Below are 55411 nucleotides of genomic sequence, written 5' to 3'. Positions count from 1 at the left end.
TCGTGATCTTCCTCGCTGCGTTCCTCGCGTGCGTGATCTCCACCTACCAGGGAGTGGTCAGCGTCGATCGCACGCTCATCAACGCCGCCCGTGTGCTCGGCGCCAAGGACGGCACGATCTTCGCGCGCGTCGTCGTTCCCGCATCCATCCCCTTCATCCTCGTCGGCATGCGGGTCGGCCTCGGATCGGCGTGGGCGACCCTGGTCGCGGCCGAGCTGCTCGCCGCCCAGGCCGGACTCGGATACCGGATGCAGCAGGCGCAGATCTACTACGACCTCGCCACGATCTTCGTCAGCATCGTCATCATCGGAATCCTCGGCCTGGTGATGGACCGGCTGCTCCTGTTCGCCGAGAACAAGCTCACCGGATGGCAGGAACGGCGATGACCGACACGATGACCGCCGCGAAGATCTCGGTCCGCGGCATCCGCAAGACCTTCCCGCTCAAAGACACCGAGTTCGTTGCCCTCGACCACGTCGACCTCGACATCGCCGACAACGAGTTCGTGACGGTCGTCGGGCCCTCCGGCTGCGGCAAGTCGACGCTGATGAACATCCTCGCCGGCCTCGAGGAGCCCACCTCCGGTGAGGCGATCGTCGACGGACGCGAGGTCTCCGGCCCCGGCCCCGACCGCGGCGTGATCTTCCAGCAGTACGCGCTGTTCCCCTGGCTCACCGTGCGCAAGAACGTCGAGTTCGGGCTGAAGGTCGCCGGGGTGCCGCGCGCCGCACGCCGGGAGCGCGCCGAGCACTTCATCCGGATGGTCGGGCTCGAGCAGTTCGCCGATGCGCTGCCCAAGATGCTCTCGGACGGCATGAAGCAGCGCTGCGCGATCGCACGGGCCTACGCCGTCAACCCCGCCATCCTGCTGATGGACGAGCCCTTCGGTGCGCTCGACGCCCTGACCCGGGTCAAGCTGCAGGAGCAGCTGCTCGAGACGTGGAGTCGTGAGAAGCGCACCGTGATGTTCATCACCCACGACGTCGACGAAGCGGTGTTCCTCGCGAACCGCGTCGTCGTCATGGCGGCCCGCCCGGGTCGCATCTACGACGTGATCGACGTCGACCTGCCCTACCCCCGCACGGAAGACGCGCGACTCAGCCCCGAGTTCCGGGAGCTGCGCAACCGCGTGTGGCACTCCGTGTACCACCAAGAACCCGGCATCGACGCCGGAAACGCGTCGCACTGAGACGCCCGAACCCGACGAAGGGAACCCAGCAATGCGCATGACACGAAAGATCCTCGGCGTCGCCGCGGCCGGTGTGGCCGTGGCCCTCGCCCTCACCGGATGCGCCGGCGGCGACTCCGGCTCGACCGGCAAGGCCGACAGCGCCTACAAGGACGTCATCGACGTGAACTTCGGCTACATCCCCGACTTCAACGGCACGAGCCTCCTGGCGATCGCCCAGGACCAGGGACTGTGGGAGAAGTACGGGCTCAAGGTCAGCCCGAAGAACTTCACGAACGGACCGCTGCAGATCCAGGCGCTCGGCACCGGCGACCTCGACTTCGGCTACATCGGCCCCGGCGCCTTCTGGCTGCCCGCATCGGGTCAGGCGAAGATCGTCGCGATGAACACCCTCGGACAGGCCGACCGCGTCGTGGCCGAGCCCGGGATCGACTCGATCGACGGGCTGCGCGGCAAGACCGTCGCGTTCCCCGAGGGCACCTCCGGCGACATGATCCTCACCCTCGCGCTGCAGAAAGCGGGGATGACGAAGAAGGACATCAAGGCCGTGCCGATGGAGCCCGCTGCGATCGTGGCCGCCCTCGCGTCGAAGAAGGTCGACGGCGCCGGCTTCTGGTACCCCGCCCTGGCGACGGTGAAGAAGCAGGTGCCCGACCTGGTGGAGCTCGCCAAGAACAGCGACTTCAAGGACACCGTCGCCTTCCCGACGGCCTTCGTCGCCGGCAACGACGTCGTCGCCAAGCAGCCCGAGAAGGTCGACCGCGTGCTCAAGGCGCTCCGCGAGGCCACCGCGTATCGTGCGGCCCACCCCGAGGAGGCGATCCAGCTGACCGCGAAGTTCTCGGCGCTCGACCCGGAGCAGGTGAAGGCCGACGCCGGCAACGTGCAGGTGCTCTCGCTCGACGAGCTCGACTCGCTCACGAAGGACGGAACCGTCGACAAGTGGCTGACCAGCATGGTCGACTACTTCGTCGGCGCCGGCAAGCTCCCGAAGGCCGTCGAGCCGTCGAGCTTCTACACCGGCGACCTGTTCCTGAAGGCCGGCGAGTAAGACCGAGATGCCGAGCAACATCCTCTTCCTGATGACCGATCAGCACCGGGCCGACACCCTCGGTGCGTACGGCAACGCGCTCGCCGCCACGCCCGCGCTCGACGAGCTGGCCCGCACGGGCACGCGCTTCGACCGCTGGTACACGCCGACGGCGATCTGCACGCCCGCCCGGGCGAGCCTGCTGACCGGTCAGGCCCCGTTCCGCCACCGCGTGCTCGCCAATCACGAGCGCAACGTCGGATATCTCGAAGACCTCGCGGACGGCACGTTCACGTTCGTCGAGGCCCTGCGAGAGAAGGGGTACAACACCGGACTGATCGGCAAGTGGCATGCCGGCACCGAGAAGAAGGCCGCCGACTTCGGCTTCGACGGCCCCGAGCTCGCGGGCTGGCACAACCCGGTCGACGATGAGGACTACCTCGGCTACCTCGCGGAGCGCGGCCTGCCGCCCTACGCGATCAGCGACCGCATCCGCGGCACGCTTCCCAATGGTGGGCCGGGCAACCTGCTGGCTGCCCGGCTCCACCAGCCGGTCGAGGCGACGTTCGAGCACTACCTCGCGACGCGCACGATCGAGATGCTCGAGCGGTACGCCGCCGACCTCGAGCGTGACGGCAAGCCGTTCTTCCTCGAACTGAACTTCTTCGGGCCGCACCTGCCGTACATCGTGCCCGACGAGTACTTCGACATGTTCGACCCGGCCGCCATCGAGCTGCCGAAGTCGATCGCCGAGACCTTCGAGGGTAAGCCGCCCGTGCAGCGCAACTACAGCGCGCACTGGACGTTCGACACCATGCCGATCGAGGTGACGCGCAAGCTCATCGCCGTGTACTGGGGGTATGTCGCGCTGATCGACCAGCAGATCGCCCGCGTGCTCGCGGCGCTCGGGCGGCTGGGCCTGGTCGACGACACGACGGTGTTCTTCACATGCGACCACGGCGAGTTCACCGGTGCTCATCGCCTGCACGACAAGGGTCCGGCGATGTACGAGGACATCTACCGCACGCCCGGCATCATCCGGGTGCCCGGTGCACCGGCCGGCCAGGTGCGCAGCGAGTTCGTGTCGCTGCTCGACGCCACGGCGACGATCCTGGAGCTGGCGGGCATCGACCCGGCACCGGCGGTCGATTCGCGCAGCCTGCTTCCGCTCGTCAACGGCGAGCAGCCCGAGTGGCCCGACGACATCGTGTGCGAGTTCCACGGGCACCACTTCCCCTACCCGCAGCGGATGCTCCGCGACGAGCGCTACAAGCTCGTCGTCAATCCCGACTCGGTCAACGAGCTCTACGACCTGCGGACCGATCCCGACGAGCTGCTCAACGTCTACGATCACCCGGAGATGGCGCCGGTGCGGGGGCGGATGATGCAGCGGCTCTACGGACTCCTGCGCGACCGCGGCGACAACTTCTACCACTGGATGACGACGATGTACGACGTCGGATCCGTCGATTACGACCCGACGCAGTCAGGACTCGACGAGACGACGTACCAGGGAGGTGAATCATCCCCCGCACGGACCGTCCCAACATCGTCCTGATCCTGACCGACGACCATGCGGCGCACGCGATCAGCGCCTACGGATCGGTCGTGAACAGCACTCCGCGCATCGACGAGCTCGCCGATCAGGGCGCGCTGGTGGAGAACTGCTTCGCCACGAACTCGCTGTGCTCGCCGAGTCGCGCATCGATCCTGACCGGGACGTACAGTCACATCAACGGCGTCACGACGCTCGTCACGCCGATCGACGCCGGCCAGCCGACGTTCGTGTCACAGCTGAAGGATGCGGGCTACCGCACGGCCGTCGTCGGCAAATGGCATATGGGCGACGGTGCTGGGCATGATCCGCAGGCGTTCGACTACTGGGACGTGCTGATCGAGCAGGGCGAGTACCACGACCCGCGATTCCTGAGCGCCGACGGCCTGCGGACGGTGGAAGGGTATGCCACCGACCTCATCACGGACCTCGGGCTCGATTGGCTGGAATCGCTGGGCGACGACGAGCCGTGGTGTCTGCTGCTGTGGCACAAGGCGCCGCATCGGCCGTGGCAGCCGGCCCCGCGGCATTCCGACCTGTATTCCGACCCGATCCCCGTGCCTGCCACGTGGAACGACGATTATGCGACGCGCACCTCGTCGGCGCGCCGCGCGGCCATGCGCATCGCGGAGCACCTCAACGCCGAAGACCTCAAACAGGATCCGCCGGCCGGCCTGTCCTATGAGCAGGAGGCGCTGTGGAAGTACCAGCGCTACATGGAGGACTACCTGCGGTGCGTCGCCGCCGTCGACGAGAGCGTCGGTCGGGTCATCGATCGGCTGCGCGATCGCGGCGAGTTCGACAGCACGCTGCTGATGTACGCGTCGGATCAGGGCTTCTTCCTGGGCGACCACGGCTGGTTCGACAAGCGGTTCATGTACGAGGAGTCGATCCGCATGCCGCTGCTCGTCAGCTACCCCGACCGCATCCCGGCCGGAGGTGTGCACGACGGGATCGTGACGAACGTCGACTTCGCGCGGACGATCCTCGATGCCGCCGGCGTCGAGGCGCATCCCCGCATGCAGGGCAGGAGCTTTCTGCCCGATCTGGCCGGGTCACCGGCATCCGACCCCGTCGACGGCTTCTACTACCGGTACTGGGAGCACGACGACGTCTTCCACAAGGCGCCCGCGCACTACGGCTATCGCACCCGCCGATACAAGATCATCTACTTCTACAACGACGGAATGGGTCTGCCCGGCACCGGCGACTTCACGTACCCGGGGGAGTGGGAGCTGTACGACCTCGAGGCCGATCCCGACGAGCTGCGGAACGTCGCGCACGAGGCGGCATACCGAGAGGTCTTCGACGACATGCGCGCACGGATGCGTCGTGCCCAGCTGCAGGCACAGGATGCGCCGCACCCGAACGAGGGCGGGCTCGGCGGCTGAGCGCTGCTCGGCGGCGGCCATCGGCCGCGCCTGATGCCATCCGCGAGACAATCGCCTCGTGCACAAGATCATCCTCGACTGCGATCCCGGCCATGACGACGCCATCGCGATTCTGCTCGCGGCCGGCAATCCCGAGATCGATCTGCTGGCGATCACGACCGTCGCCGGAAACCAGACGCTCGAGAAGGTGACGCGCAACGCGCTCGCCGTGTGCGCCGTCGCCGGCATCCAGGTGCCGATCGCGCGCGGAGCCGATCGTCCGCTCGTCGCGCCGCCGCGGGTCGCCGGCGACATCCACGGGGAGTCGGGGCTCGACGGGCCGGTGCTCCCCGAACCGACCTTCGACCTCGACGAGCGCCACGCGGTCCAACTGATCGTCGACACGGTCATGGCGCACGACCCCGGCGAGGTGACGCTCGTCGCGACCGGGCCGCTCACGAACATCGCCCTCGCCATGCGCACGGAGCCCGCGATCATCGATCGCGTCGCGCGCGTCATCGTGATGGGCGGCGCGTACACGCGCGGCAACACGACCCCGGTGGCCGAGTTCAACATGTCCGTCGACCCCGAGGCGGCGGAGGCAGTCTTCGACGGCGCGTGGGATGTCACGATGGTCGGCCTCGACCTCACGCATCAGGCGCTCGCTACCACCGAGCTGCGCGAGCGCGTGCGGGCCGTCGGCGGACCGGTGAGCGACTTCGTCCTCGCCATCTGGGAGTTCTTCGGCGAGCGGTACCGCACGGTGTTCGGCTTCGAGCATCCGCCGATCCATGACGCCTGCTGCGTCGCTGCGGTGATCGACCCCTCCGTCTTCACGACCGCCGCCGCCGAGGTGCACGTCGAGCTGCGCGGCCAGTACACGCGCGGCATGACCGTCGTCGACTTCGCCGACGTCCCCGCGATGCGCCACGGCACCGGATCGGACTACCGGACGGATGTCGCGCTGCAGCTCGACTGGGCCAAGTTCGCCGACATGGTGGTCGCCGCGGTCCAGCGGCTCAGCGCGAATTGAGTCGCGTGCTCGAGAGTCGGTGACTCAGCCCGAGATCCAGGCGAGCAGCTGAGGGAGCAGCGGCCCGAGACCGATCACCGTGGCGAGAAGCGCGGTCATGCCGAGTGACGCCCACGTCAGTCGCACGCGCCTCGCAGCGCGTACCTCACGTTGCAACGCCTCGAAACCGGTCAGATCCGCGGCCGTCGTGGCGGCTCCTGGCGCCCACGTCGTGGCGAGGGATGCGGCGGCTGCGATGCGTGCGCGGATCGACGGGTCGATTCGTTCCGGCTGCCGGCGTAGCCAGCGTACGAACTCCGTGTCGCGCAGGACGACCACATCGGCGGGGCGCTCCTTGATCGTCAGCTGTGCGGCGCCGGCGATCACGACAAGCGGTGTGACCGACGCATCCGCCCCCGTCGCTGCCGTGAGCAGGCGCGCCGCACGTTGTCCCTCGTATCGCGCGTTGCGGATGTGGTCCGCGCGCTGCCCGTTCACGAGCAACCGGTGGGCGCCGACCCACACCTTCGCGCCCTCGCCGTTCCTGGACGGGCCCGAGGCCGCCTGCCCGTCATCGCGCGTCGTCGTGCAGCAGCTGGAACATGTTGTGGTCGCGCCAGCGACCGTTGATCTTGAGGTAGCCGGGCGCGACGCCGAACTGAGTGAAGCCGTTCTTGCGCAGCACCGCCTGCGAGGCGAGGTTCTCGGGCACGGTCTCGGCCTGCACACGGTGCAGCTCGAGCCGCTCGAACGCGTACGCGGTCGCGAGTCCGACGGCCCGCGTCGCATGGCCCAGCTGGAGGCGGTCCGCTCGGATCCAATAGCTCATCGCGCACGACTGGAACGCTCCGCGCACGATGCCGTTCAGGGTGAGCGCGCCGAGCAGTTCGCCGCCGCCGGTGATGACGAACGGGGCGGAGCTGCCCGCCTCCAGGCTCGTGAGCGCTCCGCGTGCCCGCCGCTCCTGCTCCCGCTCGGTGAAGAAGCTCTCGGCGCGGGTCGGTTCCCACGGCTGCAGATGCTCACGGTTCCCGTGGAGCAGGGTGGTGAGCGCGGGGACATCCCCCAGCTCCAGGATCCGAAGCGACGTCATCGTGCCTTCTCTCGCGGTGCGGCCAGGACACATCGAATTCTCCCGGGCACATCGAACCGCCGCCAGTTCGACGTGCCGTCGAAGAAGTCATGCCACCTCAGCGGGCGCCCGGTGGCCCGGGGCAGCGGCAGACCGCCGAGCGGACTGACGCTACTCCTTCACGGCGCCGGCCGTCAGGCCCTCCACGATCCAGCGGCTCGCGAACGCGAACATCGCCATCGTCGGCAGGATCGCCAGCACGGCGGCCGCCGCCATCGGACCCCAGTCGATGTTGAACGTCGAGATGAAGCCGTTCAGCGCCGCCGGGATCGTCTTGTTCTGGTCGGAGTTGATGAGGATCACCGACAGGAACAGCTCGTTCCAGCAGTTCACGAAGTTGAAGATGAACGCCGCGATGATCCCCGGCATCATCACCGGAACCAGCACCCGGAACAGCGCGCCCAGGCGGGAGCATCCGTCCACCATCGCCGCCTCTTCCAACGCATCCGGCACGTTCTCGAAGAAGCCGCGCAGCATGATCGTGCAGAACGGGATGCACATCGCCACATACACGAGCATCAGCCCGAACCGGTTGTCGACCAGGCCGAGGTTCGCCATCATCGCGTACAGCGGGCCCAGGGCGATGAACGCCGGGATCATCTGCGTCACGAGGAACGCCACCAGGACCGCCCCGCTGCCGCGGAACTGGAACCGCGCCAGCACGTAGGCGCTCAGCAGCGCGATCACCGTCGCCGTGCCCGCCGCCACCACGGCCACGAGCGCCGAGTTGCCGAGGAACACCCCGAAGTTGTTCGTCTGGAACAGGCTCGCGTAGTTCTCCAGGCTCGGCTCGCCCGGCCAGTACTCGAGCGGGTACCGGTTGATCGACCCGGGCGCCTTGAACGACGTCACCAGGATCCAGTACAGCGGGAAGAACGTGATGACGAGCCAGACGGTCAGCCCGATCGCCTTGCCCACGCCGCCGGGCGTGAACCGCTTCGCACTGCGGCCGCGCAGCCGCGGCGGAACCGTCGCGACCATCGTCGCGGGAGCCGATGTCGTGGTCATTTCTTGTTCACCCGTCCCATCGCCATCAGGTAGAACGCGCAGAACACCAGCAGGAACGCCACCACGATCAGCCCGATCGCACTCGAGATGCCGTAGTTGCCCTGCTGCGTGAAGCGGATCATCCACGTCGTGATGATGTCGGTCTGGTTCGCCGGCCCGCCCCCGGTCATCGCCCAGATGAGATCCGGGAAGTTGAAGATCCAGATCACCCGCAGCAGCACCGTCAGGAACAGCGTCGTCGACACGTACGGGATGACGATCGAGAACAGCTGTCGCGCCTTGCCGGCGCCGTCGAGACTCGCCGCCTCGAGCACCTCATCCGGCACCGACTGCAGCGCCGCGAGGATCATGATCGCGAAGAACGTCACGCCGTACCAGACGTTCGCGATGATCACCGCGGTCATCGCCAGCGTCGGATCGGCCAGCCACGGGATCGGCTTCGAGATGATCCCGACGCCCATCAGCATGTTGTTGATCACGCCGAACTCGGCATTGAACATCCAGCGGAACAGCAGCCCGATGAGGAAGCCCGACACCGCCCACGGGTAGAACACCAGCGCCTGGTAGACGCCCCGGAACCGGAACCGCTTCTTCAGCCACAGCGCGAGGATGAACCCGATCACGAACTGCGGGACGATCGAGCACACCACCCACACCACGGTGTTCCACGCCACGGTCGGGAACACCGGATCCTGGAAGATCGTGACGAAGTTCTGCAGCCCGACCCACGGCGTCGACGTCAGATCCCAGACGTTCCAGTCGCGGAACGCCATCTGCGCGCCCTGCAGCATCGGGTAGTACGTGAACCACACGACGAACACGATCGCCGGCGCCATGAACGCCAGGAGCGTGAGCGCCGTGCGAGCGCGGAAGGTGCGCCGCCGGCCGGTGCCCACGGGGGAGCGCCGGCCGGCGGCGCGGCCCTCGGTGCGAACGGGGGAGATGACAGCCACGGTCGTCCTACTGCGCTGCCAGCTTCTCGGTCCAGTACTTGTCCCACGAGGCGAGCAGCTCGGTCGTGGTCATCTTGCCGAGCAGGACCCGCTGGATCTCCTGGTCGGACTTCTGGATCCACTCCGTCCACCAGCTCACGCCGCGCGGCTGCGTCACGTTGATGTACGTGTCAGGGCTGTCGGTCATCGTGACGTAGCTCTTCCACGGGCCCTCGGTGTAGAAGGAGTCCTTCGTGGCGGTCGTCGTGATCGGCACGAGGCTGTTGCCCTTCGCGAACTCCGTCGCGGGCTGGCCGGACGTGAGGAACTCGACGAGCTTCACCGCGGCATCCTTGTGCTTGCTCGACTGGGCCACGCCCCATCCGGCCGTCGCCAGCGGCTGCGCGGCCTTGCCCGTCGGCCCGACGAGCAGCGGCGCGGTCGACCACTGGTCGGCCTTCAGCGTCGTCGACTTCTCCACCGTGCTGATGACCTCGGGGTCCTGCAGCAGGAACGCGGTCGAGCCGTTCGTGAAGCCCTCCACCATCTCGGGATAGCCCCACGAGATCGCCGACGGCGGCGACGCCTTCTTGAACAGCTCGAAGTAGGTGTCGAGCGCGTCCTGCGCCTCGGGCGCCGAGAAGATCGTCTTCCCGTCCTTCAGCAGGAACGCGTTGCTCGTGTCGAGGTCGTCGGCGACGTACGCCTCGATCGCCGCGACGACGTTGCTGTTGGCGTTCTGGCCGCCGCGGAACGCGTAGCCGTACTGGTTCTTCTGCGGATCCTGGATGGCGCTCGCCTGCTTGAGCAGGTCGTCCCAGCTGTGCGGTGCGGCGTCGAACCCGGCCTGCTTCACGAGGTCGGTGCGGTAGAACAGCGACAGCCCGTAGAAGCCGTAGGGGATGAAGTACGAGTGCCCGCCCTGCTGGGCGACGGCCTTCGCGTTGTCGGTCAGGTCGCCCCATCCCGACCAGTCCTTCAGATCCGACGACATGTCGTAGATCCACTTGTTGTTCGTGAACGGGCCCACCGTGATGTCGCGGACCTCGAGCACGTCGATGCCGGTGCCCGACTGCAGCATCTGCTGGATCTTCTGGTCGGCCTGCTCGGTGGGCGGCGAGACCAGGTGCACCTTGATCTTCGGGTTGTCCTTCTGGAACTGGTCGAGAAGGCCCTGGATGAGCTTGGTGCGGGCCGGATTCGTGAGCGACTCGACCATCTGGAGGGTGACGGTGCCGTCGGCCGAGTCTCCCGACGAGCCGGAGCAGGCGGACAGCGCGAGGGCGGCGACCATGCCGGCCCCGACTGCCGCGACGATGCGGGTGCGCTTCATGAGCGGAACCTCGATTCTGTGTTGGGGGATTTCTGGGATGTCAGACGTGCCGGGCTCGGCGCGCCTGGGCCTTGCTGACGATGCGCGGAACGCATCGGTCGATGAACGCCGCGATGTCGTCGGGCGTCGTGTAGAGGTGCACCGACAGGCGGAAGTAGCCGATGCGGCGGAAGCTCGTGAACGCCGTCTCCACGGCGGCCTCGTCGAACATCTCCATGCGCAGGTCGTCGGCGTCTTCGCGTGTCACGCCCATGCCGTCGGGCAGACGGATGAGCCGCATCGACGGCACGGGCATCGCGACGTCGGTGAGCGCCGGCGCGTCGACGTACGGCTGGAACGCGTCCGCGAGCGCGGCGGCTCCGGCATCCGCCATCGCCTCCATCGCCGCCCGCGTGCGCTCCCAGCCGTACTCGCGCTCGATGAACTCGATCGCGTGCGGTGCGGCGATGTAGCTCGTCGCATCGATCGTGCCCTGCGTGTCGAAGCGCTCGGGGTACCGCTCGTTCGCGCCCCACGAGTCGATGAGCGGCCAGAGGTCGTCGCGGTCGGCGGCCGTGGTCGCGAGCACCGCCGCGCCACGCGGCGCGCACGGCCACTTGTGGAGGTTGCCGAACCACCAGTCGCCGCCGGCCTCGCCGACGGGGTCGGGGAGGAGGCCCGGCGCGTGCGCGCCGTCGACGAGGGTGCGGATGCCGTGGGCGGCGGCCTCGGCGGCGATCGCCGGCGTGGGGAACCGGCGCGCGGTGGGCGAGGTGATCTGGTCGACCACGATGAGGCGGGTGCGGTCGGTGCGCGCGGCGCGGAAGAGGGCGACGACGTCATCGGATGTCGCAGCCAGCGGGATCTCGACGGTGCGCAGGGACGCGCCGGTGCGCTGCGCGAGCCGCCGGGCGCCCATGGTGACGGCGCCGTAGCCGTGGTCGGTCACGAGGATCTCATCGCCGGGCTGGAGACGCAGGCTGTTGTAGACGACCGTGGCGGCCGCCGACGCGTTCGGAACGAAGACGAGGTCGCGCGCATCCGCCCCGACGAAGGGAGCGACGGAGCGTCGCGCCGCCTCCACGCGCTCGGCGATGCGCGGGAACCACCCGATCGGGTTCAGGTCGGCTTCGCGTCGGAGGAGGTCCTGCACGGCGACGACTTCGGTCGGCACCGCGCCGAACGACCCGTGGTTGAGGTGCACGACGGAAGGGTCGAGGGGCCACGCCGCTCGCGCGCTCTCGCCCGATGTCAGCGTGAGTGGCTCGAGCAGGACCGAAGGGGACATTGGGCTCCGTCGTAGGACAAGTGTGCATCGTCGCGGGTGTTTCGAGCGAGTGTAGCGCGAAACGCGGCCGAGTTGTCAAACAACTTGAGGTAACGTGTGGATGACGAAATGCTGTGACGGATGCCGCGGCATGCGAAGCTGCGGCCGGGTCCGGACGAGGGGACTGCGCTGACGGCGGATGCCGACCGGCTGCGCGAAGGGGCGACATGGGTGCGACGGACAATGCGCTGGAAGGCCTGCGCGCGCTCATCGCCGAGGGCGAGATCCCACCCGGGGCGAAGCTCCCGAGCGAGAACGAGCTGTGCGAGCGGCTGGGCGTCTCGCGCGGCTCGCTGCGCGAGGCGATCCGCACCCTGCAGGCGCTCGGCGTGGTGGAGACCCGCCACGGCTCTGGGACGTACATCAGCGCGCTCGGCGCGGCCGACATCATCGGCAAGCTGTCGCTGACGATCGGGCTGCTGCCGCTCGAGTCGGTGCTCGAGCTCTACGAGATCCGGCGGGTGCTGGAGTCGCATGCCGCATCGCTCGCGGCGGCGCGGGCCGACGCATCCGCCGTCGCCGACATGGAGGGGATGCTCGCGCACCTCGAGGAGATCCCGGCCGAGGTGTCGTGGTCGGACGAGGACCACGAGTTCCACATGCGCATCGCGACGCTCGCCGGCAACCCGGCGCTCACGTCGCTGACCGAGGTGCTGCGGGCACGGTCGCGGGCCTACGGGATGTTCGAGACGGAGGACGCGCAGGAGATCAAGCGCGTGTCGGATGCCGGGCACCGCGCGATCCTCGCCGGGATCGCCGCGCGCGACCCCGCCGCCGCGTCGGGGGCCGCCGCGTCGCACGTCGCGCAGACGGAGCTGTGGCTGCGGAAGAACCGCCCGCGCCCCCGTCTCGCGGGCGAGTAGGCGGCCCCGCCGCCCACCACCCGCCCGCCGCGTGTGAGGTGGCACAAGTGGTCGGAATACCCGCCCCCAAAGCCGCCACTTCTGCCACCTCACGGGGACTGCGGGGTGGGCATCGCGAGCGTGGCCCTCGTGGGCGCGGGGTATCCGGCGTAGGGTGCGGCTGGAAGCCGTGCACGGGTGCGGTCGAGAGGAGAGCCATGAGCACGCGTTCCCGGATGTCGCTGCGAGACGTCCCCACGAGACTGGCCACCGGGGCCTACATCCTGCACTCCGGCATCACGAAGCTGAAGGCCGGGCCGGAGCAGATCCAGGGGCTCTACGGTGCGGCCACTGGGGCGTATCCGATGCTGAAGCGACTGCCGGCCGACCGGTTCGTCCGGTCGCTCGCGGCCAGCGAGATCGCCGTGGGCTCGCTGCTGCTGCTCCCGTTCATCCCGGCGGCCGTCGCCGGCGCTGTTCTCACGATGTTCTCGTCTGGACTGGTCGGGATGTACCTGCGCACGCCGGCGCTGCGCAATCCGGGAAGCATCTGGCCGAGCAAGAACGGCGTCGCCATCAGCAAGGACTCGTGGATGCTGGCGATCGGGCTCGGGATGCTGGTCGGCGCCGCGGAGAAGCCGGGGGACTGACCCAAGCCCGCCTCTACGTGAGGCAAACCCTGCTTTACGTCAGGCGTCTGAGGGCGCTGCCCTTGTGCGCGGCGATGTGGTCGGTCTTGTCGCTCTTGATCTCGTAGTGCGGGTCGTCTTCGCTCGCCCGGTGCGTGTGCCCCTTGTAGTCGAAGTCGCGGGTGTGGACCTTCGTGATCCGCCCGCTGACGTGGCCGGCCTCGGAATTCCAGGTCACGTGATCGCCGACCTTGAAGTGGTCCGTCATCGTTCCCTCCTTCGCTACGCGCTCCCGCGGTCGTCTCTCGCCGGTGGCGCGCTGATGGGGCAAGCCTAGAAGTGCGTGAGGGCGGTGTGTCACCTCCTGGCCACTATCTCGAAGTCGAGCGAAAACCACATAAAGCAACTCTTGTGTAATGTTGGAATGAGTTGTAATGTGTGGGAAACCACAGGAGGTGCGGATGTACGCGACGGAGCGGCAGGAGCTCATCGAACGGCTGCTGACAGACGAGGGACGCGTCGGCGTCCACGATCTGGCTCGCCGCTTCGACGTCACCACCGAGACCGTCCGTCGCGACCTCGACGCGCTCGAACGCGCCGGCGCCCTCCGCCGCGTGCACGGCGGCGCCGTGCCGGCCGAGCGCCACAGCACGGTGGAAGCGCCGGTCCGCGAGCGCGCGCACCGGCGCACTCAGGCCAAGACGGCGATCGCCGCGCGCGCCCTCGACGTCCTCACCGACGGCTTCCGCGGCTCGCTCTTCCTCGACGCAGGCACCACCACCGCCGCCGTCGCCGAGCTCCTCGGCGCGCGCCTCGCCGCGATCGGCGGCACCGCCGACGTCGTCACCCACTCGCTCACCCTCGCCCCCACCCTCGCCGCTGCCGACGACATCACGCTCACCGTCGTCGGTGGCCGGGTCCGCGGCGTCACCGCTGCGGCCGTCGGCGCGGGCACCGTCCGCGCGATCAGCGTCCTGCGCCCCGACGTCGTGTTCGTCGGCGCCAACGGCGTCTCGGCCGACTTCGGCCTCAGTACCCCCGACCCCGAGGAGGCCGCCGTCAAGGAGGCCATCGTCCGCGCCGCCCGCCGCGTGGTCGTCGTCGCCGACGCGAGCAAGTTCGGCGACGAATCGCTCGTGCGCTTCGCCTCCCTCGACGACATCGACGTCCTCGTGACCGACGCCGCGCCCACCGGCGAACTCGCCGCTGCGCTCGACCGCGCCGAGGTGGAGGTGTGGGTCGCATGATCGTCACCGTCACCGCCAACCCGTCGCTCGATCGGACGATCGTGCTGACCGCTCCGCTGCGCGCCGGAGCGGTGCAGGCCGCCGCATCCGCCCGAGAAGACGCGGGAGGAAAGGGCATCAACGTCGCACGCGTGCTCGCGGCCGCCGGCGCCCCCGCCCTCGCCGTGCTGCCGCTCGCCGACGACGACCCCTACCGCGCGTCGCTCGCCGCCGACCACCTCGCGATCAGCGCCGTGCCGGTCACCGGCCACTGCCGTGCGAACGTCGCGATCACCGATCCCGACGGCGTCACCACCAAGCTCAACCTGCGCGGCGCGTCGCCCTCGGCCGCCGAGCTCGATGCCCTCGCGGCCGCGATCGTCGACGCCGCGGAGGGCGCGCACTGGCTCGTGCTCGCCGGGTCGCTCCCGCCCGACGTTCCCGACGACTTCTACGCCGCCGTCATCCGTGCCGTCCGCGACCGCTGGGGCGCCGCCGCTCCCCGCATCGCGGTCGACGCCTCGGGAGCGGCGCTCGCCGCCGCCGTCGCCGACGCCCGTCCCGACCTCATCAAGCCCAACGACGACGAGCTCGCCGAACTCACCGGCACGGCGGCGACCGACGCCACGGACGACCTCGCCCTGCACGCCGCACGCCTCGCCCGCACCCTCGTCCCTGCCCGCGCTGGGGCGGCCCTGGTCACGCTCGGCGGCCGCGGAGCCGTGCTCGTCGACGCCGATGCCGCCTACGCCGCCGTGCCGCCCGCGATCCGGGTGCGCAGCACCGTCGGCGCCGGCGACAGCTCCCTCGCGGGCTACCTGCTCGCCGAGACCGCGGGCCACAGCCCCGCCGCGTGCCTTGCCGCGGCCGTCCGGCACGGGTCGGCCGCGGCATCCCTGCCCGGAACCATGGCACCCCATCCCCACGATCTCTCCGCCGCTGACATCCCCGTCACGCGGATCACCCTCTGAAACAGCGACCGACGGAGGTCACCATGTCGCACACCATCACTCCACCGCTCGTCAGCCTCGACGTGGATCTCGGCGCCGACAAGGCCGCCGTGATCCGCGCCCTCGCCCAGCGCGTCGTCGCGCAGGGCCGCGCGACCGACGCCGAAGCGCTCTTCGGCGACGCGTGGGCGCGCGAGCAGAAGGACGAGACCGGCCTGCCCGGCGGAATCGCGATCCCGCACGCGAAGAGCCCGGCCGTCACCGAGCCGTCGCTCGCGTTCGCGCGGCTGAAGCCGGGCGTCGAGTTCGGGGCCGACGACGGCCCGGCCGATCTCGTCTTCCTCATCGCTGCGCCGGCCGACGCCGCCGAGGCGCACCTCGCCGTGCTGTCGAAGCTCGCGCGCAGCCTCATGCAGGACGACTTCACCGGCGGACTTCGTGCTGCGCATACGGCGGATGACGTCGTGCACATCGTGCGGGTCGCGATCGGCGAGGAAGAGGCGACGGATACGCCGGCCGCCGAAGCGACCGCGGCGGATGCGTCCGCCCCGGGTGGAGCGAGGGATGCGTCGGCCGCCGGTGCGACTGATGCGCCCGCCCGGGGTGGAGCGGCGGATGCGTCCGCCGCCGGTGGCGTGACGAATGCTGCAGCACTCGCGGGCGCGGGTGGATCGTCAAATGCTGCAGCACTCGCGGCTGCGGACGGCGGAGCCGGCGCCAGCGACTGCGTAGGCGCCGGAGCGGCCGCCGGAGCGGAAGCGGCCGCCGGAGCGGGAACGGCCGCCGGACCGGGAGCGACCGCCGACGCGGCCGCCGGACCGGGAGCGACCGCGTCGGCCGCGGCATCCGGCGACCGCGCGCGCATCGTCGCGGTGACCGCCTGCGCGACGGGCATCGCCCACACCTTCATGGCGGCCGACGCGCTCACGGCGGCGGGCAAGAAGACCGGTGTCGACCTCGTCGTCGAGCCGCAGGGCTCGAGCGGCTACAAGGCGCTGCCCGACGACGTGATCGCTGCCGCCGACGCGGTGATCTTCGCCGTCGACGTCGACGTGCGGGAGCCGCAGCGGTTCGCCGGCAAGCCCGTCGTGCGGGCGTCGGTGAAGGCGGGCATCGAGCACCCCGAGCAGCTCATCGACGAGGCGGTGGCCGCCGCATCCGACCCGCACGCGGAACGCGTGACCGGTGCCGCCGCGACCTCCACCGCCGCGGCCCCGCCGGCGGAGTCGGGAGGAGCGCGCATCAAGCGCATCCTGCTCACCGGCGTCAGCTACATGATCCCGTTCGTCGCGGGCGGCGGCCTGCTCATGGCGATCGGCTTCCTGCTCGCCGGGTACGGCATCGCGCTGACCCACGGTGACGACGGCGTGAGCAACGCGGTCTACACGCTGCAGCACTACGCATTGTGGAACCTGCCCGACCAGGGGCTCATCTACTACCTCGGCGCGATCGCATTCCAGATCGGGAATATCAGCATGGGCTTCCTCGTGCCCGCGCTCGCCGGCTACATCGCCTTCGCGATCGCCGATCGGCCCGGCATCGCCCCCGGATTCGTCGCCGGATCGGTCGCCGTGTTCATGAACGCCGGCTTCATCGGCGGTCTGGTGGGCGGTCTCATCGCCGGCTACGCGGCCTACCTCATCGGCAAGCCCACCGTGCCGCGCTGGCTGCGCGGTCTGATGCCGGTCGTGATCATCCCGCTGCTCGCGTCGGCGATCGCATCGGGTCTGATGCTGCTCATCCTCGGCGCGCCCATCGCGTGGCTGATGGGGCAGATGACGACGTTCCTCAACGGTCTCAGCGGCGCCGGCGCGATCGGGCTCGGCATCATCCTGGGACTCATGATGTGCTTCGACCTCGGCGGACCGGTCAACAAGACCGCCTACGCGTTCGCGGTCGCGGGCCTCGCGGCCCAGACGCCGGCGAGCTTCCACATCATGGCCGCCGTGATGTGCGCGGGGATGGTGCCGCCGCTCGGCATGGCGCTCGCCTCGACGGTGCTCTACCGCCGCGGCTTCACCACGGTGGAGCGCGAGAACGGCGCTGCCGCCTGGCTGCTCGGCGCATCGTTCATCTCAGAGGGCGCGATCCCGTTCGCCGCGGCCGACCCGCTGCGGGTGATCCCGGCGAACCTCGTCGGCGGCGCCGTCACCGGCGCACTGTGCATGGCGTTCGGCGTCGCATCCCGCGCGCCGCATGGCGGCATCTTCGTGTTCTTCGCGATCGACCCGATCTGGGGCTTCCTCGTGGCGCTCATCGCCGGGACGATCGTCACTGCGCTGGTCCTCGTAGCGCTCAAGCGCTTCGTCGGACGGCAGGTAACGGAGGTCGAGCCGGCCGCGAGCCGGGTCGCAGTGCCCGCTTGACGCATCCATCGCCACTACTCGTTGAGACATCCAACCGAAGGAGAGAACCATGGCACAGCGCCAGGCCACCGTCGCGAGCAGCTCCGGGCTGCACGCCCGCCCCGCGAAGTTGTTCGTGAAGGCCGTTCAGGAGACCGGGATCCCGGTCACGATCTCGGTCGACGGAGGACCGCAGCTCAACGCCGGCAGCATCCTGTCGCTCATGGGTCTCGGCGCCTCGCAGGGCACCGTGGTCACGCTGACCTCGGACGCCGAGGGCGCGGATGCCGCTCTCGACCGGCTCGTCGAGCTGCTCGAGACCGACCTCGACGCCGAGTAAGCGGACTCCCGTCGCGCGCGTGCGTTCGCGGTGAAGTGGCAGAAGTGGCGGTTATCCCGACGAGGATAGCCGCCACTTCTGCCACCTCACGAGGTGGGACGGGGGCCGGACGGTCGTGACCCGGCGGAAGGGTCAGGCTGCGCGGCGGCCCTCGGCGGCGTCGGCGAGCAGGCGGACCGCGTGGGTCACGGTGTCGTCGAGCACCTGCGAGGGGTCGCCCTCGAGGTGGAGCAGGACGTGCCCGGTGCCGTCGGCGGTCGCCCACCCGATGTAGACGGTGCCCGGGTCGTGGTCGCCCTCGGGCTCCGGTCCACCGATCCCGGTGGTCGAGACCGCGATATCGGCCGACATGAGCGAGCGGACGCCCTTCGCGAGCTGCTCCGCGCATTCCGGTGAGCACGGGTCGATGCCGGGCTCCAGACCGAGCAGCGACTCCTTCACGTCGGTGAGGTAGGCCACGACGCCGCCGGCGAACCACGACGACGCATCCTCGCCCTCGCCGACCCTGCTCGCGAGCAGGCCACTCGTGAGCGATTCGGCGACCGCCACGCGCATCCCGTCGTCTGACGCTGCCTTCGCCAGTCGCTCGATATCGTCCAACCCGGGCTCCTCTCGCCGATGGTCTCATCATGGCGCGCACGCGCAGGCCGAGGTATGGGTTGACAACGACGACGGGACGGATGCGTCAGGTTCACCGGCACCAACTCAAGCTGGACTGGGCGTCGCCCATGTGCGTTCCCCGAGATTCGGCGGGAGCCGCACCGTCGCACCGGCGCTCAGCCTGAGTTGTTGCCGTCAGTCGCGGCTGAGTCAGCGTGTGCCGCAGCATGCAGCGTCACACGAGTGCGCCCGCGGTTGCAGCGAGCCGCCGCGGGGCGGAGGCGAGTCGTCGCGGGTGCGGGAGGCGATGGCCCGCCCGACGCGCGCGAGGGCGTCGGCCGACGCATCCGTCGTCAGAAGCGGATGACCTGGCGCACGGCCTCGCCCGCGGCGAGGCGGTCCATCGCGGCGTTGATCTCGTCGAGCGCGATCGTGCTCGAGATCAGCGCCTCGACGGGCAGCCGGCCCTCGCGCCACAGCTGCGCGTACATCGGGATGTCGCGGCTCGGCACCGCCGACCCGAGGTACGAGCCGACGATCGTGCGCGCCTCGGCGGTCAGCGTCAGCGGCGTGATCGTGCTCGTCGCGTCGGGGCTCGGCAGCCCCACCGTGACGGTGCGGCCGCCGGGCGCGGTGAGCGCGAACGCCGTCTCGAACGCACGCGGATGCCCGGCCGCCTCCACGACGAGCGGGGCACGGATGCCGCGGCCGATCGCCTCGTCGGGGGTCATGGCCTCGTCGGCTCCGAGCTCGCGTGCGCGATCGAGCTTCGCCGGAAGCGCATCGATGCCGATCACCCGGCCGTGCCCGAGCGAGACGGCGGTGATGAGGGCCGCCATCCCGACGCCGCCGAGGCCGACGACGATCACGTCCTGGCCCGGTTCGACCGCTCCGGCGTTGATCACCGCGCCGCCGCCGGTGAGCACCGCACAGCCGAGCACGGCCGCGACGTCGGGCCGCACGTCGGAGCCGACGACGACCGCCGAGCGGTGGTCCACGACGGCGTGCGTCGCGAAGCCGGAGACGCCGAGGTGGTGGCGCACGGACCGGCCGTCGCGGTGCAGCCGCGATCCGCCGGCGAGGAGGACGCCGTCGTTGTTGGCACGCGTCCCGCGTTCGCAGGGGAGCCGGCCGTCGGTGCGGCATGCGGCGCACTCGCCGCAGCGCGGCAGGAACGACATGACGACCCGGTCACCGACGGCGAAGCCGGGAGTCTCGGCGCCGGCCTGTTCCACGATTCCGGATGCCTCGTGCCCGAGCAGCATCGGCACCGGGCGGGGCCGGTTGCCGTCGACGACGGAGAGATCGGAGTGGCAGACTCCCGCGGCCTCGATGCGCACGAGCAGCTCGGTCGGACCGGGCGCCTCGAGGTCGAGCGAGCTGAGCGTGATCGGGCGCGACTGTGCGAAGGGACGATCGCGGCCGATCTCTTCGAGCACGGCTCCGGTGATCTGCATGCGGCCTCCTTCGGCTCTGCGTTCAATCTATCGCCGGGGATGGCGCGCCATCGGCCGGGGATGGCGCGCCTCGGATCGGCCGGGGCTGGCGCGCCTCGGATCGGCCGGGGCTGGCGCGCCTCGGATCGGCGCCGGTGGCGCGCTTCGCATCTCCGTGAGGCGAGGGGATTCGGCTGAGAGAGGGGGATTTGAGCCGTATCCGTCCTCTTCCCGGCCGAATCTCCTCCGGTCGGCGGTGTGGTCCGCGGGGGCGGCAGCGAGTCGGCGGGCGGTCGTACCCGGCCCGCGAGGCTCCCCGGCCGGCGCGGGATCAGCCGCGGGCGAGCCGCAGCGAGAACTCGATCGTCCCCTGCTTGTCGACCGAGACGAAGCCGAGTGACGGCGCCTCGATGCCGAAGTCGGCGAACGTGATCGGGATGCTGCCTGCGACGTGCGCGCCGTCACCGTCGAAGACGGCGTCCATCCGCACCGTCACGTCCCGAGTGGCGCCCGCGAGCGTCAGCGACCCGCTCGCCGTCACGGACCGGGCGACGCCCACCCGGGGAGCGGATGTCGCGACCACCGGCCCCGTGAGGGTGAACGTCGCGGTCGGGTAGCGGAACGTGCGCATCGCGGTGTTGCGGAAGTAGGAGTCGCGGCTGCCCTCGTCCGTCGTGATCGACGCGACATCGACGGTGACGGATGCCGCCGTCAGTGCGTCGCCCTCGACCGTCAGCTCGCCGGTGACCTCTTCGGTGCGGCCGACGACGGTGACGTCCGTGCCGTTCAGCACCTCGTCGACGCGGTAGCCGGCGAACGAGCCGTCGCCCACGGTCCAGGTTCCCTGCACGGCGCTCGGCGCGATCGTCGGGCCGCCGGTCGTCGCGGCGACGGTGGGGGCGGGCGCCGCCGTGTCGACGATCACGTCACGGTAGAAGATCGGCCCGGCGATCGCGGCGATGGCACCCACCGCGACGATGCCGCCGGCGATCCACACGAGGGCGCGCTTGTTCATCGCATCCAGGGTAAGCGGGCACCGTCGACGGATGCGGCCGAGCTGGCGTCCGGTCGGAGCGTTCAGCGTCGCTCGTGTGTGGTTGCCGCCCCACGGCGTGGTCACGCCGCCGGGGACGCATCACCGACGGAGGCTGCGCAAGCTGGCGTCCGCTCGCGTGCGTTCCCTGCCGCTCGCGTGCGGCGCCGCCGCCCCGACGCTCGGTCAGCGCCGACGCTGCGGACGCAGGATGATGCCGAAGATCCAGTTGATCACGGTGATGATCAGCGCGGCGAGCACGCCCCACCAGAAGCTCTCGACGCGCAGGCCCCAGCTCCACCAGTGCGTCAGCCATGCCGTGATCCACAGCAGCAGGCCGTTCACGATGAGCGAGATCAGCCCGAGCGTGAGGATGTAGAGCGGGAACGCGACGATCCGGATGATCGTGCCGATGATCGTGTTCACGATCGCGAAGATCGCCGCCACGGCGAGCAGAGTCAGGATGAGCTGGAGGGTGTCGCCGGGCGGGAACGCGATGACCTTGACCGTCAGCGCCGGAATGAGGGTCACGACCCAGATGGCGAACGCGTTGATCACGACGCGGATGATGAATCGCATCGGCCCAGTCTGGCATGCAGGGGTCTCGCGGGGCGAGAGGTCGCGGCGAACGGCGCCGAGCCGTTACGCCCCTCGGGGTGAGCTTCCCTCGAGCCGTTCTGCCCCGCGGCGTGAGCTCGCGCGCCGAGCCGTTCTGTCTCGCGGCGTGAGCTCGCGCGCCGAGCCGCTCCGCGCCGCGGAGTCAGTCCCGCGAGACGGGGACGTCCTTCATCGTCTTGATACCCGGGATCGTCACATCGACGCTGTCGGTCCCGTCAGGCAGCGGCGGCATGATCATCGAGATGAGCACCCCGGTGCCGTCGGAGCTGTCGGGAAGCGTGTCGCAGAGGCATCCGGTGTTCTGTCCGCTGACGTCCCGGGCGTTCGCGTACGTGTACGGCCGGTACGTCTTGCCGCTCGCGTCGACGAGCCCGATGTTGCGGGTGTCCTGGAACGGCGTGACGGCGAACTGGAAGGAGTTGATCCGCGCCTCTTCGCCCGACGCGGTGGCGATGCGCAACTCGAGCATCGTGGAGTCCGGCAGCGCGTCGAGGGAGACGACGTCGATCGTGACCGGCGTCTTGTCGAGGGAGTCGATCGTGCCGTCGGTGTGCGCGATCGAGGTGGTCGGCACCGTGGCGTCGGCGATCCTCCTCGCCACCTGGTCGACGCTCAGCGCGGTGGGCGTCGGGGTGTGCGAGGGGTCGGGCGTCGACGTGGACGTGCAGCCCGCGAGGGCCGCGATCAAGGCCGTCGCCGCGCCCACGGCGACCGCCGAGGTGGCAGCGCGGCGACGCATCCGGCTCATCATTTCTCCCCCTTCGTCGCGAACGACACCGTCACCCGGCGGTTGAGCTGCCGGCCTTCGGCGGTGGTGTTGTCGGCGACCGGGTCCTGCTCGCCGTGCCCGGCCGTCTCGAACGACACTCCGCTCGTCGTCACGAGGGGTCTGAGCGCCTTCAGCACCGAGCGCGCGCGAGCCTCGGACAGCGTCTGATTGTGCGCATCCGAGTCGACCGAATCGGTGTAGCCGTCGATCATCACCGTGCCGGTGCCGTGCGCGTTGATCTTGTCGGCCACGTCGCGGATCGCGTCCTTCGCCTTCGGGGAGAGGTCCGACCGGTCGTTGGCGAACAGCACGTCCGACGCCAGCGCGATCGTCGTGCGCGTCGGGCTCGTGGAGGTCGCCGCAACGGGATCGGCGACGTTCGTCGTCAGCGGCCGGGTCGCCTGCTTCACGTCACCGCCGGCGATGGCGGCCTCGTCGGGAAGGGCAGGCCAGGACCCGAGCGGAACGGGCGCTTCCGCCGTGGGACCCTTCGGCGGCGCATCCTCGACCGGAATGCCGGGGAGGAACGCGTATCCGCCGATGCGGACGGTGACCGTCTTCATGCCGGCCGGCAGTTCGGGCAGGATCGCGTAGCCCACGGTCGGCGTGCCGTTCGCATCGGTGCCGGTGAGGTCGCCGTTGTAACTGCAGAGACAGTCGCCGCCCGAGATCATCGGCTGATAGAGCGCGTTGTGAGCGGCGTCGACGATGTCGATGCGCGCGAGCGCCATCGCGGGGAACGGGTCGCTCAGCGACTTCCGCTTCATGAAGAACACATCGGCGTCGCCGGAGGCGTTCGGCGCGACCGCGTAGTGCACGAGCGTGCCGTGCGGGATCCGCGAGACGGCGAGGATTCCGACGTTGATCTGCTCGGCGCCGATCGTGACGAGACGGTACGCCGTCGCGGCTGCCAGCGGCGCCGTGGCCGAGCCGGGGTCGGACGGGGAGGGCGTCGCGGCGGCAAGGGGCCGGTGGTCGAACCCGGTGGGCGCGGATGCGGCGGCGGGAACCGCGAGGGTCGGCTGTGCGATCGTCGAGGAGCCGGATGCGGCGGCTGGAGCCGCGAGGGAGGGTTGCGCGATCGTCGAGGAGCCGGGTGCCGCGGCCGCCGGGGTCGCGAGGGTCAACGCTCCGATGACGGCCGCCGCTGCGGCGATCGCCTGGTGTCCTCGTCTCATGATCTCCACGGTTCCGTTCCCGACGTGCCGTGCGGCCGCGTCATCCGTTCGCCCTTGCACGGTAACCGCCGCCCCCGGACGGGTTCCATGGGCACATTTCCCCATCCGACTCATGGTGGCCGCCTCGACTCGCTGCGCTCGCGCAGCGAGCCGCGAGACGGCGGAGCGGCGTCGCGGGACCCTTCACCTGTCGCAAATCGACCTTCTTCGGTCGCAGGAAGGTCGATTTGCGACAGGCGAGCGGTCCCGGCCGAGCGGTCCCGCCCCGGCCGAGCGGTCGCGGCCGAGCGGTCCGGGCCAGCGGTCCCGCCGAGCGGCCCGGGCGGGACGCACCGGCGGGCCCTCGTAGACTCGGAGCGTGACCGAAGACGTTCCTGTCCGCATCCGCCCGGAGATCGCCGCACTGCCCCCGTACAAGCAGGGCAAGCAGGCCGGCCCCGACGCGTTCAAGCTCTCCAGCAACGAGAACCCGTACGAGCCGCTGCCCGCCGTCGTCGAATCGCTGCGGCGCACCGTGGGCGTCAACCGGTATCCGGATGCGACGGCCGCCCGCCTCCGTCAGGCGCTCGCGACCCGGTTCGGGGTCACCCCCGACGAGGTGCACATCGGCGCCGGCAGCGTCTCGATCCTCTCCCAGCTCATGCTCGCCGTCGCCGCTCCCGGCGACGAGATCGTCTATGCGTGGCGCTCGTTCGAGGCGTACCCCGGACTCGTGCTGATCGCCGGCGCCACTCCCATCGAGGTGGCGCTCACCTCCGACGCGCGCCACGACCTCGACGCGATGGCCGGCGCCGTGACCGAGCGCACCCGCGCCGTGATCGTCTGCAGCCCGAACAACCCGACCGGCCCGATCGTCACGCAGGCGGAGTTCGAGGCGTTCCTCGCGAAGCTCCCCTCCGACCTTCTCGTCGTGCTCGACGAGGCGTACGCGGAGTTCGTGACCGACCCCGACGCCGTCGACGGGATCACGAAGCTCGGCCGCGGCGACCACCCGAACGTCGTCGTGCTGCGCACGTTCTCGAAGGCGTACGGCCTCGCCGGCCTCCGCGTCGGGTACGCCATCGGACACCGCCGCATCCTCGACGCGGCCCGCTCCACCGCCGTGCCGCTGTCGGTCACCGCGCAGTCCGAAGAGGCCGCGCTCACGAGCCTCGACGCGGAGACCGAGCTGCTCGAGCGCGTGCACACGATCGCCGCGCGCCGCGACCGGCTCGCCGAGGCTCTCCGAGCGCAGGGCTGGCGCATCCCCGTCGCGCAGGGCAACTTCATCTGGCTGCCCACCGGGGACAGGACGATGGATGTCGCGGCGCGCTTCGAGGAGGACGGATGCATCGTCCGCCCCTTCGCCGGCGACGGCATCCGCATCTCCGTCGGCGAGGAAGAGTCTGTGGAGCGCGTACTGCGGATCGCGGGATCCGTTGTGGAGACTCTCCCATAACGCGATCAGGCCCACGGGCTAGCGTGGAACGGTGACCCAGACCCCCGACGCGACAGACGATCCGGGCCTGGTGCGGGTGCTCGCCGCCGACGGCACCTTCGCCCCCACCCCGGCCGCCGAGGCGTACGTCGACCTGATCGAGGCGCTCGACGACGTCGAACTCGAGCAGTTCTACCGCGACATGGTCGTGGTGCGCGCGTTCGACCGACAGGCGACGAACCTCCAGCGCCAGGGTCAGCTGGCCCTCTGGCCGCCGAGCTACGGGCAGGAGGCCGCCCAGGTCGGCTCGGCCCGCGCCGCACGCGCGCAGGACCACCTCTTCCCGTCGTACCGGGAGCACGTCGTCTGCACGATCCGCGGCGTCGACCCGCTCGACATCATCCGGCTCATGCGCGGGCTCACGCACGGCGGCTGGGATCCGACGGACCCGGCGAATGGCAACACGCACATCTACACGCTCGTGCTCGGCTCGCAGACCCTGCACGCGACCGGGTTCGGGATGGGTCTGGCGTTCGACGGCAAGTGCGGCACGGGCGACGTCGACCGCGACCAGGCCGTGATCGTCTACTACGGCGACGGCGCGTCGAGCCAGGGCGATGTGCACGAAGCCATGGTGTTCGCCGCGAGCTACCAGACCCCCGAGGTGTTCTTCCTGCAGAACAACCACTGGGCGATCTCGGTGCCCGTGGCCACCCAGGCGCGCGTGCCGCTCGCCGAGCGCGGCGCCGGCTACGGCATCCCGTCGCTCCGCCTCGACGGCAACGACGTGCTCGCCAGCTACGCCGTCACCCGGCGGGCGCTCGACGAGGCCCGCTCGGGGCAGGGCCCCCGCGCCATCGAGGCCGTCACCTACCGGATGGGCGCGCACACGACGAGCGACGACCCGACGAAGTACCGCACCTCCGACGAGGAGCGGTCGTGGGCCGAGCGTGACCCCATCGCCCGCATGCGGGCCTACCTGCGCGGGCGGGGCGCCCCCGACGCCTTCTTCGACGACGTGGATGCCGAAGCCGCCGCGGGCGCCGACGACGTCCGCGAGCGCACCACGGCGCTCGGCACCATCCCGACGTCGACGATGTTCGACCACGTGTACTCCGAGCCGCATCCGCTGATCGACCGGCAGAAGCAGTGGCTCGCCGGGTACGAGGCATCCTTCGAGGAGGGCACCCGATGACCGGCAACTCCTCACATCAGGTCGTTGAGCGAGCCGAGGGCGAGTCGGAACGCCCCTCTGCGGACGTCGTTCCGACTCGCTCCGCGCGCTCAACGACCGACATCCAGACCATGCCGTTCGCCAAGGCGCTGAACGCGGGGCTGCGCCGCGCGATGGAGGAGAACGATCGCGTCCTGCTCATGGGCGAGGACATCGGCAAGCTCGGCGGCGTCTTCCGCGTCACCGAGGGGCTGCAGGCGGCCTTCGGCGACCGCCGCGTGCTCGACACCCCGCTCGCCGAATCCGGCATCGTCGGCACGGCGATCGGGCTGGCGATGGCCGGGTTCCGGCCCGTGATCGAGATCCAGTTCGACGGATTCGTCTTCCCCGCGTTCGACCAGATCACGACGCAGCTCGCGAAGCTCACGAACCGGCACGAGGGCGCGCTGCGCATGCCGGTCGTCATCCGCATCCCCTACGGCGGGCACATCGGCGCCGTCGAGCATCACCAGGAGAGCCCGGAGACGTACTTCGCGCACACGCCGGGCCTGCGGGTCGTGTCGCCGTCGACACCCAACGACGCGTACTGGATGATCCAGGAGGCGATCGCCTCCGACGACCCCGTCATCTTCCTCGAGCCGAAGGCGAAGTACTGGCAGAAGGGCGAGGTCGACGCATCCGCCCCCGCCCTGCCGCTGCACGCGTCGCGCATCGTGCGCCGCGGGACGGATGTCACGCTCGTCGGGCACGGCGCGATGGTGACGACGCTGCTGCAGGCGGCGGCGCTCGCCGAGGGCGAGGGCACGTCGTGCGAGGTCGTGGACCTGCGGTCGCTGTCGCCGATCGACTACGGTCCGCTGCTCGACTCGGTGCGCCGGACGGGCCGGATGGTCTACGCCCAGGAGGCGCCGGGGTCCGTGTCGGTGGGCAGCGAGGTCGCCGCCACCGTCATGACCGAGGCGTTCTACGCGCTCGAGGCGCCCGTGCTGCGGGTGTCGGGCTTCGATGTGCCGTTCCCGCCCGCGAAGCTCGAGGGCGTGTACCTGCCCGATCCCGATCGCATCCTCGAGGCCGTCGACCGCTCGCTGGCCTACTGACCAACCGCCGCCTCGACCCCGGGGTGAAGAAGGGAACGACATGAGCATCCAGACCTTCGTGCTGCCGGATGTCGGCGAAGGCCTCACCGAGGCCGAGATCGTCAACTGGCGCGTCGGCCCGGGCGACGCCGTCGCCGTCAACGACGTGCTCGTCGAGATCGAGACCGCGAAGTCGCTCGTCGAGCTTCCCTCGCCGTTCGCCGGGACCGTCGGCGACGTGCTTGTAGGCGAGGGTGTGACGGTGGATGTCGGCACGCCGATCATCACGATCGCGGCGGATGACGCGTCCGACGCCGTCCTCGGGCAGAGCGCGCACGGTGAGCCCGAGACGCAGCCCGCGTCGGAGGGATCGGTGCTCGTGGGCTACGGCACCGGCGGGCCGGTCGCGTCGCGCCGCCGCAAGCCCGCCGAGCGCCCAGTGAACTCGTCGATCGGCGTCGTCGCGAAGCCGCCGATCCGCAAGCTCGCGCGCGACCTCGGGATCGACCTCGGCTCGGTGACGCCGTCGGGGCCCGCCGGCGAGGTCACCCGCGACGACGTCATGAAGCACGCGTCGCAGGCGAGCGTGTTCCGCAACATCGCGACGCCGGAGTGGCCGGACGTGCGCGAGGAGCGCATCCCCGTCGCGGCTTCGGCCGCGGTGGCGTCCGTCGGCTCGGACGAGGAGCACCGCGTTGAGACGATCCCGGTGAAGGGCGTGCGCAAGGCCACCGCGTCGGCGATGGTGGGGTCGGCCTACAGCGCCCCCCACGTGACGGTGTGGACGGATGTCGACGCCACGCGCACGATGGAGCTCGTCAAGCGGCTCAAGGCGTCGCCGGACTTCGCCGACGTGAAGGTGTCGCCGCTGCTGGTCATGGCGCGGGCGGTGATCTGGGCGGTGCGCCGCACGCCGACGGTCAACGCCGCGTGGGTCGACACCGACGGCGGGTCGGAGATCCGCGTGCGGCACTACGTGAACCTCGGCATCGCGGCGGCGACGCCGCGCGGGCTGCTCGTGCCGAACATCAAGGATGCGCAGAACATGACGATGCGCGAGCTGGCCCGGGCCTTGGAGAAGCTCACGCTCACCGCGCGCGAGGGTCGGACGACGCCGGCCGATCAGCAGGGCGGCACGATCACGATCACGAACATCGGGGTGTTCGGGATGGATGCGGGGACGCCGATCATCAATCCCGGCGAGGCGGGCATCGTCGCGATGGGCACGATCCGGCAGAAGCCGTGGGTCGTCGACGGCGAGGTGCGCCCGCGGTACGTCACGACGGTCGCGGGATCGTTCGACCACCGTGTCGTCGACGGCGACGGGATGAGCCGGTTCATCGCCGACGTGGCGTCGATCCTCGAGGAGCCGGCGCTGCTGCTGGACTAGGGGATGCGTCGTCGTTCCCGGAAGAGCGGCGAACTGCGGAGCGGTAAAGTTGAGAATGATTCTCATTACGGTTTAGGGTGGGGTGAGTGATGAGAAGCCGATTGATCCCCGCCGCCGCGCTCGCGGCCACCGCATTCCTCTTCGCCGGGTGCTCCGGTTCGACGTCGGCCGACGGCGGCGACGGGAAGATCCCGGTCGTCGCGTCGACGAACGTCTACGGGGCGATCGCCCAGGCGGTCGGCGGCGACGGCGTCGACGTCACGTCGCTGATCGATTCGGCCGCCCAGGATCCGCACGAGTACGAGGCGAGCGCCCGCGATCAGCTGCGCGTGGCGAAGGCTGCGGTCGTGATCGAGAACGGTGGCGGCTTCGACCCGTTCGTCGACGGTCTGGTCGACGCATCCGGCACGAAGGCCGTCGTCCTCACCGCCGCGACCCTGTCGCCCGAGTACCCGTCTGACGGCGATCTCGAGACGCATCACGACGACGCCGACCACGCGCACGATCATCTCGAGGGGTTCAACGAGCACGTCTTCTACGACCCGGCCGTGATGGCGACGCTCGCCGACAAGCTCTCGAGCGAGCTGGGTGCGATCGACCCCGAGGGGGCGGATGCGTTCGCCGCCAACGCGAAGAATTTCGACGAGGGCATCGATAAGGTCGAGGCCGATCTCGCGCGGCTGAAGGCGGCGCACGAGGGCACGGGAGTGTTCGTCACCGAGCCACTCCCGCTCTATCTGACCGACGCCGCAGGGCTCGACAACAAGACGCCGAACGCCTTCAGCGAGGCGGTCGAAGAGGGACAGGACGTGCCGCCCGCGACACTCCTCGACGCGCTCAAGACGATCTCGTCGGGGCAGGTTGCGGTCGTGATCGTGAACGCGCAGGCCGGCGGTCCCGAGACGGATCGCGTGGAGCAGGCCGCGAAGGATGCCGGCATCCCGACGCTGCGCTTCTCGGAGCTGCTGCCGGAGGGCGAGACCTACCTGAGCTGGATGGCCGACAACGTGCGACAGCTCGGTGATGCGCTGGGGTGAGGTGACGCATCCGGTGGGTGAGTCCCGGAACCGGGGGGGCAACTCGCGGGACCGCGGGGCAACTCGGGGGAACCGGGGGGCAACTCGCGGAACCGGGGGGCAAGCCGGCGAACCGGGGGGCAACTCGGCGAACCGAGGGGCAAGTCGGTGCGGTGGACGCCGGCGTATGTATGAGAACCGTTATCACTAAGGTGGACTAGTGGAATCCGAGCAGCCGGGGGCGCCCCTCGTCATCGAGCACGCCGCTCTGCGCCGCGGAGCGCGCACGCTCTGGTCGGGCCTCGACCTCACGGTGCGGCCCGGCGAGCTCATCGCCGTGCTCGGACCGTCGGGCTCCGGAAAGACCACGCTGCTGCGCGCCATCCTCGGCCTCGACCGGCTGAGCGAGGGACGCATCTCCGCGTTCGGCGAAGAGGTCCACCGCGCTGGGAACCGCCGCATCGGGTACATCCCGCAGCAGCGGCCCCTCCCGCGCGACACCGCGATGCGCGCCCGCGACCTCGTGCAGCTCGGCGTCGACGGGCACCGTTTCGGCCTGCCGATCCCACGTCGCGGCGACCGCGCCCGCGTCGACGACCTGCTCGCGGCGGCCGGGGCGTCGGACTTCGCCGACCAGCCGGTCGGGACCCTCTCCGGCGGTGAGCAGCAGCGTCTGCGGGTGGCGCAGGCGCTCGCCGACGACCCCAAGCTCCTGCTGTGCGACGAGCCGCTCACGAGCCTCGACCTCGCCAACCAGGAGGCGGTCGTCCGCATGATCGACCATCACCGGCGCGAGAGCCAGGCCGCCGTGCTCCTCGTCACCCACGACGTCAACCCGGTGCTCGGCAAGGTCGACCGCATCCTCTACCTCGCGGGCGGGCGGTTCACGCTCGGTGCTCCGCGCGATGTGCTGCGCAGCGACGTGCTCACCGACCTGTACGGCGCCGCGGTGTTCGTGATGCGCGCCGGGAACCGGCTCGTCGTCGTCGGCGCGCCGGATGCCGAGGAGTCCCACCATCACCACGAAGGCGAGCACGAATGAGCTGGGGCGACGTGTGGAACGCCATGTTCGGCGGGATCGCCGACTACGGCGAGATCCTCGCGCTCGTGTCGAACTCGGTCTGGGCGGGCGCCGTGCTGGGCCTCGTCGGCGGGCTCATCGGCGTGTTCGTGATGCAGCGCGACATGGCGTTCGCCGTGCACGGCATCAGCGAGCTGTCGTTCGCCGGCGCGGCCGCCGCCCTCCTGATCGGGGCGGACGCCGTCACCGGCTCCATCGTCGGATCGCTCATCGCCGCCGCGCTCATCGGCTGGCTCGGCGCCCGGGCGCGCGAGCGCAACTCGATCATCGGCGTGCTCATGCCGTTCGGGCTGGGCCTCGGCATCCTGTTCCTGTCGCTGTATCCCGGGCGCAGCGCGAACCGGTTCAGCCTGCTGACCGGTCAGATCGTCACGGTGCAGAACGAGCAGCTGGGATGGCTCATCCTGATCGGCGCCGTCGTGCTGGTCGGACTCGTGCTGATGTGGCGCCCGCTGCGGTTCGACTCCCTCGACCCGCAGGCGGCCGCCGCGCGCGGCGTGCCGGTGCGCTGGGTGTCGCTCGGGTTCATGTTGCTGCTCGGCCTCGTGGTCGCGGTCGCCATCCACATCATCGGCGCGCTGCTGGTGCTCGCGCTCGTGGTCACTCCCGCCGCCGCGGCGATGAGAGTCGCCGCGGGCCCGGTGGCCGTGCCGGTGCTCGCGGCGGTGTTCGGGTTCGTCTCAGCCGTCGGCGGCATCCTGCTCGCGGTCATGGGCGAGCTGCCGGTGAGCCCCTACATCACGACGATCTCGTTCGTGATCTACCTCGTGTGCCGTGCGGCCGGTGCGCGGCGCGACCGCGTCACCCGGTCGGCAGCGTGACGGCGTCTGACCGCTTCACGCATCGGCCCGTCAGCGTGTGCGGGCGCGCGGCAGTCCGATCGTGATCGTCGTCCCGCTCGGCGAGGTGTCACTCAGCTCCACCCAGCCGCCGAACCGGCCGGTGGTGTCCTGGACCAGCGAGAGCCCGATGCCGAACCCGGTCCGCCTGCCCTCCGCGGTACCCGGCGCGTGCGCGAAACGGTCGAAGACCGCCTCCCGAGCGATGCCGCGGATGCCCGGGCCGCGGTCGGACACGGCGATCCGCACGCGGCTGCGGCTCGCCGTCACCGCGACATGCACCGTCTCCCCTGCGGGGGAATGCGCCACGGCGTTGTCGAGGAGGGCGACGAGCGCTCGGTGCAGGCTCGTCTCGGGGATCCGCACCTGCACGTCGGCCGGGACGTGATCCGCCGTCACGCCGACCCCGCGGTCGTCGCCGAGCATGCGCATCGACGCGACCGCCGTCGCGACGATCGGTGCCAGCGCCACGGGCGGCTGCCGGCCCGACGCGGTCACGTCCACGGCGTCGAGCAGATCGGCGACGACGGCGATCAGGGCACGGGAGTCCGCACGCAGCTCGGCGACGATGTCGCGATGCGCGTCGTCGTCGCTGAGCGACCGCTCGAGGACCTGCAGCCGGGTGTCGAGCACGGCCAGCGGCGTGCGCAGCTCGTGCGACGCATCTGCGACGAAGCGACGCTGTCGGGCGAGCGCATCCACGAGCGGCGCGACGGCACGCCGCGTGACGATGAGGCTCAGCGCACACGCGAGGGCGATCGCCAGGACGCCGATCACGGCGGCGGCGGTCATCGCATCCAGCCCCCCGACGTCGATCGTCTCCTCGTGATGCCGCCGGTCCAGCAGGTCGCGGAGAGGCACCTGACTGAGGACGACGACGATCACCGCCGCGAGCACCGCGGCCACCAGGACCGCTGCGGCAACCGTCATCCACGCCCCCACGGCCCACATCGTGCGACGGACCAGGCGGGCATCGGCATCCGCTCGCCCGTTCATCCGACGCCCAGCCGGTAGCCCCGCCCGCGTACGGTCGTGACGATGTCGCGGTCGGTCTTGCGGCGCAGGTAGTGCACATAGGTGTCGACGGTGCCGGGAGTGTCGGTCGGCTCGAAGACGGCCTGGAGGATCTCGGCTCGCGTGAACGTGCGCCGAGGATGCTGTGCGAACAGCCGCAGCAGTTCGGCTTCCCGGTCGGTGAGGATGGTGCGGCCGTCGTACGGCGAGTACACGGCGCGCGAGTCCGGGTAGAACTCCCAGCTGCCGATCCGCACGAACGGCCCCTCGCCGTCGTCGTTGCGGCGGATGGCTCGCAGCCGCGCGAAGAGCTCGTCGAACTCGAATGGCTTGACGAGGTAGTCGTTCGCCCCGGCATCCAGCCCGCTCACCTTGTCCTGCACGGTGCCGAGGGCCGTGAGGATCAGAGCGGGGGTGCGCACGCCCGCGGCCCGCAGCCGCTCCACGATCGACAGTCCGTCGAGGCCAGGCAGCCGCCGATCGATCACGAGCACATCGAAGCCGCCCGACGCCGCCGCGGCGAGGGCGTCGTCGCCGTCGGGCACGAGTGCGACGTCGTAGACCTCGTCGAGCACGCGCGCCGTGAGCGGCCCGAGCTGCGGATCGTCCTCGGCGAGCAGCAGGCGCGGGCGCCGGTCGCTCATCGTTCGCCTCCCATCGCGCCGCCTTCCGCCTCAGAGAAAAGATACGACCGAACCGCCCGCCGATGGGGGTCAGCGCAGGAACGGGATGCGGACAGCCAGCCGGTTCACGGCCATCGCGACGACCGGGACGAGGATCAGCGACGCGATGACGTCGCTGGGATAGTGCGCGCCGACGTACACCCGCGACCAGGCGGTGACGAGAGCGACGGCGGCGGCGACCGCGATCGCGACGATCCGCAGACGACCGGTGACGAGAACGATCACCACGGCGCAGCCGAGTGCGGCGGCGAACGCGGTGTGTCCGCTCGGGAAGCTGTAGGTGAGCGGCTCGGGCGTGAGGCCGAGCAGTGCCGGGTCGGGACGGGGACGCTTCACCACCTCCTTGAGCGACTCGGCCACCGCCCACGGCACGGCGAGGACCACGGCCGTTCGGGCGGTGAGCCGCCACGATCTCGTGCCGAGGTAGGCCACCGACAGCACGACGAGGACCACGAGGATCGCCCCCGCGGGTCCGAACGCGACGGCGATCGCCCCGCCGGCGATCTGAAGGCCGGCGCCTCCGGCGTGCTGCACCGCGCGGATCGCCTGGTCCTCGGCCACCGACCAGGCCGGGTGCGCCGTGATCACGAAGCCGGCCGCCGTCACCAGGGCGAGGACGATCACGGTGACGGTGAGAGGCATGGCGAGGCGTGAGCGCTGCCGGGGAGTGACGATTCGCAGGTCCATGCCGCGAGCGTGTCGCCCCGGCTCTGAGAAACATCTCAGATGCGACCGGCGCACTGGTTCTCCTGACACGCGGACGGAATCCGGATCCGGGTGCGTCCCGATTCGTCCGGGATCCTTGCTTCTGGGTGGATTCTTAGAGCCGGCGGTTCACCCTCGGCTGGTGAGCAGGCGGAACGCATCCTCGAATCCCGCGAGTCGGGTCGCCGATCCCACCGTGTCGTTCTGGATCGCGAAGGGCGCGTCGACGGCTCTCGGCGAGGCGCTGTCGGACTACTCGATCCATGTGCTCCCGCCGGTGGTCGCGGTGCTGCTCGGATTCGTGCTGTTCATCGGCGCGCTGGCCCTGCAGCTGAGCCGGCGTCGATATGTTGCGGGCGTGTACTGGCTCGCCGTCGCGATGGTGGGCGTGTTCGGAACCATGGCGGCGGATGTCGTGCATGTTGTGCTGGGCCTGCCCTACGTCGTCTCGGCCGTGGGATACGCGCTTGCTCTCGCACTCGTATTCGTCGGCTGGCGGAGGAGCGAGGGCACCCTCGACGTGCACGCGGTCACCACGACCCGCCGCGAGGTGTTCTACTGGGCGGCCGTGGTTGCGACGTTCGCCACCGGCACCGCCCTCGGGGACTTCACTGCGGTGGGCCTGGGGCTCGGCTACCTGTCGTCGATCGCCCTGTTCGCCGTGCTGATCCTCGTGCCGGCGCTCGGCCGCCGGTTCGGGCGCTGGAACGCGGTGTTCTCGTTCTGGTTCGCGTACGTCCTCACCCGGCCGCTGGGGGCGTCTGTCGCGGACTGGCTCGGCAAGCCCGTCGCCGACGGTGGCGTCGGGCTCGGAGCCGGCTGGGTCTCGCTCGGGTTCGCCGTGGTGATGGTCCTCGTCGTGGCGGTAGCGGCTCGCAGCCGACGTCGGGCAGCGCCGCCTCTCGGCCGTCGTTACGGTGCCCCGGCCTAGACTCGAGTCATGGCGCAGCGGAACACCTGGCAGCGGGAGCGCGTGCGCGAAGCCCTGACAGACGCCGCGGGCTTCGTGAGCGCGCAGTCCCTGCACGCCACCCTGCGCGAGGAGAACACGGGCATCGGACTCGCGACGGTGTATCGCGCGTTGTCCGACATGGCGTCGGCGGGTGATGCGGACTCGCTGCAGAGCCCCGAGGGCGAGAGTCTGTACCGTGCGTGCACGAGCCCCGGCCACCACCACCACCTCATCTGCCGTTCGTGCGGGCTGACCGTCGAGATCGCCGCCGACGACGTCGAGGAATGGGCGCGCGCGACTGCTGCCAGCCATGGGTTCACGCAGGCCGAGCATGTCGTCGACGTCTTCGGCGTGTGCCCCGACTGCACGGCTCGGCGGGCGGCGGACCGGCGAGGCGCGAGCTGACGTGACCCGGACGGAGGACACGGCATCCGGACCCCGCCCGAAGCCCCTGATCGATCGGCATCCTCGTCGCGCGCTGGCGCTCGGCGCCGGCGTCGCCGCGGTCGCGGCGCTGTTCCTCGTCGACGCCCTCGCCCCCGGCCTCATGCCCGGCGTGCCGACGCGCGCGCAGGACGGCCTGACCCTCGCGCTCAGCGTGCTGATCGAGTCGCTGCCGTTCGTCGTGCTCGGGGTGGTGCTCTCGATCGTCGTGCAGGTGTGGATCCCGCCGGGAGCGATCGAGCGATGGATGCCGCGGCGCGCGTCGGCACGGCGGGCGGTGCTGTCGCTCCTCGGCATGGTGATCCCCGTGTGCGAGTGCGGCAACGTGCCGTTCGCGCGCGGGCTGCTCATGCGCGGGTTCACGGTGCCCGAGACGATGACGTTCCTCATCGCGGCGCCGATCGTGAACCCGATCGTCATCGTCACGACGCACCAGGCGTTCGGCTTCGGCGACGGCATCCTCGTCGCGCGACTCGTGGGCGGGTACCTCATCGCCAACCTGATCGGCTGGATCTACAGCCGGCATCCCGACCCCGATGCGCTGCTCACGGAGCGGTTCCGCGACACATGCGAGCTCGTGGTGCACGAGCCGGGCGAGAGGTGGCGGCGCAGCCTCGCGCAGTTCGTCGTCGAGCTGCGGGCCGTGATGCCGGCGCTCGTGGTCGGCTCCGCGATGGCGGGTGCGGTGCAGGTGCTCGTTCCGCGCGACGCGCTGCTGGCGATCGGCTCGAACCCGGTGTTCTCGATCGTCGCGATGGTGCTGCTGGCCATGATCGTGTCGATCTGCTCGAACGTCGACTCGTTCTTCGCGCTGTCGTTCGCGTCGACGTTCACGCCCGGGTCCATCGTCGCGTTCCTGCTGGTCGGACCGCTCGTCGACGTCAAGATGCTCGCACTGCTGCGCACGACGTTCACGACGCGGGTGCTGGCCGGAATGGTCGTCATCGTGCTGCTCGCGGCGTTCGCGATCGGCGTGGGGGTGAACCTTGTCGCGTAGCGCAGCGGTGTGGAACCGCTGGCTCGGCGTCGGTCTCGCGTCGTGCCTCGCCGTCGTGACGCTCGGCCTCGCGCTCACCGGACGCCTCGCGCTCTACATCAACCCGTCGTCGAACTGGTTCGCGATCCCCATGGCCGTGCTGCTGCTGGTCGGGGCGGCCGCGAGCTTCCTCCTCCCGCTCGGCGCGGAGGAGGACCACGGCCACGACCACTCCGCGAGTCCCTCGGCGCCGGACGAGCCACCGCGAGATCGTACGATCTCGCCGAGTGCACATGAAACCGCGCGCAGTTCGATGTTCAGTGGGCGAAATCGTACGACTTCGCGGGAAGCGGCCGCGGCTTCGCGGGAAGCGGCGGGCGCTTCGGCGAAGGCGGCTCGCCGAGCGGGCGCCGTCGTCGTCGGCGCGGGCGGGGTCGTGGCATCCGGGGTCATGCTGTCGGCGCTGCTGCTGCCCCCGGCCGCGCTGTCGGCCGAGATCGCGCAGACCCGCGACGTCGGCGCCGCGCCGCTGTTCGCCGGGGCCGACATCCTGAACCTGGCGACGCACGGCGACGTGTCGGCGTTCGGGGTCGGCGACTGGGCGAGCGTGTTCGCGACTGCGACGAATCCGGATGCGTTCGAGGGCGACGCCGTCACCCTCACGGGATTCGTCACCCCGGGCGACGGCGGCGCCTTCGACCTCACCCGCCTCGTCATCACGCATTGCGTCATCGACGCGCAGCCGGCGAACGTCCCGATCGCAGCGACGGGCGCGGCGCCGGCGACCGGCACCTGGGTCGAGGTCACCGGCACCGTGACGTCGACGTCCGACGGATCCCTTCAGATCGCCGCGACGAGCGTCAAGCGCATCGCCGAGCCGAAGGATCCGTATGAGTACTGAGGCCGGCACGCGCCGCGCCGCAGCCCGGCGCCGGCGTGGACGCGCGTTCGCGGCGACCTTCGCCGCGGTGATCGGACTGCTCGCGGTGCTCGGCCTCGCCGGCACCGCCGCCAGCGGCACGCAGGGCCCACGCGTGACGAAGGTGCAGATGGATGCCGATGCGGCGACCACCGCCTCCGGCGCGCGCCTCATCGTCACGATGAACCAGTCGCTGCATCCGATCACCGCAGATCAGGTGACGGTCACCCCCGCCGCCGACTTCACCGTCGACACCTCCGGTCGCGGAATGGGCGTGCGCTTCACGCTGCCGCTGCACGACGACACCGACTATACGGTGCGCTTCACCGGCGTGACCGGACTCGGCGGCGGCCCCGCGGCCACCGTCACGCAGCGGTTCCGGACGCCGAAGCAGCAGGTCTACATGCTGCAGCGCGGCGACGTCGAGGACCGCATCCTCCGCACCGACCTCACCGGATCCGACCCCGAGCCAGTGTTCCGCCACCCGCACATCGAGGACTTCCGCGCCACGAGCGGCCACCTCGTCGTCTCCACCCTCGACGCCCACGGCAAGGCCGCACTCGTCGTCACCGACCTTCAGGGGCGGCAGCAGCGCGACCTGCCGCTCCCGGGCGACGGCGCCGTCGCGGCGCTGCAGAGCGCCGACCGCGGCGAGCTCATCGGCTACACCTACTCCGACGCGAACCTCGGGCGGGAGGGCGCCCGCGAGAGCCGGCTGTACACCGCGTCGCTGAAGGATGCGGCGGCCAGCACTCCGCCCACGGCCGTCGCCGTCGGCGGCCGCGAGCAGCGCGTCGCGGACTGGCGGTTCGTGCCCGACAGCGACAGCATCCTGGTCCTCACCTACGACGGACGGATGCTGCTGAGCGGCGCCACCGGCACGGGAGCCGCAGACCTCGGTACCGGGAACGCCATCGACGGCATCGCCCGCGGCTCGTCGGTGGCAGTGGTGGAGCGCGCCGACGGCATGGTGACCGTCGACCTCACCGACGGGAAGCAGCAGGCGCTGGCGGCCGCCCGGGCGCACGGCCGCGACGTGCCAGGCCGGATGGGCGTCGTCGTCCCCGTGCCCGGGGAGGCCGCCGGATCCGTGCGCCCGTACAGCGTGCTCGACGTCCCCGGCGGTTCCGGCGCGGGGCAGGGCGTCGCCGAGGGCACCACCGTGTACCGCGTCGCGGCCGACGGTGCCGCGACGGCGGTGTTCGACATCCCGCCCACCGACGCGGTGATCCAGGTGTGCGTCTCGCCGAGCGCCCAGTACGCCGCCATCGCCGTCTCGCCCGACACCGTCGCGAACACCTACGACGACTACCTGCTGCCGATGCCGGACAAGGTCGTCACGCACGTCGTCTCCCTCGCCGATGCGCACGAGGTGCACTCGTTCAGCGGCTTCGGCATCTCGTGGTGCCAGACCCCGCCGCCCGTGGGGCAGTGAGCGGTCTCGAGTCCGTGCCGGCACAGCGGATGGGTCGGTTCGCGCGCGTCCTGCGGCCTCGCTCGGCGGCGTGAACGCTGGTCCGCGGCGTGCCAGGGCTCACTGGTTCTCCGTCACCCCCACTGCCGCGCGAAGGTCCGCAGCATGCGGCCGGGTTCGGTGACGGATGCGTCGAGCACGCGCGCCGCGATCTCGTCGTACTCGTCGGCGGCGAAGTATCCGCCGTCGCGGTAGAACGCCATCCGCTCGGTGAACGGCAGCGGCGTGGACTCGGGATGGAACTGCGTCGCGTAGAGCCGATCGCCCACGCGGTACGCCTGCACCGGGCACGCGTCGTTCGTCGCGAGGAGCACCGCGACGGGCGGCGGAGTGCCCGATCCCTCCTTGTGCGCGGACAGCGCCGTGAACTCCGAGGCGAGCGTCGCCGTGAGCGGGTCGTCGCGCCCGGCGTCGGTGAGCCGCACCACGGTCGGCCCGGTCGGCTCGGGGAAGCTGCGACTCACCTCGCCGCCCAGCATCCGCGTCACGATGCCGATGCCGTAGCAGGTGAACAGCGCCGCTGTGCGGGACTCCACCGCGGCGGCCGCCACCGTCTCGAGATCGACCTCCACCCGGCGCTGCACGGTCGATTTCGCCTCTTCGGCATCGCTGACGTTGAACGGGCTGCCGCCCACGAGGAATCCCGACCACCGCTCGAGCGCATCGGGAGGCAGCGGGTCGGTCGTGAGATCGTGCATCTGCAGCGACTCTTCGTCGAGGCCCGATTCGGTGCGGAATGAGGCGTACTCTGCCAGGGCCGCCTCGCGCTGCGGGCGCACGCACAGGTAGACCAGCGACATGGCGCGAGTCTAGGGCGCCGATCGCTCGGCGCTCGTGCAGCGCGGGTCGCAGAAGCAGGCTCGATCGACACCTGGTGGGCCGCAGCCGCTGCCCCCGGCCGATCCAGCCTGCTTCTCCGACGTTGGGGGCCGCAGAGCCACGTACCTGTGCCGCGGAGTGGACGCTCGCGTATCGTGGGGGCGGGCTCCCCGCCCGTCCGAGACAATGAACGAATCCGATCCCGCCGCGCCCACCGGCCCCGCCACGCCACCCCCTCCCGGTGCGGCCGACCCCGCCGCGACCCTCCGCCCCGCGACGCGCGCCGACCTGCTGGGGCTGCCGCTCGACGTCGCGCCGCGGCTGCTCGGCGGCGTCCTCGCCGTGACGGTCGACGGCGAGAGCGTGGCCGCCCGCATCACCGAGGTCGAGGCATACCACGGCAAGGGGACGGGGCCCGTGCCCGACCTCGGGTCGCATGCGCGCATGGGGTACACGCGCCGCAACGCGACGATGTGGGGCGAACCCGGCCACCTGTACGTCTACCTCAGCCACGGCATCCACTCCTGTGCGAACGTCGTCTGCGGGCCGGAGGGCGAGGCCGGCGGAATCCTGCTGCGCGCCGGCGAGATCATCGAGGGCGTCGACATCGCCCGTCGCCGTCGCCCCGCGGCGCGCACCGATCGCGAGCTCGCGCGAGGACCGGGCCGGTTCGGCGATGCGATGGGCCTCCGCCACGCGCTCCACGACGGCATCGACGCCGTCACGGGCGAGCCGCAGAACGGCGCCGCGGCGCACCTGCAACTGCGCATCGACCCCGAGACGGACGTCGCCTCCGGTCCTCGCGTCGGGATCGCCGGTCACGCCGGAACGGATGCGTTCCCGTGGCGCTTCTGGATCGCCGGCGACCGCACGGTGTCGCCGTTCCGGTGGGGGCGAGGAGCCGCGGAAGCGGCGGCCGCGGCGCAGTCGATCAGTCCTCCAGGATGAGACGGCGCACGGCGCGGGCCAGCCACGCGCGGTAGGCCTTCGCGCTCCATCCGGCCTCGACCACGAGCTGGGTGTAGCCCTCGGGCGAGATGAGGAACGACAGCTCGGCGGCGAGCTCGGCGTCGGGCCGCTCGCTGTGGCACAGGCCTTTCGCGCGGTACATCTCGATCGACGCGCGCATGTCGGCCTGCCTGTTGCGTTGCAGCTGCTCGAGCCGCCGGCCCACCTCGTCGTCGCCGGCGGCCGCTTCGACCAGGCGTGGCCAGAGCCACGCCGCCCGCTTGTTCGCCTCGGCGACGAAGGCGAGCTGGAAGTCGAGCAGCTCGTCGCCCTCGAGCGCCGCGGCCCGTTCGCCCAGCTCACGGCCGTGGAGGGGCCCCTCGCCCTCCGCGCCCGCGAACGCGTGGTCGAAGCCGGCGAGCAGGAGGGCCGCCTTCGGACCGTTCTGCTTCACCGTCTCGAGCGACACTCCGGCCTCCTTGGCGATGACGGCGAGGGATGCGCCGGAGTAGCCGGACGTTCCGAACACCTGCACCGCCGCATCGAGGATGCGCTGTCGCGTCTGGGCAGCCTGGGCTTCGCGCAGGGGAGAGACGTAGGGGGGCATTGACTTTCCTTAGAGGGTAGTGAATACTCCTGAAGTACTTTCAACCTACCATCGAAAAGGAGATGCCGTGCTCTCGCTTCTCATCTGCTGCACGCCGGTGCACGGGCACGTCACGCCCCTGCTCGCCGTCGCACGCACCCTGGCTGCTGCCGGACACGACGTGCGCTTCCTCACCGGGCGGCGCTACCGCCGCGCCGTCAAGGAGACCGGGGCGCGGTGGATTCCGCTGCCTGCCGCCGCGGACTACGACGACACCGACATGGATGCGGCGTTTCCCGGCCGCACGGGCCGCCGGGGCGTGGACGGCGCACGGTGGGATCTGCAGCACATCTTCCTCGACCCGGCGCCGGCGCAGCTGCGCGCCGTCGACGACGCGCTCCGGGAGCAGCCTGCGGACGCCGTGCTCGCCGAGAGCATGTTCCTCGGCGCGCTGCTGCTCCTGGAACGCCCCGCCGCCGAGCGCCCGCCGGTCGTGAACCTCGGCATCGTCCCGCTGGGCCTGCGCAGCCGCGACACCGCGCCCTTCGCCCTCGGCATCGCCCCACTTTCCGGACCGGTCGGACGCGCGCGGAACGCGTTCCTCACCTGGACCAGCGACCGCTTCGTGTTCGGCGGACTGCAGCGCTCGGCCGAGGAGATGGTGCGCCAGCTCACCGGACGCCGGCTGACGGAAGCCGTCATGAACTACCCCGCGATGGCCGACGCGATCGTGCAGTTCACGGTGCCCGAGTTCGAATACCCCCGCAGTGACGTGACGGTGCCGGTGCACTTCGTCGGCCCGGTGTCCCTCCACAATGCGTCGACGGCGCCGCTGCCGGACTGGTGGGACGACCTGCACGACGGACGCCCGGTCGTCCATGTGACCCAGGGCACCGTCGCGAACGGCGATCTCGAGGAGCTCATCCTCCCCACGATGCGGGCGCTCGCCGATCGGAACGTCCTCGTCGTCGCCGCCACAGGCGGCCGCGACATCCCGCAGTCCGACCTTCCCGCCAACGCCCGCGTGGCGCACTTCCTGCCGTACGACCGCCTCTTCCCGCTGACGAGCGCATTCGTCACGAACGGCGGCTACGGCGGGGTGCACTACGCGCTGGCGCACGGGGTGCCGATCGTCGCGGCGGGGGCGACCGAGGACAAGACCGAGGTGTCGGCGCGCGTCGCCTACACGGGCGCCGGCCTGCGCATCAGGCCTCGCGATGGCCGCGTGGCGCCGAAGCACATCGCCGCCGCGGTCGACCGCGTACTGAGGGAGTCGTCGTTCCGGGCCGCGGCACAGGGGATCGGGGCCGCGATCGGCCAGGCGCCCGGCCCGGCCGCCGTCGTCGAGGTCGTGCGCGGCCTCGTCGAGGTGCGCACGCCGTAGACCGGGCGGCAGAAATTCCCCGGTCAGCGGTCAGGAAGTGACTTCCTTGCGGAAGTGGGCTATGGTCAGCCGGAATACCCGCCAGCTAGCAACCAGGGAAGCGAGTATCCACGATGGCTGACAAGCACAACGCCAAGAAGGCTCCTCAGGCCACTCTCAAGGAGAAGCGGGCGCAGAAGAAGGAGCGCGCCGGGGAGAACATCGTCAAGTCGCGCAAGCGCTGACGTTCTGGGGGATGTCGCGCGACGGCCTGGGGGTGGTCGTCGGCGCGGCATCCCCACATCGTGGCCGGCTGCGGCATCCGTCGCCTGATCCGCCCGCGCCGTCAAGGCGACACGCCCACGCGTGATAGACTCGCTCTTTGTCTGCGCGCACTCCAGCACGCAGTTCGCGTTCCGACTCTCTTCGCTCATCGAACGACCGGTGAAATCCGGGCGGTGTGAGGTGTGGGCCGGAATGCAGACAAGGGATCTTGGGTGACGCCGTCCGGCGTCACGGTACAGAAGGAGACATCACCATGGCTGCAGTGTGCCAGGTGACCGGAGCGGTTCCCGGCTTCGGTCACAACATCTCGCACTCGCACCGCCGGACGAAGCGCCGCTTCGACCCGAACGTGCAGAAGAAGACCTACTTCGTCCCGTCGCTGGGCCGTAAGGTCACCCTGAACGTGTCCGCCAAGGGCATCAAGGTGATCGACGCTCGTGGCATCGAGTCGGTCGTGAAGGACCTGATCGCGAAGGGTGTGAAGCTCTGATGGCCAAGAAGGCACAGGACGTCCGTCCGATCATCAAGCTGCGTTCGACCGCGGGCACGGGGTACACCTACGTGACCAAGAAGAACCGCCGCAACAACCCCGACCGCATTGTGCTGAAGAAGTACGACCCCGTCGTCCGCAAGCACGTCGAATTCCGAGAGGAGCGCTGATCTCATGGCCAAGAAGAGCAAGATCGCGCGCAACCACCAGCGCGAGGAAGTCGTCGCCCGCTACGCGGAGAAGCGCGCTCAGCTGAAGAAGCAGCTCATCGACCCGAACGCCACCGACGAGGAGCGCGAGGCCGCTCGCGTCGGGCTGCAGAAGCTGCCCCGCGACGCGTCGCCGGTGCGTCTGCGCAACCGCGACGTCATCGACGGTCGCCCGCGCGGCCACCTCTCGAAGTTCGGCATCTCGCGTGTGCGCTTCCGCGACATGGCGCACCGTGGCGAGCTGCCCGGCGTGACCAAGTCGAGCTGGTAACAGCTCGCCTCATCGATCGAACCGAAGGCCGGTCCCACACGGGGCCGGCCTTCGCCGTCCCGCGCGGCCTGCCGATCGCGCCGCCGCCGGCGAAGGTACAGCTGGTGGACGAAGGTGTGGGAAACCGCCGTACCCTCGTCCACCAGCTGTACCCTCGCGGATTTGGGTACGAGGGACGGGGAGTGGGTGCGGAGCCGTCACCGCGGTCACTCCAGTCGCACTGGCCACAGACGCCACGCGACACGCCGGGGAAGTTGCGCCAGAAGCACCGGAAATCCGCATGATTCCGCGGAATCTTGGTACATTCGTCCCGGTCGCACTGACCAACCGGGGGGCAAACGTCCTTCGGTTCCCGTAGAGAAAGACGGCATGTCCGCCGTCTGGAGGACACACCCACATGGCTGACAAGTCCATCACCAAGACCGAACTCGTCGCGAGCATCGCCAGCGCCACTGGCCAGAGCCAGTCCGTCGTCTCCGGCGTTCTCGACTCCCTCTTCTCCACCGTGTCCGAGGCCGTGGCCAAGGGCAGCAAGGTCTCGATCCCGGGCTGGATCGCGTTCGAGCAGGTCGACACCGCCGCCCGCACCGGCCGCAACCCGCAGACCGGCGCCGAGATCAAGATCCCGGCCGGCAAGCGCGTCAAGGTGACCGCCGGCTCGAAGCTGAAGGCCGCCGTCAAGTAAGCAGCCTCGGTCGTCGTCAGTTCCGACGATGCCGAGAAGGGGGATGTCGCAGCTGCGGCATCCCCCTTCGTCATGTCCCGACCCGGCCGACACTCGGCGGCGCCGCTTAGGCTGGAGGGGTGATCCCGACCCCCACCCGCGACGGCACCGGCGCGCCGGCGCGCGGAGCCTCCGCGAGCCTCATCCCGGCGCGGGCGCTGCGGGTCGTCGGTCCGGCGCTTCTCGTGGCGGCAGCGCTGGTCGCCGCGATCTGGGCCCTCGCGTACGGCGGCGGGGCGGCCCCGCTGCAGCTCGGCGACCCGGGCCCCGGCGTGCGCTGGAGCCTGCCGCTCGTCACGATGGCCGTCAACCTCTCGGCCGCGGGCCTGTGCGGGTCGCTCGTCGTCGCCCTGTTCACGCTCAAGCCCGGCGAGAAGCCGTGGGAGATCGCGCTCACCGCCGCATCCGTCTCGGCCGGCGTCTTCACCGTGGCGGCCGGTCTCGTCGGCTTCCTCACGTTCGTCCTCACCTTCAACCCGACGATCGGGCTCGACAACACGTTCGGCTCGCAGCTCGGCAGCTGGCTCACCACCACCGAGTCGGGCCGCACCTGGCTCATCACGACGCTCGCCGGCGCGGTGCTCACGGTGCTGACCTTCGCCGTGCGCGGCTGGACGATGACCCTCATCACCGCGGGCCTCGCCCTCGCGGCGGTCGTGCCGATGGGCACCCAGGGCCATTCCGGCGACCTCGCCTCGCACGACATCGCCGTCACGTCGATGGTGATGCACATGCTCGGGGCGGCCGTGTGGCTCGGCGGACTGGTGCTCATGGTGCTGATCCGCCCGGCGATGGACCGTTCGGCGATGGCCGACGCGCTCGCCGGGTATTCGTCGATCGCGCTCGCAGCGTTCGTCGTGGTCGCGGTCTCGGGCGTGGCCCGGGCGGCCGTCGGCGTCGGCGACTGGGCTGGGCTCGCGTCGGGCTACGGCGTCATCGTGCTCGTGAAGAGCGCCGCCCTCCTGCTCCTCGGCCTGTTCGGCGCCGTGTACCGCACGCGCCTCATCTCCCGACTGCGGCAGGATGCGGCATCCCGCCGCTTCTGGGCCCTCGTGCTCGGCGAGCTCGTCATCATGGGCATCGCGAGCGGCGCCGCGGCCGCTCTCGCCCGCACCCCGCCGCCCGCCGGGGCGCAGACGCCGCTCGCGGAGACACCTGCCGAGATCCTCACCGGCGCGCCCCTGCCGCCCGCGCTCACGATGGGTCAGTGGTTCTCGGCGTGGAGCATCGACCTGCTGTGGCTCGTCGCGTGCGCGTTCGGCATCTTCTTCTACCTCGCGGGCGTGCGGCGCCTCCGCCGCCGCGGCGACAAGTGGCCGGTCTACCGCACGGTGTTCTGGATCCTCGGCCTCCTGCTGCTGCTCTGGGTGACGTGCGGGCCGATCAACGCCTATCAGGAGTACCTGTTCAGCGTGCACATGGTGGGGCACATGCTGCTCAGCATGGCGATCCCCGTGCTGCTCGTGCCCGGCGCTCCGGTGACCCTCGCGCTGCGCGCGATCGCCAAGCGGCGCGACGGCACGCGCGGAGCGCGCGAGTGGATCATGTGGGCGGTGCACAGCCCCTACGCGAAGGTCATCACCAACCCGATCGTCGCGGCGGTGATCTTCGGGGCGTCGCTGTGGGCGTTCTACTTCACCGACCTGTTCCGCTGGGCGATGTTCGACCACCTCGGGCACGAGTGGATGATCGTGCACTTCCTCATCTCGGGCTACCTGTTCGTGCAGTCGCTCATCGGCATCGACCCGGTGCCGTCGCGGCTGCCGTACGCACTGCGGCTCGTCGTGCTCATCCTGGTGATGGCCACCCACGCGTTCTTCGGCATCACGATCATGATGCAGACCGGTCTGATGCTCGCCGACTGGTTCGGCGCGATGGGCCGCACCTGGGGCGCGACGCCGATGCAGGACCAGTACGTCGGCGGAGGCGCCGCCTGGTCGATCGGAGAGATCCCGACGCTCATCCTGGCGATCGTGGTCGGCATCCAGTGGAGTCGCAGCGACGCCCGCGCCGAGCGCCGCGCCGACCGGCAGGCCGAGCGCACCGGCGACGCCGAGCTCGTCGCGTACAACGCGCGCCTCGCCGCCCTGGCCGCGAAGGACGCCCGCGACGCCGAGCGCCAGGCCCGCATCTGAGGCGGCTGCGCGCGGCGTGCGGTTGTCAAGCCGGGGGCCGGGATGCGTCGGCCGCTGCGGTCGCCAGCTGCGGCGAACCGACCTCAGTCGTCGTCGGGAGTCGTGACGCGGATCGACGCGGTGCCGCTCGGCGAGATGTCGATCGTGCCCACCATCGTGAACGGCACGTCCTCGTCGACGTGGCGCACGGATCCGTCGTAGATCGAGCGGATGTCGACGACGATGTGCGCGACGCCCTCCGTCCGGGGGATCGCCCAGTCCTCGCCGTGCGGCTCGACCGTGATCTTCGGCATCGACTCCATGGACCACTGCGGCGGACCGTCGATGCGGTTCTGCACGAGGTAGCCGAACGGGCAGCCGGTGGGCTGCAGCACCTGCTGTGTCGCGCACTGGCTGAGGAAGTCGCTCACCCGGTCCTGCACGACCTTGACGAATTTCTCGGTGGGCTCGGTCTGCACCTCCACGGGGACGTTCTTCAGCGGCGCATCCGAGATCACCGCGACCCCCGGCGAGTAGGAGATCGCCGTGTCGACGCGCACCGAGTACACGCCCGGGGAGAACACGAGCATCGGCACCGCGGCGGCCGGGTCGACCTGCGCACCGGCGAGAGCCAGCTGGCGCTTGTCGATGCGGAAGCCGTTGACCTCGAACGACATCGAGCCGTGCACCGTGAGGTCGATCACGGCGAGCGGACTGCGCGCGAAGCGCCACGTCGGAACGAATCCGATCTGGCCGTTGCGGGTCACCGTGAACGTCGTGCGGCCGGCGTGACCACCGGCGCGGTACGAGGCCGTGACCTCGGTGACGCCCTCGCTCGTCGATTCGCCGTCGATGCTCACGTCGCTGAGCTGCGCGAGCGCCGCCTGGCGCAGCAGCGCCGCCGACGCGTTGTCAGGGAGCCCGGCCGCGTCGAGCTCCGATCGGTCGACGGCGACGCCGGGAATGTGCAGCGCATCGGCCGCCCGCCCAGCCGACAGCAGCGACAGATACTGCTTCACGAACGCCGAGGGACTGTAGAGCTCGCGATACGCGACGTACCCGCCGAAGCCGAGCCCCCCGAGCAGCAGGACGAACACCAGGCCGATGACGGTGAGGTCGCGCCCCAGGTGACGGCGCCGGGCGGGGGTGGCCTCCACCCCGTCCGCCACGCCCTCCGAGAGGTCGGCAGCCTGCGCACCGCCGACGGCATCCGGAGCGATCACGGCGTCCGGAGCCTGCGGCGCGCGCGTCGTCGCTCCCGTCGCCTGATGCTCCACCGCCCCAGTCTAGGAAGAGCCTGCCGGGATTCCCCTGTGGAGCGACACTCGGCGACGCACGGCGCCCGCCTACCATGGACGGGTGAGCACGCCCGCGCTGTCCCCGGAACAGGAGGCGCTGTTCCGTCTGATCGAGGACACGCGGGAGCACGTGTTCGTCACCGGCCGCGCGGGCACCGGCAAGTCGACGCTGCTGAACCACCTCGCGTGGAACACGAAGAAGCAGATCGCGGTGTGCGCGCCGACGGGGGTCGCGGCCCTGAACGTCGAGGGGCAGACGATCCACTCGCTGTTCAAGCTGCCGATCGGACTCATCGGGAGGAAGGACGAGCCGCAGTCCGACGCGACGCGCAAGCTCCTCAACGCGATCGACACGCTCGTGATCGATGAGATCTCGATGGTCAACGCTGACCTCATGGATGCGATCGACCGCGCGCTGCGCACCGCGCGCGGCCGCCGGGCGGAGGCGTTCGGCGGCGTGCAGGTGGTGATGTTCGGCGACCCGTACCAGCTGGCGCCGGTGCCGCCGCGCGGCGACGAGATGCGCTACGTCAACGATCACTACCGCTCGTTCTGGTTCTTCGACGCGCACGTCTGGGCGGGTGAGGCGCCGGATGCGTCGGGCATCCTCGACATCGGGAGGCACGGCGCCGACCTGCAGATCCGCGAGCTGCGCGAGATCCACCGTCAGTCCGACGCCGGGTTCAAGGCGATGCTCAACGCCGTGCGGCACGGGCACGTGACGGCGGACATCGCCAAGATCCTCAACGACACCGGTGCGCGCAGGCCGCCGGAGCCGACGGATGGCGAGCCGCCGATCATCACGCTCGCCACCCGCAACGACCGGGTCACGGCGATCAACCAGCGTCATCTCCACGCCCTGCCCGGACGGTCGCAGACCGCCGTCGCCGAGATCAACGGCGACTTCGGTCGCGGCGACGCGTACCCCGCCGACGTCGACCTGCAGCTGAAGGTCGGCGCCCAGGTGATGTTCCTGCGCAACGACACCGCGTCGTTCGGCGAGGCGCCGCGCTGGGTCAACGGCACGATCGGCACCGTCACCCGCATCGCCGGCGGATCGGTGCGGGTCGACGTCGACGGCGAGGAGCACGACGTCGAGCCGACCGTGTGGGAGAAGTTCCGCTACGCGTACGAGCCGTCGACGAAGTCGCTCACCCGCGACATCGTCGCCGAGTTCACGCAGTTCCCGCTGCGGCTCGCGTGGGCCGTGACGATCCACAAGTCGCAGGGGAAGACGTACGACCGCGCCGTCGTCGACCTCGGCTCGGGGGCGTTCGCCCCGGGTCAGACGTACGTCGCCCTGTCGCGGCTCACCTCGCTCGACGGCCTCTACCTCACTCGCCCGCTGCGACCCCGCGACATCCAGGTCGACCCCGACGTGCGCCGGTTCATGGCCGCGGTGCGCGCCGCGGCATCCTGAACCCGGCCCGTCGCCGCCTTCGCGCACACGTCCGTGCCGGCGCTCGTCCCTGCCGGCGCGCTCGTCTCGGCCCGCCACGCCGCCGGCGTTCCCCAGATGAGGGGATTCGGCCGAGAGGAGGGCGATCGAGCTCGGAATCCCCTCCTCTGGGCCGAATCTCCTCCTCTCGGCGGAGCCCGGCCCGGGCGGGGAGCCTCTCGTCCCGGCGGAGGCCGGCCCGAGCGGGAGCCGTGACCGCGGCGCCGCCAGCGGGACGGGGCGTTCCTCCGAGAGCGCTGAGATCCGGCGTCACACGACGCTTCGCCGCGGGGCGGCGGCGAGGCGTGTGTTTGAATGCTTATGCACGTTCATCGGGGGGTGAGGATGCTGGTCCGCTCCGGAGTCAGACGCGTCGTCACCGCGGCGGCGGCCGCCGTCGTGCTCGCCCTCCTGGCATCCGGCTGCTCCGCCGGGCCCGACGCGGCCGCGCACGCCCTGCCCGGATCGGGCACGAACCTCCCCGACGACACGCGCGAGCAGATGGAGAACGCGGTGAAGGGCGCCATGGCGGCGACCGGCTCGTCGGGCGCGATCGCGGGCGTCTGGGCGCCGTGGAGCGGCTCCTGGGTCTCGGGGCTCGGCACCGTGGCACCGGGCGACAAGACGCCGGTCGACGCCGACATGACGTTCCGCGCCGGCCTGATCACCCGTGCGATGACGTGCGACGCCCTGTACGCGCTCGCCGCCGACGGCACCGTCAAGCTCAGCGACAGCGTCACCAAGTACGTCGCGGGGATGCCGAAGTTCACCGACGTCACCCTGGAGACGCTCTGCGACAGCACGAGCGGCATCGGCACCTACCGCGGCCTGCTCGACGACAACGAGCTCGGCAATCCGCAGCGCGTCTGGGACCCCCGTGAACTCGTCGGCTACGGCGTCGGCGACGTCGGCGGCCAGGTGCGCCCCGGCACCGAGTACAGCGAGTCGGACGCGGGCTATCTCCTGCTCGGGCTCGCGCTCGAGCGCGCCAGCGGCAAGAGCGCCTCGGAGCTGCTCCGCTCGACCGTGTTCGAGCCGCTCGGCCTGGGCGACACCGCCCTTCCGGGCCCGACGCCGGCCGAGCCCGTGGTCGGCTCGTCCGACCCGCTGCACGGCTTCGCCCTCACCACACGCGACAAGAACGGCGCCTTCGTCTGCGACAAACAGACCGACGTGACCGAGCAGTCGGCGAGCTACGGCTTCACCGATTCCGGTGTCGTCTCCGACATCGACGACATCGCGGCGTACGCGCGGGCGCTCGCGCAGGGCACCCTCGTCAAGGACAAGAACCGCTTCGCCGCGCCGCTTCCCGTCACGCCGGCCTCGCCGTCGTGGTTCACCACGGCGGGCGGCGCGATCCAGATGGGTCCGCTCATCGGCCAGTACGGGTCGTCGCCCGGTTACCTCGCCGCCGCGTTCTCCGACCCCACCAGCGGGCTGACCGTGGCCGTCGTGCTCAACAACTCCGCTGCCGGCCGCGGCGCCATCCTGAACCTCGCGCGCGAACTCGCCGCGATCGGCTCGAAGGCGCCCGCCGCCTCCGGGCAGAAGGCCCCTGCGGTGGGCCTTCCGTGGACGGCCGAGGAGTACCACGCCCTGATCGCGAAGACCGCGATCTGTGCGGCGAAGAAGTGAACGGCGCCCCCCGCGTGCTCGAGGTGTGCTGATGCGCGTGCCGCGCGGACGCGCCGCGGCCCTCTCGGCGGTCGGGCTCGTCGTCGCGGGCGAGATCTGCATGGATGCGGGCGCCGCCATCGCCGTGCTGGTCTTCCCGCAGGTCGGTCCGCTCGGGATGGTGATGCTGCGCCTCGTGTTCTCGGCTGCCGTGCTGCTCGTGCTGGCCCGTCCCCGCCTGCGGGGGCACTCCCGCGTCGACTGGGGCGCGGTGTTCGTGTACGGGGCGGTGCTCGCCCTGATGAACGGGCTCTTCTACCTTGCTCTCAGCCGCCTGCCGCTCGGCGTCACGGTCACGATCGAGGTGCTCGGGCCGCTCGTGCTCTCGATCGTCGTCAGCCGCCGCGCGTCGGCCTGGCTGTGGGCCGCCCTCGCGCTCGGCGGGGTCGTATGCCTCGGGGGCGGCGGATGGGACAGGCTCGACCCGCTCGGCGTGCTGTTCGCACTCGGCGCCGCGGCGAGCTGGGCGTTCTACATCCTCGCGGCCGCGCGCGTCGGACGGCGCTTTCCCCGGCTCGACGGACTCGCGATCGCGATGTCGATCGGCGCGCTGCTGTCGCTGCCGTTCGGCATCACCGCGGCTGGTGCCGCTCTGCTGCGGCCCGAGGTGCTCGGCCTCGGCGCGGCGGTCGCGCTGCTGTCGAGCACGATCCCGTACGCCCTCGAGCTCATCGCGCTGCGCCGGCTGCACGCATCCACGTTCGCGATCCTCATGAGCATGTCGCCCGCGATCGCCGCACTCGCCGGTCTCGTCCTGCTCGGACAGCTGCTCACGCCGCTCGAGCTCGCCGGCATCGTCCTCGTGATCGCCGCCGGCGTCGGCGCCGTGCGGGCCGGCGTCGCCGAGTCGTCTCGTCGCGAGGGGGAGCCCGACGAGGCGCCGCTCGCCGCGCCGGATGCGATGATCGCCGATCCGACGGGTCCGCTCGCGATCCTGAACGGGCCGCTCACCGGCCCGGTCTCGCTGCCGCCCCCGCGGCGCGACCCGGAGGAGCCGTTCGCCGAGCCGATGGCGTGAGGTCAGTCGCCCAGCTTCTGATCGGTGTTCGTGTAGACGATCTGGTCCGCGCGCGAGCCGACCAGGCCGAGGGTGACGCGCAGCAGCGTCGGGGTGACGCCGTCCTTCGGCGGGGGAGTATCGGCGCCGAGAGTGAGCGATCTGCCGTTCGAGGTCGTCGCGGTGAGCGAGTTCACGTAGACGGAGACGTCGCCGCGCAGCGCCATGCGGTCGGCCTTCGTGACGAGACTCGGCCCGGTCTCGGCGCGTACGGTGAGCGAGAAGCCGTCCATCGTGATGCTCTCGGCACGCAGGCGCAGCGCGGCGATGCGCGTGCCGTCGGCGAGCCGCACGCTGACCGGCGCGATGCCCTTCAGCCCGGTGAACGAGAGAGAGGTGACACCGAGCTGGGCCGGCGGCTGCGTGAAGACCATGCTGTCGTCCTTCGGCAGCAGCTTCAGGGGGATCGCCTCGGCCTTCGGTGTCTCGGTCTTCGGCACCTCTCCCTTCGAAGCTCCGTCGTCGTCCGCACCGAGACCCAGAGTCGCCGGGTCCTCCCCGGCCCCCGGCGCCGGCGGCACCGCGATGCCGGGAGCGTCGGGTAGGGGGACGGATGGGGTCGGCGTGGGGGTGCCGGTCGGCGTGGGGCCCGGGGTGGTACCCGGCCGGGGGCACGGGAGGATGATCGGGATGCACAGCTGCGCCGACGCGGGAGCCGGCGCGGCGATGCCACCGCCCACCGCGAGGCATCCGGCCGCCAACGCCGCCGCCCCGAGGAGGAGGATGCGCCGGCGCGTCATGCGACCGGGCCCGTCGTGGCGTCGCGGCGGGAGGTCGGGGCCGCATCCGTCGACGCTCTCGAGTTCCCCAGCGCGTCGGCATCGGCCGGCACACCGTGCTCCGCGCCGGCCGCGGCATCCGTCACGCCCTCCTCCCGCCCGGCCGCGGCATCCGCCTCTGGGGCCTCGGCATCCGTCTCTTCAGCCTTCGCGACCCGCGCAGCACGCGGCAGCCACGCCACCGTGAGGATGCCGCCGATGCAGCCGAGCAGCATGCCCACCACGAATCCGCCGAGGTTCACGCCGACGAGCGAGTAGACGGCGACGACGAGCACGAGCACTCCGTAGAACACGTGATGCGCGGGCATGAGGATCGCCAGGACGCCGAGGAGCAGCAGCGCGATCGGGATGACCGTGGCCTGGAACCCCTCGATGCCGAGCTGGATGCGGATGTTGGCGAGGTCGAGCTGGCTCGAAAGGAAGATCTCGACGCCCGCGAGCATCGTGAGCAGTCCGCCGATGAACGGCCGCGCCCGGCGCCACCCGCCGAAGCCCGACCCGACGGCCTCGGGGCGCCGGCGCGTGCCGTTCAGAAGCATCCCTTCGACCCGTCGGTCAGCGCGACCTTCATCCCGTTCAGGGTGAAGACCGACGCCTGCGTGCTCCAGGCGGTCTGCTGCACGCCCTTGATCGTCACGGTGTCGGCGTCCTGCGCGAAGTCGCCGGCCGTGCCCTTGGCGCTCGTGTGGACGGTGGAGGCGTCGACGCCGATGCGGATCGTGCTGAAGGATGCGTCGCCCTTGAGCCCCGTCATCCCGATCTGCAGGTCGCTCGCCGTCGCGGGGTTGTCGCCGCCGCCGGCGGTGATCTTGACGCCCACCTTGCCGAGCGGGGTGTCGGTCGAGACCGCCTGGCACAGGTCGTGCAGCGTCGCCTTCTTGATGTTCGCGATGGCGACGGGGTGCGCGTGGCCGTTCGTGTCCTTGGCGACGCCGGAGTACTGCGAGAAGCCCTCGCCCTCCAGCAGCGATGCACCGATCTGGAACTGACTGCCCGACACGGCGAACGACACCGGGACGGCGCCCTGGGCGACGCCGGCGGTGAGCAGCGTGACGGCCGCGGCGACGGGGATCGCGGTGAGAGCGACCCGTCCGCCGTGCGAGCGGGCGAAGGTGCGGAACTTCATCGTGCCTCCTGTTTCGACGGGGCGACGGCGGTGTCGCGCCCGTCCCCGAGCCTAGAGACAATTGACAATCAGTCAACAAGGAGGGGATTAGGCTTTCTTCATGTCCGCGCCCCGTCGCCGGAGGCTGACGCCCGATGAGCGTCGTGCGCAGCTCGTGGCGCTCGGCGTGAACTTCCTCGCCGATCGTCCGATCGACGAGCTCACGATGGAGACGCTCTCCGAGCAGGCCGGCGTGTCGCGGGCGCTCGTGTTCCACTACTTCGGGTCCCGCCAGGGGCTCCACCGCGACGTCGTCGCCACGGCGCGCGACAGTCTGCTGCGCGCGAGCGAGCCGCGACCCGAACTGCCCCCCGACGAGCGGATGCGCGACACGCTCACGCGGATCGTCGAATTCGTGCGCGACCACCGCGGCACGTTCTACTCGCTCGTGCGCGGTGTCGCGAGCGGCGACGCTGCCGTGCGCGCGGTGCTCGACGAATCGCGGGCCGCGAACGCACAGCGCCTGCTCGACGTGTACCTGGAGCTCGGCGTGCCCGACAGCTCGCTGCTGCGCGTCGCGCTGCGGTCGTGGGTGGGGTTCGCCGAAGAGGCCCTCGTCGAGCTCGTCGTCGAGGGCGGCGCCCCGGTCGAGGACATCGTCGCGTTCCTGGAGAAATCGGCCGCGGGCGTCGTCCAGGCAGTGCGGTGATGACGGATGCCGCTACCCGGCACGACCGACCGCACGTGAGACGATGGCGGTGCACCGAGCGAGCGGAGGAGGGAGACGTTCCGTGGATGAGAACGACAGCACCCGCGGTGTGATCCTCGTGGGAGTGCAGCCCGGCATGCCCGACGCCGTCCTCGTCGAGGCGGCCCGCCTCGCGCGCGATCTGGGCGCTGACCTCGTCTGCGCCCACGTCGACCTCGAGCGATACACGATCGGCGAGCATCTCGACGGGTCGGTCGTGTCGCGCTCGATCGATCCGGATCTCCCCGACGAGGGCGAGATGGACTTCGATGCCGACCTCGCCGCGCGCATCGACGGCCTGCTCGCGGGCTCGGGCGTGGCGTGGACCGGACGTGCGCTCGCCGGCGACCCGGGCCATGCGCTCGGCCGGCTGGCGGACGCCGTCAGCGCCCGCTACATCGTCGTGGGCACACGCGATGCCACGGTGCGCGAGACGCTGCGCGAGTTCTTCCAGGGCTCGGTCGCCTCGCACCTCGCGCATCGGCAGCACCGTCCGGTGCTCGTCGTGCC

General features: G+C 70.7%; 58 protein-coding genes (2 of these 58 cut by a window edge). 36 read left to right on the top strand and 22 right to left on the bottom strand.

Annotated features, from left to right (window positions below; all coding sequences use genetic code 11):
* The 6 genes in view from AC3RX1_RS04665 to AC3RX1_RS04640 are tightly spaced (at most 58 nt apart) and all read left to right on the top strand, a layout consistent with a single transcriptional unit that may run on beyond the window.
* A protein-coding gene (locus AC3RX1_RS04665) for an ABC transporter permease (protein WP_491500076.1) crosses the window boundary here: on the top strand, positions 1-386 show its 3' portion. The gene continues 466 nt to the left of window position 1, outside the view; only the last 386 of its 852 coding nucleotides appear in the window; its start codon lies off the left edge, out of view; it ends in the stop codon at positions 384-386.
* Positions 383-1189, top strand: coding sequence for an ABC transporter ATP-binding protein (locus tag AC3RX1_RS04660; protein ID WP_491500075.1), 807 nt, complete (start codon positions 383-385; stop codon positions 1187-1189). The genes AC3RX1_RS04665 and AC3RX1_RS04660 overlap by 4 nt, the downstream gene beginning before the upstream one ends.
* A 37-nt stretch (positions 1190-1226) precedes the next feature.
* Positions 1227-2240 carry an aliphatic sulfonate ABC transporter substrate-binding protein gene (locus AC3RX1_RS04655; RefSeq protein WP_491500074.1) on the top strand — a complete coding sequence of 338 codons (1014 nt, stop codon included), beginning with the start codon at positions 1227-1229 and terminating at the stop codon, positions 2238-2240.
* A 7-nt stretch (positions 2241-2247) separates the two neighbouring features.
* Complete coding sequence (locus tag AC3RX1_RS04650) at positions 2248-3777, top strand: sulfatase family protein (protein WP_491500073.1); 1530 nt, start codon at positions 2248-2250, stop codon at positions 3775-3777.
* Positions 3741-5165, top strand: a complete 1425-nt coding sequence (locus tag AC3RX1_RS04645; RefSeq protein WP_491500094.1) for a sulfatase family protein — start codon at positions 3741-3743, stop codon at positions 5163-5165. The genes AC3RX1_RS04650 and AC3RX1_RS04645 overlap by 37 nt, the downstream gene beginning before the upstream one ends.
* A gap of 58 nt (positions 5166-5223) precedes the next feature.
* The gene (locus AC3RX1_RS04640; RefSeq protein ID WP_491500072.1) at positions 5224-6177 is read left to right on the top strand and encodes a nucleoside hydrolase; all 954 of its coding nucleotides are present in this window, start codon (positions 5224-5226) and stop codon (positions 6175-6177) included.
* Between the two features lie 24 nt (positions 6178-6201).
* On the opposite strand, the gene AC3RX1_RS04635 is transcribed toward AC3RX1_RS04640, so the two are convergent.
* The 6 genes from AC3RX1_RS04635 to AC3RX1_RS04610 all read right to left on the bottom strand — a co-directional run bounded on the left by AC3RX1_RS04635 (position 6202) and on the right by AC3RX1_RS04610 (position 11828).
* Positions 6202-6654: a hypothetical protein gene (locus tag AC3RX1_RS04635; RefSeq protein ID WP_498239113.1), complete on the bottom strand. Its 453-nt coding sequence runs from the start codon at positions 6652-6654 to the stop codon at positions 6202-6204.
* Between the two features lie 73 nt (positions 6655-6727).
* Entirely contained in the window at positions 6728-7249 is a 522-nt protein-coding gene (locus tag AC3RX1_RS04630) for a GNAT family N-acetyltransferase (RefSeq protein WP_491500070.1), read from the bottom strand.
* A gap of 150 nt (positions 7250-7399) precedes the next feature.
* Positions 7400-8296, bottom strand: coding sequence for a carbohydrate ABC transporter permease (locus AC3RX1_RS04625; protein WP_491500069.1), 897 nt, complete (start codon positions 8294-8296; stop codon positions 7400-7402).
* A complete protein-coding gene (locus AC3RX1_RS04620; RefSeq protein WP_491500068.1) occupies positions 8293-9249 on the bottom strand; it encodes a carbohydrate ABC transporter permease in 957 nt (318 codons plus the stop codon). The genes AC3RX1_RS04625 and AC3RX1_RS04620 overlap by 4 nt, the downstream gene beginning before the upstream one ends.
* 7 nt (positions 9250-9256) lie before the next feature.
* Positions 9257-10561 carry an ABC transporter substrate-binding protein gene (locus AC3RX1_RS04615; protein ID WP_491500067.1) on the bottom strand — a complete coding sequence of 435 codons (1305 nt, stop codon included), beginning with the start codon at positions 10559-10561 and terminating at the stop codon, positions 9257-9259.
* Positions 10562-10601: 40 nt separating this feature from the next.
* Complete coding sequence (locus AC3RX1_RS04610; RefSeq protein ID WP_491500066.1) at positions 10602-11828, bottom strand: aminotransferase class V-fold PLP-dependent enzyme; 1227 nt, start codon at positions 11826-11828, stop codon at positions 10602-10604.
* Between the two features lie 206 nt (positions 11829-12034).
* Between AC3RX1_RS04610 and AC3RX1_RS04605 the strand changes: the two genes are divergently transcribed.
* Both AC3RX1_RS04605 and AC3RX1_RS04600 read left to right on the top strand, forming a co-directional pair.
* Positions 12035-12730, top strand: a complete 696-nt coding sequence (locus AC3RX1_RS04605) for a FadR/GntR family transcriptional regulator (protein ID WP_491500065.1) — start codon at positions 12035-12037, stop codon at positions 12728-12730.
* A 197-nt stretch (positions 12731-12927) separates the two neighbouring features.
* On the top strand, positions 12928-13359 hold the full coding sequence (locus tag AC3RX1_RS04600; RefSeq protein WP_491500064.1) for a hypothetical protein: 432 nt from the start codon (positions 12928-12930) through the stop codon (positions 13357-13359).
* A gap of 34 nt (positions 13360-13393) precedes the next feature.
* Here the strand turns inward: AC3RX1_RS04600 and AC3RX1_RS04595 are convergent, their stop codons facing one another.
* On the bottom strand, positions 13394-13606 hold the full coding sequence (locus tag AC3RX1_RS04595; protein WP_491500063.1) for a hypervirulence associated TUDOR domain-containing protein: 213 nt from the start codon (positions 13604-13606) through the stop codon (positions 13394-13396).
* A 193-nt stretch (positions 13607-13799) separates the two neighbouring features.
* Here AC3RX1_RS04595 and AC3RX1_RS04590 point away from each other — a divergent pair, with 193 nt between their 5' ends.
* The 4 genes from AC3RX1_RS04590 to AC3RX1_RS04575 are packed head-to-tail and all read left to right on the top strand — an operon-like array spanning position 13800 to position 18199.
* The gene (locus AC3RX1_RS04590; RefSeq protein ID WP_491500062.1) at positions 13800-14585 is read left to right on the top strand and encodes a DeoR/GlpR family DNA-binding transcription regulator; all 786 of its coding nucleotides are present in this window, start codon (positions 13800-13802) and stop codon (positions 14583-14585) included.
* Positions 14582-15535, top strand: a complete 954-nt coding sequence (locus AC3RX1_RS04585) for a hexose kinase (RefSeq protein ID WP_491500061.1) — start codon at positions 14582-14584, stop codon at positions 15533-15535. The genes AC3RX1_RS04590 and AC3RX1_RS04585 overlap by 4 nt, the downstream gene beginning before the upstream one ends.
* A gap of 23 nt (positions 15536-15558) precedes the next feature.
* Positions 15559-17880, top strand: coding sequence for a PTS fructose transporter subunit IIABC (locus AC3RX1_RS04580; protein WP_491500060.1), 2322 nt, complete (start codon positions 15559-15561; stop codon positions 17878-17880).
* Between the two features lie 49 nt (positions 17881-17929).
* On the top strand, positions 17930-18199 hold the full coding sequence (locus AC3RX1_RS04575) for an HPr family phosphocarrier protein (protein WP_491500059.1): 270 nt from the start codon (positions 17930-17932) through the stop codon (positions 18197-18199).
* A 132-nt stretch (positions 18200-18331) separates the two neighbouring features.
* On the opposite strand, the gene AC3RX1_RS04570 is transcribed toward AC3RX1_RS04575, so the two are convergent.
* The 6 genes from AC3RX1_RS04570 to AC3RX1_RS04545 form a co-directional block, all read right to left on the bottom strand.
* Complete coding sequence (locus tag AC3RX1_RS04570) at positions 18332-18799, bottom strand: CinA family protein (RefSeq protein WP_491500058.1); 468 nt, start codon at positions 18797-18799, stop codon at positions 18332-18334.
* Positions 18800-19152: 353 nt separating this feature from the next.
* Entirely contained in the window at positions 19153-20256 is a 1104-nt protein-coding gene (locus tag AC3RX1_RS04565) for an alcohol dehydrogenase catalytic domain-containing protein (RefSeq protein WP_491500057.1), read from the bottom strand.
* A gap of 310 nt (positions 20257-20566) precedes the next feature.
* A complete protein-coding gene (locus AC3RX1_RS04560; RefSeq protein WP_491500056.1) occupies positions 20567-21250 on the bottom strand; it encodes a YceI family protein in 684 nt (227 codons plus the stop codon).
* 204 nt (positions 21251-21454) lie between these two features.
* Positions 21455-21847 carry a phage holin family protein gene (locus AC3RX1_RS04555; RefSeq protein ID WP_491500055.1) on the bottom strand — a complete coding sequence of 131 codons (393 nt, stop codon included), beginning with the start codon at positions 21845-21847 and terminating at the stop codon, positions 21455-21457.
* A gap of 181 nt (positions 21848-22028) precedes the next feature.
* Positions 22029-22625 carry a hypothetical protein gene (locus tag AC3RX1_RS04550; RefSeq protein ID WP_491500054.1) on the bottom strand — a complete coding sequence of 199 codons (597 nt, stop codon included), beginning with the start codon at positions 22623-22625 and terminating at the stop codon, positions 22029-22031.
* A gap of 8 nt (positions 22626-22633) precedes the next feature.
* Positions 22634-23833, bottom strand: a complete 1200-nt coding sequence (locus AC3RX1_RS04545; protein ID WP_491500053.1) for an OmpA family protein — start codon at positions 23831-23833, stop codon at positions 22634-22636.
* A gap of 358 nt (positions 23834-24191) precedes the next feature.
* Here AC3RX1_RS04545 and AC3RX1_RS04540 point away from each other — a divergent pair, with 358 nt between their 5' ends.
* The 7 genes from AC3RX1_RS04540 to AC3RX1_RS04510 all read left to right on the top strand — a co-directional run bounded on the left by AC3RX1_RS04540 (position 24192) and on the right by AC3RX1_RS04510 (position 31808).
* Complete coding sequence (locus AC3RX1_RS04540; protein ID WP_491500052.1) at positions 24192-25271, top strand: histidinol-phosphate transaminase; 1080 nt, start codon at positions 24192-24194, stop codon at positions 25269-25271.
* Between the two features lie 31 nt (positions 25272-25302).
* Complete coding sequence (locus AC3RX1_RS04535; RefSeq protein ID WP_491500051.1) at positions 25303-26445, top strand: thiamine pyrophosphate-dependent dehydrogenase E1 component subunit alpha; 1143 nt, start codon at positions 25303-25305, stop codon at positions 26443-26445.
* A 110-nt stretch (positions 26446-26555) separates the two neighbouring features.
* Complete coding sequence (locus AC3RX1_RS04530) at positions 26556-27521, top strand: alpha-ketoacid dehydrogenase subunit beta (protein WP_491500093.1); 966 nt, start codon at positions 26556-26558, stop codon at positions 27519-27521.
* Positions 27522-27561: 40 nt separating this feature from the next.
* Positions 27562-28890 (top strand): dihydrolipoamide acetyltransferase family protein, encoded by a 1329-nt coding sequence (locus AC3RX1_RS04525; protein WP_491500050.1) that lies wholly within the window; start codon positions 27562-27564, stop codon positions 28888-28890.
* 89 nt (positions 28891-28979) lie between these two features.
* Positions 28980-29927: a metal ABC transporter solute-binding protein, Zn/Mn family gene (locus AC3RX1_RS04520; RefSeq protein WP_491500049.1), complete on the top strand. Its 948-nt coding sequence runs from the start codon at positions 28980-28982 to the stop codon at positions 29925-29927.
* A 199-nt stretch (positions 29928-30126) separates the two neighbouring features.
* Complete coding sequence (locus AC3RX1_RS04515) at positions 30127-30948, top strand: metal ABC transporter ATP-binding protein (RefSeq protein ID WP_491500048.1); 822 nt, start codon at positions 30127-30129, stop codon at positions 30946-30948.
* Complete coding sequence (locus AC3RX1_RS04510; protein ID WP_491500047.1) at positions 30945-31808, top strand: metal ABC transporter permease; 864 nt, start codon at positions 30945-30947, stop codon at positions 31806-31808. Before AC3RX1_RS04515 ends, AC3RX1_RS04510 begins: the two co-directional genes overlap by 4 nt.
* A 30-nt stretch (positions 31809-31838) precedes the next feature.
* On the opposite strand, the gene AC3RX1_RS04505 is transcribed toward AC3RX1_RS04510, so the two are convergent.
* The 3 genes from AC3RX1_RS04505 to AC3RX1_RS04495 form a co-directional block, all read right to left on the bottom strand.
* Positions 31839-32822, bottom strand: a complete 984-nt coding sequence (locus tag AC3RX1_RS04505; RefSeq protein ID WP_491500046.1) for a sensor histidine kinase — start codon at positions 32820-32822, stop codon at positions 31839-31841.
* On the bottom strand, positions 32819-33484 hold the full coding sequence (locus AC3RX1_RS04500; protein WP_491500045.1) for a response regulator transcription factor: 666 nt from the start codon (positions 33482-33484) through the stop codon (positions 32819-32821). Before AC3RX1_RS04500 ends, AC3RX1_RS04505 begins: the two co-directional genes overlap by 4 nt.
* A gap of 69 nt (positions 33485-33553) precedes the next feature.
* Positions 33554-34210, bottom strand: a complete 657-nt coding sequence (locus AC3RX1_RS04495) for a phosphatase PAP2 family protein (RefSeq protein WP_491500044.1) — start codon at positions 34208-34210, stop codon at positions 33554-33556.
* A gap of 160 nt (positions 34211-34370) precedes the next feature.
* Between AC3RX1_RS04495 and AC3RX1_RS04490 the strand changes: the two genes are divergently transcribed.
* From AC3RX1_RS04490 to AC3RX1_RS04470, 5 genes are read left to right on the top strand one after another with little or no spacing between them, the layout of a single operon-like run.
* The gene (locus AC3RX1_RS04490; RefSeq protein WP_491500043.1) at positions 34371-35159 is read left to right on the top strand and encodes a COG4705 family protein; all 789 of its coding nucleotides are present in this window, start codon (positions 34371-34373) and stop codon (positions 35157-35159) included.
* Between the two features lie 9 nt (positions 35160-35168).
* The gene (locus AC3RX1_RS04485) at positions 35169-35585 is read left to right on the top strand and encodes a Fur family transcriptional regulator (RefSeq protein WP_491500042.1); all 417 of its coding nucleotides are present in this window, start codon (positions 35169-35171) and stop codon (positions 35583-35585) included.
* A 1-nt stretch (position 35586) separates the two neighbouring features.
* Positions 35587-36621: a permease gene (locus AC3RX1_RS04480; RefSeq protein WP_491500041.1), complete on the top strand. Its 1035-nt coding sequence runs from the start codon at positions 35587-35589 to the stop codon at positions 36619-36621.
* Positions 36611-37501: a TIGR03943 family putative permease subunit gene (locus tag AC3RX1_RS04475; protein ID WP_491500040.1), complete on the top strand. Its 891-nt coding sequence runs from the start codon at positions 36611-36613 to the stop codon at positions 37499-37501. Before AC3RX1_RS04480 ends, AC3RX1_RS04475 begins: the two co-directional genes overlap by 11 nt.
* Entirely contained in the window at positions 37491-38954 is a 1464-nt protein-coding gene (locus AC3RX1_RS04470) for a hypothetical protein (protein WP_491500039.1), read from the top strand. Before AC3RX1_RS04475 ends, AC3RX1_RS04470 begins: the two co-directional genes overlap by 11 nt.
* A gap of 113 nt (positions 38955-39067) precedes the next feature.
* Here the strand turns inward: AC3RX1_RS04470 and AC3RX1_RS04465 are convergent, their stop codons facing one another.
* Positions 39068-39793: a glutamine amidotransferase-related protein gene (locus AC3RX1_RS04465; protein ID WP_491500038.1), complete on the bottom strand. Its 726-nt coding sequence runs from the start codon at positions 39791-39793 to the stop codon at positions 39068-39070.
* 205 nt (positions 39794-39998) lie between these two features.
* On the opposite strand from AC3RX1_RS04465, the gene AC3RX1_RS04460 reads away from it, so the two are divergent.
* A complete protein-coding gene (locus AC3RX1_RS04460; protein WP_491500037.1) occupies positions 39999-40760 on the top strand; it encodes a DNA-3-methyladenine glycosylase in 762 nt (253 codons plus the stop codon).
* Here AC3RX1_RS04460 and AC3RX1_RS04455 read toward each other — a convergent pair.
* Positions 40744-41367, bottom strand: a complete 624-nt coding sequence (locus tag AC3RX1_RS04455) for a TetR/AcrR family transcriptional regulator (RefSeq protein ID WP_491500036.1) — start codon at positions 41365-41367, stop codon at positions 40744-40746. The two genes, AC3RX1_RS04460 and AC3RX1_RS04455, sit on opposite strands and share 17 nt — an antisense overlap.
* Positions 41368-41434: 67 nt before the next feature.
* On the opposite strand from AC3RX1_RS04455, the gene AC3RX1_RS04450 reads away from it, so the two are divergent.
* The 6 genes from AC3RX1_RS04450 to AC3RX1_RS04425 all read left to right on the top strand — a co-directional run bounded on the left by AC3RX1_RS04450 (position 41435) and on the right by AC3RX1_RS04425 (position 46823).
* A complete protein-coding gene (locus AC3RX1_RS04450) occupies positions 41435-42730 on the top strand; it encodes a glycosyltransferase (protein ID WP_491500035.1) in 1296 nt (431 codons plus the stop codon).
* Between the two features lie 517 nt (positions 42731-43247).
* Positions 43248-43484 carry a 50S ribosomal protein L28 gene (gene rpmB, locus AC3RX1_RS04445; RefSeq protein WP_039402457.1) on the top strand — a complete coding sequence of 79 codons (237 nt, stop codon included), beginning with the start codon at positions 43248-43250 and terminating at the stop codon, positions 43482-43484.
* The gene (rpmG, locus tag AC3RX1_RS04440) at positions 43484-43654 is read left to right on the top strand and encodes a 50S ribosomal protein L33 (RefSeq protein ID WP_292847558.1); all 171 of its coding nucleotides are present in this window, start codon (positions 43484-43486) and stop codon (positions 43652-43654) included. The genes rpmB and rpmG overlap by 1 nt, the downstream gene beginning before the upstream one ends.
* A gap of 4 nt (positions 43655-43658) precedes the next feature.
* Positions 43659-43964: a 30S ribosomal protein S14 gene (gene rpsN, locus AC3RX1_RS04435; RefSeq protein WP_491500034.1), complete on the top strand. Its 306-nt coding sequence runs from the start codon at positions 43659-43661 to the stop codon at positions 43962-43964.
* 397 nt (positions 43965-44361) lie between these two features.
* Positions 44362-44649, top strand: a complete 288-nt coding sequence (locus tag AC3RX1_RS04430) for an HU family DNA-binding protein (protein WP_491500033.1) — start codon at positions 44362-44364, stop codon at positions 44647-44649.
* A 182-nt stretch (positions 44650-44831) separates the two neighbouring features.
* On the top strand, positions 44832-46823 hold the full coding sequence (locus AC3RX1_RS04425) for a bifunctional copper resistance protein CopD/cytochrome c oxidase assembly protein (RefSeq protein WP_491500092.1): 1992 nt from the start codon (positions 44832-44834) through the stop codon (positions 46821-46823).
* A gap of 83 nt (positions 46824-46906) precedes the next feature.
* Here the strand turns inward: AC3RX1_RS04425 and AC3RX1_RS04420 are convergent, their stop codons facing one another.
* Positions 46907-48079, bottom strand: a complete 1173-nt coding sequence (locus AC3RX1_RS04420) for a hypothetical protein (RefSeq protein WP_491500032.1) — start codon at positions 48077-48079, stop codon at positions 46907-46909.
* Between the two features lie 82 nt (positions 48080-48161).
* Between AC3RX1_RS04420 and AC3RX1_RS04415 the strand changes: the two genes are divergently transcribed.
* The 3 genes from AC3RX1_RS04415 to AC3RX1_RS04405 all read left to right on the top strand — a co-directional run bounded on the left by AC3RX1_RS04415 (position 48162) and on the right by AC3RX1_RS04405 (position 52230).
* Positions 48162-49520 carry an ATP-dependent DNA helicase gene (locus AC3RX1_RS04415; protein WP_491500031.1) on the top strand — a complete coding sequence of 453 codons (1359 nt, stop codon included), beginning with the start codon at positions 48162-48164 and terminating at the stop codon, positions 49518-49520.
* Between the two features lie 363 nt (positions 49521-49883).
* Entirely contained in the window at positions 49884-51173 is a 1290-nt protein-coding gene (locus AC3RX1_RS04410) for a serine hydrolase domain-containing protein (RefSeq protein WP_491500030.1), read from the top strand.
* A 31-nt stretch (positions 51174-51204) separates the two neighbouring features.
* On the top strand, positions 51205-52230 hold the full coding sequence (locus AC3RX1_RS04405; RefSeq protein WP_491500029.1) for an EamA family transporter: 1026 nt from the start codon (positions 51205-51207) through the stop codon (positions 52228-52230).
* 2 nt (positions 52231-52232) lie between these two features.
* On the opposite strand, the gene AC3RX1_RS04400 is transcribed toward AC3RX1_RS04405, so the two are convergent.
* The 3 genes from AC3RX1_RS04400 to AC3RX1_RS04390 are packed head-to-tail and all read right to left on the bottom strand — an operon-like array spanning position 52233 to position 54174.
* Positions 52233-53009, bottom strand: a complete 777-nt coding sequence (locus tag AC3RX1_RS04400) for a hypothetical protein (RefSeq protein WP_491500028.1) — start codon at positions 53007-53009, stop codon at positions 52233-52235.
* The gene (locus AC3RX1_RS04395; RefSeq protein WP_491500027.1) at positions 53006-53587 is read right to left on the bottom strand and encodes a DUF6114 domain-containing protein; all 582 of its coding nucleotides are present in this window, start codon (positions 53585-53587) and stop codon (positions 53006-53008) included. Before AC3RX1_RS04395 ends, AC3RX1_RS04400 begins: the two co-directional genes overlap by 4 nt.
* Entirely contained in the window at positions 53578-54174 is a 597-nt protein-coding gene (locus AC3RX1_RS04390) for a DUF6230 family protein (RefSeq protein WP_491500026.1), read from the bottom strand. The genes AC3RX1_RS04395 and AC3RX1_RS04390 overlap by 10 nt, the downstream gene beginning before the upstream one ends.
* A 100-nt stretch (positions 54175-54274) precedes the next feature.
* Between AC3RX1_RS04390 and AC3RX1_RS04385 the strand changes: the two genes are divergently transcribed.
* Positions 54275-54862 carry a TetR/AcrR family transcriptional regulator gene (locus tag AC3RX1_RS04385; RefSeq protein WP_491500025.1) on the top strand — a complete coding sequence of 196 codons (588 nt, stop codon included), beginning with the start codon at positions 54275-54277 and terminating at the stop codon, positions 54860-54862.
* Between the two features lie 82 nt (positions 54863-54944).
* Positions 54945-55411, top strand: partial view of a universal stress protein gene (locus AC3RX1_RS04380; RefSeq protein ID WP_491500024.1) — the 5' portion only. 43 nt of this gene lie beyond the right edge of the window; 467 of the gene's 510 nt are visible here — the first part of the coding sequence; its start codon is at positions 54945-54947; its stop codon lies off the right edge, out of view.

Source organism: Microbacterium altimontanum, assembly GCF_058349865.2.
The sequence above is the reverse complement of the archived record's forward strand: the minus strand, read 5'-3'. Positions and strand labels throughout refer to the sequence as shown.

Bases quoted from the DNA above. Each gene is read 5' to 3' on its own strand.
- AC3RX1_RS04660 (WP_491500075.1), top strand. From the start codon at position 383: ATGACCGACACGATGACCGCCGCGAAGATCTCGGTCCGCGGCATCCGC.
- AC3RX1_RS04655 (WP_491500074.1), top strand. From the start codon at position 1,227: ATGACACGAAAGATCCTCGGCGTCGCCGCGGCCGGTGTGGCCGTGGCC.
- AC3RX1_RS04650 (WP_491500073.1), top strand. From the start codon at position 2,248: ATGCCGAGCAACATCCTCTTCCTGATGACCGATCAGCACCGGGCCGAC.
- AC3RX1_RS04630 (WP_491500070.1), bottom strand. From the start codon at position 7,249: ATGACGTCGCTTCGGATCCTGGAGCTGGGGGATGTCCCCGCGCTCACC.
- AC3RX1_RS04625 (WP_491500069.1), bottom strand. From the start codon at position 8,296: ATGACCACGACATCGGCTCCCGCGACGATGGTCGCGACGGTTCCGCCG.
- AC3RX1_RS04615 (WP_491500067.1), bottom strand. From the start codon at position 10,561: ATGAAGCGCACCCGCATCGTCGCGGCAGTCGGGGCCGGCATGGTCGCC.
- AC3RX1_RS04610 (WP_491500066.1), bottom strand. From the start codon at position 11,828: ATGTCCCCTTCGGTCCTGCTCGAGCCACTCACGCTGACATCGGGCGAG.
- AC3RX1_RS04605 (WP_491500065.1), top strand. From the start codon at position 12,035: ATGGGTGCGACGGACAATGCGCTGGAAGGCCTGCGCGCGCTCATCGCC.
- AC3RX1_RS04600 (WP_491500064.1), top strand. From the start codon at position 12,928: ATGAGCACGCGTTCCCGGATGTCGCTGCGAGACGTCCCCACGAGACTG.
- AC3RX1_RS04595 (WP_491500063.1), bottom strand. From the start codon at position 13,606: ATGACGGACCACTTCAAGGTCGGCGATCACGTGACCTGGAATTCCGAG.
- AC3RX1_RS04590 (WP_491500062.1), top strand. From the start codon at position 13,800: ATGTACGCGACGGAGCGGCAGGAGCTCATCGAACGGCTGCTGACAGAC.
- AC3RX1_RS04585 (WP_491500061.1), top strand. From the start codon at position 14,582: ATGATCGTCACCGTCACCGCCAACCCGTCGCTCGATCGGACGATCGTG.
- AC3RX1_RS04580 (WP_491500060.1), top strand. From the start codon at position 15,559: ATGTCGCACACCATCACTCCACCGCTCGTCAGCCTCGACGTGGATCTC.
- AC3RX1_RS04575 (WP_491500059.1), top strand. From the start codon at position 17,930: ATGGCACAGCGCCAGGCCACCGTCGCGAGCAGCTCCGGGCTGCACGCC.
- AC3RX1_RS04565 (WP_491500057.1), bottom strand. From the start codon at position 20,256: ATGCAGATCACCGGAGCCGTGCTCGAAGAGATCGGCCGCGATCGTCCC.
- AC3RX1_RS04560 (WP_491500056.1), bottom strand. From the start codon at position 21,250: ATGAACAAGCGCGCCCTCGTGTGGATCGCCGGCGGCATCGTCGCGGTG.
- AC3RX1_RS04555 (WP_491500055.1), bottom strand. From the start codon at position 21,847: ATGCGATTCATCATCCGCGTCGTGATCAACGCGTTCGCCATCTGGGTC.
- AC3RX1_RS04550 (WP_491500054.1), bottom strand. From the start codon at position 22,625: ATGCGTCGCCGCGCTGCCACCTCGGCGGTCGCCGTGGGCGCGGCGACG.
- AC3RX1_RS04545 (WP_491500053.1), bottom strand. From the start codon at position 23,833: ATGAGACGAGGACACCAGGCGATCGCCGCAGCGGCGGCCGTCATCGGA.
- AC3RX1_RS04530 (WP_491500093.1), top strand. From the start codon at position 26,556: ATGCCGTTCGCCAAGGCGCTGAACGCGGGGCTGCGCCGCGCGATGGAG.
- AC3RX1_RS04525 (WP_491500050.1), top strand. From the start codon at position 27,562: ATGAGCATCCAGACCTTCGTGCTGCCGGATGTCGGCGAAGGCCTCACC.
- AC3RX1_RS04520 (WP_491500049.1), top strand. From the start codon at position 28,980: ATGAGAAGCCGATTGATCCCCGCCGCCGCGCTCGCGGCCACCGCATTC.
- AC3RX1_RS04510 (WP_491500047.1), top strand. From the start codon at position 30,945: ATGAGCTGGGGCGACGTGTGGAACGCCATGTTCGGCGGGATCGCCGAC.
- AC3RX1_RS04505 (WP_491500046.1), bottom strand. From the start codon at position 32,822: ATGAACGGGCGAGCGGATGCCGATGCCCGCCTGGTCCGTCGCACGATG.
- AC3RX1_RS04500 (WP_491500045.1), bottom strand. From the start codon at position 33,484: ATGAGCGACCGGCGCCCGCGCCTGCTGCTCGCCGAGGACGATCCGCAG.
- AC3RX1_RS04495 (WP_491500044.1), bottom strand. From the start codon at position 34,210: ATGGACCTGCGAATCGTCACTCCCCGGCAGCGCTCACGCCTCGCCATG.
- AC3RX1_RS04485 (WP_491500042.1), top strand. From the start codon at position 35,169: ATGGCGCAGCGGAACACCTGGCAGCGGGAGCGCGTGCGCGAAGCCCTG.
- AC3RX1_RS04470 (WP_491500039.1), top strand. From the start codon at position 37,491: ATGAGTACTGAGGCCGGCACGCGCCGCGCCGCAGCCCGGCGCCGGCGT.
- AC3RX1_RS04465 (WP_491500038.1), bottom strand. From the start codon at position 39,793: ATGTCGCTGGTCTACCTGTGCGTGCGCCCGCAGCGCGAGGCGGCCCTG.
- AC3RX1_RS04460 (WP_491500037.1), top strand. From the start codon at position 39,999: ATGAACGAATCCGATCCCGCCGCGCCCACCGGCCCCGCCACGCCACCC.
- AC3RX1_RS04455 (WP_491500036.1), bottom strand. From the start codon at position 41,367: ATGCCCCCCTACGTCTCTCCCCTGCGCGAAGCCCAGGCTGCCCAGACG.
- rpmB (WP_039402457.1), top strand. From the start codon at position 43,248: ATGGCTGCAGTGTGCCAGGTGACCGGAGCGGTTCCCGGCTTCGGTCAC.
- rpmG (WP_292847558.1), top strand. From the start codon at position 43,484: ATGGCCAAGAAGGCACAGGACGTCCGTCCGATCATCAAGCTGCGTTCG.
- rpsN (WP_491500034.1), top strand. From the start codon at position 43,659: ATGGCCAAGAAGAGCAAGATCGCGCGCAACCACCAGCGCGAGGAAGTC.
- AC3RX1_RS04430 (WP_491500033.1), top strand. From the start codon at position 44,362: ATGGCTGACAAGTCCATCACCAAGACCGAACTCGTCGCGAGCATCGCC.
- AC3RX1_RS04410 (WP_491500030.1), top strand. From the start codon at position 49,884: ATGCTGGTCCGCTCCGGAGTCAGACGCGTCGTCACCGCGGCGGCGGCC.
- AC3RX1_RS04405 (WP_491500029.1), top strand. From the start codon at position 51,205: ATGCGCGTGCCGCGCGGACGCGCCGCGGCCCTCTCGGCGGTCGGGCTC.
- AC3RX1_RS04400 (WP_491500028.1), bottom strand. From the start codon at position 53,009: ATGACGCGCCGGCGCATCCTCCTCCTCGGGGCGGCGGCGTTGGCGGCC.
- AC3RX1_RS04395 (WP_491500027.1), bottom strand. From the start codon at position 53,587: ATGCTTCTGAACGGCACGCGCCGGCGCCCCGAGGCCGTCGGGTCGGGC.
- AC3RX1_RS04390 (WP_491500026.1), bottom strand. From the start codon at position 54,174: ATGAAGTTCCGCACCTTCGCCCGCTCGCACGGCGGACGGGTCGCTCTC.
- AC3RX1_RS04385 (WP_491500025.1), top strand. From the start codon at position 54,275: ATGTCCGCGCCCCGTCGCCGGAGGCTGACGCCCGATGAGCGTCGTGCG.